We start from the raw sequence: 56328 nt of genomic DNA on the forward strand, positions 1-56328 counted from the left end.
CAGCACAAGGGCTATTTCGAGCGCGCGAACGGCGGCACGCTGTTCCTCGACGAAATCACCGAGATGCCGGTCGAGCTTCAGGTGAAGCTGCTGCGCGTGCTCGAAACCGGCATGTTCATGCGCGTGGGCACGACCAAGGAAATCGAGACCGACGTGCGCCTGATCGCCGCGACCAATCGCGACCCCGAACAGGCCGTGGCCGACGGCAAGCTGCGTCTGGACCTTTACCACCGCCTGAACGTCTTCCCGATCAGCCTGCCGCCGCTGCGCGAGCGCGGCAAGGACGTCGAGCTGCTGGCCCAGGCGTTTCTCGACGAACTGAACGAGCGTCACGGCACGAAAAAGCAGTTTCCGGCCGCCGTGCGCGAGATGCTGGCGGCCTACCCGTGGCCCGGCAACGTGCGCGAGCTCAAGAACTACGTGCAGCGCGCGCATATCATGTCGGGCAACGACGGCGATTTCACGGCCACGGTGCCGTTGCAGATTTCGCTCTCGAAGCCGGTTGCCGGCACCGCCGTGACGATCCCGTTCGGCACCTCGCTCGCCGACGCCGATCGCCAGCTCATTCTGGCGACGTTAGATCAGTGTGGCGGCGTGAAGACGCGTGCGGCCGAGATTCTCGGCATCAGCCTGAAGACGCTCTATAACCGTCTGGTCGAGTACGGCAACGAAGGCGGCGGCAAGGGCGACGCGCCCGCGCGCGTGGCCGGCGGCGCCTGAGCCGGAACAGGCAGACAGCCGGACGGCAGCCAGAACGTGCGCTCGCCCTTGCGCGGGCGCACCGGCGGTACGACGCTTGCAGTGTGAGTTTCGCGTCCATCATGAGGAGCGAAAGATGCCGAGCTGCAAATCCCTTGACGCCGTCCGCGTGAAGCCCTGGCTTGCGCACACCCCGCAGCCCGACGATCCCCCACCCGATCAACCCGGCGAGCCCGACGTGCCCCCCATCGGCGATCCGCCGCCGGAGCCGGGAGAAGTGCCGCACACCGTCGCACAACGAGGCCGTTCGGGCGCCGTCAGGCCAAGCTGACGGTTTTTATGTACTAGTTACAAACGCTTCGCCTTTTTTACCGGCAAATTCACGCGGCGAACCCTAGACTATAAAAAAACGCCACCGCCGCGTGGCCGCCTGCCGCTGGAGGCATCGACATGAGACATCCTGCCTTGCGCCGCTCCGCACGTTACTCGGGCAAACGCGGCCCGCGCGACTCGCAAGAGAAAAACGGCCCACCGCCTTCGGTCACGCCCGACCCCGCGGGCCAGAACCGTCCGGCGCCCGGTGTGCCGCCCGACGGCGAGCACAACCAAGGCGGGACGCGGGCTGAGGGCATCGAGTACCAGCGCGATCTCGGGTCGGAACAGGACGCCTGAGCGCGCCTGTTCCCGCCATTGCCGCGCGCCGCGCGCGGGCGGATTGCATCGCCTGTCTGATCACCGGGCATTTCCGTTCATGCGTGCTTGCCGCGCGGAATTTGCTCGTCCTGACGGTTGCCGGAAAATTTTCTTGCTCCGGACCTTGCTGATCCGGCACGCATCTTGCGTTCGTCGTTTATGCATCGTCTTCGGACCCAACGAAACAGGAGGTATAGCCGCAATGGGCAGACTGATCGTGGTATCGAATCGCGTTGCGCCGACCCAGGAGGGACGGCCCGCAGCTGGCGGGCTGGCAGTCGGCGTACTCGACGCGCTCAAGGAAACCGGCGGTGTATGGTTCGGGTGGAGCGGCGAAACCGTCGCGGAACCGTCCGCACCGGTCATCGAGCAGCAGGGCAGCGTCACCTACGCGACGGTAGGTCTCACCCGGCGTGACTATGACCAGTATTACAAGGGCTTCTCCAATACGACGCTCTGGCCGACGTTCCACTACCGCAACGACCTCGCGCGCTACGAGCGCCAGGAATATGGCGGCTACCTGCGCGTGAACGTTTCGCTCGCGCGCCAGCTACAGCCGCTCATCGAGCCCGACGACATCATCTGGGTTCACGACTATCACCTGATTCCGTTCGCGCGCTGCCTGCGCGACCTCGGGGTGAAGAACCCGATCGGCTTCTTTCTGCATATCCCGCTGCCGGTGCCCGAAGTCATGCGCTCGGTGCCGCCGCACGAAGAGCTCATGAAGTTCATGTGCCACTACGACGTCGTGGGCTTCCAGACCGGCGCCGACCGCCAGGCCTTCCTCGATTACATCGAGCGTGGCGGCCACGGCACGGCGAGCGAGGACGGCATGGTCCACGCGTGGGACCGCATCCTGAAGGTGGGCGCTTACCCGATCGGCATCTATCCGGACGCGATCGCGAAGTCGGCCGGGCAGTTTGCCGACCGCAAGCCCGTGCGCAGCCTGCGTGACGCCATGCGCGGGCGCAAGCTCATCATGAGCGTCGACCGGCTCGACTACTCGAAGGGACTCGCCGAGCGCTTCCAGGCGTTCGAGCGCCTGCTGCAAAACGGGCCGGGCTGGCATGGCCGCGTGTCGCTCCTGCAAATCGCGCCGCCTACGCGCTCGGACGTGCAGACGTACCAGACGATCCGTCGCAACCTGGAAGGCGAGGCGGGCCGCATCAACGGCCGTTTCGCGCAGCTCGACTGGACGCCGATCCAGTACCTGAACCGCAAGTACGAGCGCAACCTGCTGATGGCGCTGTTCCGCGAAGCGCAGGTGGGCTATGTCGCGCCGCTGCGCGACGGCATGAACCTCGTGGCGAAGGAATACGTGGCTTCGCAGGATCCCGACGATCCCGGCGTGCTGGTGCTGTCGCAGTTCGCCGGCGCGGCGGAGCAACTGCCGGGCGCGCTGGTCGTGAATCCGTACGACCTGAACCAGACCGCCGAGGCGCTGGAGCGCGCGCTTTCGATGCCGCACGCGGAGCGCGTTTCGCGCTATCAGGACATGATGGCGTCGCTGCGCGAGAACAACCTCTCGGTGTGGCGCGACACGTTCCTCACGGACCTGCGCAGCGTCGCGACGGCGGCGTCGGTCACGGCGCGAGCGCGCCAGGCCGCGCCCGCGGACAAGGTGTCCGCACCGGCTGCACCGGCACCGGCATCTCCACCCGCGTCTACGGCGACGACTGTGCCGCGCGCGGCAACGCGCGCGCAATGAGGTTGGCGGCGGCGATGGTGCCGCCGCACGGTTGATCGAACGCGAACGCGCGGCGCGCGTTCGGCGCACACTCACCCAAGCGGCGGCCTGCGGGCCGCCGTTCTTTTTTACGCTCGCCGTGCCTCTCGCTCAGGCCTGCTGGCGGCTCGGTTCGGCGAACGGCATCGGCGCGCGAGTCGGATCGAAATCGGCCCAGTGACCGTCGTGCCACTGGCCCGAGGCGCGCTCGATATCGGTGGCGCCCGCGTCGCGCAGTAACTGTGCGGCGCAGTCCTGGTTCTCGTAGCAGACATGCACCGAGAGCAGCACGCCGGAGTTGCGCGTTTCGTGATGGACGATCTCGCGGTGCGCGAGTGTTGGCTGCGCGGCGGACTTCGCACCGACGCTCGCGCCGATGCGCGCCCCGATCCACGCGCCCACGCCCGCGGCGATCACGACCGAGGGCAGCGCCGCCGAGAAAGCGCTAAAAATCACCACGCCCACCACCGCGCCTGCCACGGCACCCGCGGTGATATTGCGTGTGTGATGCGGCGAAGCGGCGGGCGGCGCGCCAACGCTATGGACGCCGTGGCGCGCATGCTGGCCGCGCGGATTGACGAAGAACAGGTTGACGTCTTCTTCGACGAAGCCTTCCGCGTACAGCTTTTCCGCGGCGGCTTCGGCGATGGGGAAGGTCGTGAACCGACCAGCGACGATCAGTGACATGGGAATCCCCCCTTGCCGGCTTCGGCAGGTTGACTCGCCGGGAACGGAAACACCGGGCGTCGCCGCAAAAAGCGGCGCGCCTTAAACCCATGTTAGTGCTTGCGCGTGCGCAGGGTTAGGCCGCGCGTGCGCGTGGCGCGAAGCCTTGCATTCAGCCCGGCGTTTGCGCCGCGTTGCCCGGTATCAGCCGCAACACGCTCACCACGGCCGCCACGGCGGCGAAACCCGTCGCCACATAGAGCGCGACGGTCGGCCCGTGTTGCGGCGCAATGCCGAAGATGAGCGCGACGAGCGCCGCGCCGAGCGTTTGCCCGGTGAGGCGCGCGGTGCCGAGCATGCCGCTCGCGCCGCCGCTGCGTTCGCGCGGCGCGGAGGAGAGGATCTGCCGGTTGTTGGGCGACTGGAAAACACCGAATCCCGCGCCGCACAAGGCCATGCGCCAGCAGATATCGAACACCGTGGGGTGGGCGCCGAGCGTGGCGAGCGAGAGCAGGCCGAGCGCGAAAAGCGCGAGGCCGATGCCGCCGAGCATGCCCGCCGGATAGCGGTCGGACAGGGCGCCCGAGAGCGGCGCGGCGCCGATGATGATGAGCGGCCAGGGCGTCATGAGCAGGCCCGTGTCCACCTGCGAGAAGCCGAAGGTCTCCTGGAGCATGAAGGGCAGCGCGACGAACGCGAGCATCTGCGCGCAGAAGGAGCAGACGGACGTGCTGATCGACAGCGCGAACACGGGGTTGGCGAGCAGGTCGACGGGCAACAGCGGCGCGGGCTGCGTGAGCTGCCGCCGCACGAAGAACCAGCCGATCACGATCGCCAGCACGAATTCGAGCGCGACGAGCCGGTTGCTCTCGCCGTGGCCGAGACCGTCGACCGCGAAAATCAGCAGCCCGAACACGACGGCGTTGAGCAGGGCGCTCAGGTAGTCGTAGGGCGCCGGGTGGCGCTCGTTCACGGGCAGCACGCGCATGCCCAGCACGAACGCGGCGATGCCGATCGGCACGTTGATCGCGAACAGCCAGGGCCACGACGCGATGGCCAGCACGCCCGAGGCGAGCGTGGGCCCGACCGCCGAGGCGATGGCGACCACCATCGCGTTGATGGCGACGCCGCGGCCGAGTTGCGTGCGCGGGTAGATCATGCGCACGAGCGCCGTGTTCACGCTCATGATGCCAGCGCCGCCTAAGCCCTGGACCATGCGCGCGAGCGCGAGCTGGGGGAGCGTGGTGGCGAGCGCGCAGCCGAGCGAGGCGACGGTGAACAGCATCATGCCGCACAGGTACACGCGCCGGTAGCCGATGCGGTCGCCGAGCGAGGCGAGCGGCAGGAGCGAGATGGTCACCGAAAGCTGGTAGGCGTTGACGATCCAGATCGAGCTTGCCGCGCTCGCATGGAGGTGCCGCGCGATGGTCGGCAGCGCGACGTTGGCGATCGCGCCGTCGAGCACGGCGAGCGTGATGCCGAGCGCGACCACGAGGATCGCGTAGTAACGCTGTGGAAAGGGCAAGCCGGTTTCGGCTTCGGCGGAAGAGTTGGCGGAGAGTTCGGAAAGCGTGGGCGTGGGCATCGACGGGAGAGGCGGCGCGCGCCCGGTGTGATCGTCACGGAGCGCGCCACCGGCAGCATGTTATGGGCTGTGGGCCTATTTCAGTTCGTAGAGCCCGACGTAGGTCGTCGAGTCCACTTCGTTCAGATGCGTCATGAAGCGCGCCACCGCGTTGGTCGTCTCAGGCGTCACGGGCAGTTGCGCAGCCTTGAGCGCATGCACGCGGAAGATGTAGCGGTGGGGCTTGTCGCCGCGCGGCGGCGCAGCGCCGCCGAAGCCCACTGTGCCGTAGTCGTTGCGCATCTGCACCGCGCCTTGCGGCAAGAGGCTCCCGTCGGCCTTGCCGGCGTTGCGCGCGAGCGAGCGTACGTCGGGGGGGATGTTCACCACGACCCAATGCCAGAAGCCGCTGCCCGTGGGCGCGTCCGGGTCGTAGACGGTGAGCGCGAAGCTCTGCGTGTCGTCGGGCGGCTCGTCCCATTGCAGCGCGGGCGAGACGTTGTCGCCGTCCACCCCGAAGGCCCGCTCGTCGAACTCCTGCGCCTTCGGCATGAAACCGTTGCTGGGAAAGTCATCGGACCATAGACGGAAATCAGCCATCGGTTGCCTCCTTCGCTTGGAATCCGTATTTGGGATTATTGGACGGGCGCGCTCACGCGCATGGCCGAATCTTCGCGGGCCGTGGCGCAAGCGTAGCCAGTCGATCGAGTTTATCACCGGGAGCCGGGCAGGCAGGGGGCGCTTGACAGTGTTGCATGCGGGTGCCGCATGCGTTGCGCACGGCGCGAGGTTGGCTCGTCAGGCGCGCGCCTCGAACCATCCCGAGGTTTCGTCCTCGAGCCACGCGGCGAGGCGCTCGACCACCGCCTGCGGATCGTGCTGCGCGCCACGCAACGCGCATTCCCAGATCACCGCCACGCGCCAGCCCTGGGCCGCGAGCGCGGCGAGCGCCTTCGCGTCGTTCAGGCGGTTGCGCGCGATCTTCTCGCGCCAGAACTCGGGGCGCGTTTGCGGCCACTTGAAGAGCGCGCATTGATGGCCGTGCCAGAAGCAGCCGTGCACGAACACCACGGCGCGCCAGCGCGGCAGCACGATGTCGGGCCGCCCCGGCAGCTCGCGCACGTTCAGGCGAAAGCGAAAGCCGCGGCGGTGCAGCAGGCTGCGGACCAGCTTCTCGGGCTTCGTGTTGCGCCCGCGGATGCCGGACATCATGCGGCTGCGGGTTGCGGTATCGACGACGTCGACCATCGTCTGTCGCCTCGCTTCGGTTTGCCCTGGCGCGCGGCGCCCGGCGTTTAGCGGCCTGCGGCGGTGGCCATCGGCGCCGTGGTGGCCTGGGTTGCGGCCCGGGTTGCGCGCGCAGCGCTCGCGCGGGCGGCGGCCGGCGCGGCCTCTCGCTGCGCGGCCAGCAGCGCGTCGAGATGCGGCATCATCGTGCGCGCGACCTCGCGCATTACCGGCATCACGACGCTGTTGCCGAACTGACGGTACGCCTGGGTATCGCTCACGGGAATGCGGAAGGTGTCGGGCAGGCCCATCAGCCGCGCGCACTCGCGCGGCGTGAGGCGGCGCGGGCGCAGCCCTTCGCCCTGGTGCACGAGAATCTCGCTGCCGTCCTTGTGATAGCGCGCCGAGAGCGTGCGCGTGACGCTCTCCGGAAAAGCGAGACCGTAGCCGAAGCCGTTGCCGGCCGCGCGGTGCTTCTCGGCGTATTGCTGCAAGTAGGCCCAAAGGCCCGGCGTGAGCGTGTACTTCGGTTGCACGCGGCGCGCACTGTGATCGAAGAAACGTTCGCCGTCCCACGGCAGGATCGGCTCGCGGCCGTCGGTGCGGTGCAGGATCGAGGCGAGGCGCGGTCCCTCCTCGGGCAGCGCGAGCGCGTCCCAGGAAAACGCGCTCGGCTCGCGAAAGCCGACGATGATGATGCGCTCGCGATGCTGCGGCGTGAAATGACGCCCGTCGATCACGCGGTAGTGCACGTCGTAGCCCAGCTCGTCGCGCAGCACCTGGAGGATCACGTCGAAGGTGCGGCCGCGGTCGTGCGAGACCAGGTTCTTGACGTTCTCAAGCAGGAAAGCGGCGGGCCGCTTCTCGGCGATGATGCGCGCGACGTCGAAGAACAGCGTGCCCTGCGTCGTGCACGCGAAGCCGTGCGGACGGCCGAGCGCGTTCTTCTTGCTCACGCCCGCGATGGAGAACGGCTGGCACGGAAAGCCCGCGAGCAGCACGTCGTGGTCGGGCACCTCGGCGGCGTCCACGGCCGTGATGTCGCCGATGAACGGATGATCCTCGCCGTAGTTTTCCAGGTAGGTCTTGCGCGAGAACGGATTCCACTCGCTCGTGAACACGCACTCGCCGCCGTGCGCCTCGAAGCCTTTGCGGATACCGCCGATGCCCGCGAACAGGTCGATGAAGCGAAAGCGCGCGTGCTGGCCGCTCGCCCGCGCGCCGCCGTGCAGCAGCTCGCGCAGCGCGGCTTCGAGCATCGCGGGGCAGGGGGTCTCGCCTTTTTCCCAGCGCCGCACGGTCTTCACGTCCCTGCCGACGTGCGTGGCGATTTGCTGCTGCGTGAAACGCTTGCGTGCCTGCTGGAGCAGGTCTCTCGGTTCGGCCGTGAGCACGGAGTCCTCGTTAGGGTATTTTTGCGGACATTATGACCGATGCTCGACCCGCGGCACCAGGAATTCCCGACGCGCGCGTGCGGAAAAGCGCTGCCCACGAGTGCGTGCGGCGTCGAATCGACAGGTGGAGACGGCGAATCAGGAGCGTTGCGGCGTGGCGTTGGCCTGCTTGCCCGCTGCGGCGGCCGCGCTGGCGACGTTCAGGTCGTGCAGGTCGAGGATGAGCAGGAGGCTGTCGATTTCGCTCAACTGGCCTTTGTTCACGAGACCGGTGTCGAGCAGGCGGTGCAGGCGCTGGCGCCAGTAGCTCGCCGCGAGGATCGGGCCGCCAAAGTCGCCGGCCAGCGACAGGGGCATCACGCGCCGAATGTGCGCGATATCCTGGTCGATGAGATTCGACATCATGTAACCGGCGGGGAGGGGACGCGTGGTGTCCATAAGAGCCATTACGGCACTTTTTTCCCCGCCTTTAGCGCATTTTGGCTCGGTACTTACCCTAAATCAGCGAATGCGTGACTTACTCCGCGTCCGGCGTCGGCGCGCCCGGCGCCTGGGCCGCGCTTTCGAAGAAACGCCGCGTCGCTTCGAACGCGTTGAGCATTTGCTCGGGCCAGGGGGTTTGCAGCATCACGGCCTGATGGTTCTCGAACGCGGCGCTCAACTGGCGGGCGAGTTCGGGCGAATTGAGGTGACGCAGCAGCACGCTCACGGCGATGGCGGTGGCCTGGCTCGCGCCGGCGGTTTGCAGCTCGGAAGCGGTGAGGGCGGCGACTTGCTTGTTGATGTCCATGGAAAACCTGCTCGGGGAAGAGGGGGCAAGGTGCGCGCATGCACGGAGGGGAACGGGAGAGACGGGACCGGCGGCGCACGAACCGGTCATGCCAGTCACACCGGCTGACGGTCTGTCGTGTTCTCGCGGCTGGTCCCCCTGGCAGGAATCGAACCTGCATCTAGCGCTTAGGAGGCACTTGTTCTATCCATTGAACTACAGGGAGCGCGCTGGCAAACACGATTTACGCACGACGTGCTGGCTCCGCCTGACCGCCATGTTTCCCAAGTCACCCGTCATGGCGCGGAGCCGTCGCGAGGCATATCGCGACGTAGGGCCAAGAGTATAGCAAAGGCGTTCGGGCGCGAAAATGACGCAGAAGCGTGACGCAGAACTATGACGCCGCAAGAGCCGGATCAGAACTCGACGACGGTGAAATCGGCCTTGCCCACGTCGCACAGCGGGCAACGCCAGTCGTCGGGAATGTCGGCGAAGCGCGTGCCTGCGGCGATGCCATCGCCGGGCAGGCCTTCTTCCTCGTTGTAGATCCAGCCGCAAATGAGGCAGACCCAGCTCTTGTATTCGATTACTTCGCTCACAGCACGTCCTTCGTCAAGTCGATTCGATGCATGCCCGTTATCTGTCCCTTTGTGTTTGTATTGGCCGGGTTGGAGACGGGCGACCCGCGATGTTACCGGAAAACGAGGGGAGCGCCGCCGCGCCCACGGGTGACGCCGGGGTCGCGCCGGGCTACGCGCGGTTGCGTCAAACACACCGCGAGCGTTCACGTGCCCGGTGTATGCTGGCCGCGAGCGCACACGGTGCGGATCGAATCGGCAACTTTCGAGGAGCGGACGATGAACGGAAAGAGAAGCGGCCTGGCGGCGGCGGTATTCGTGGCACTCGTTGCGGTAAGCGGCGCGGCGCGCGCCGATGGCGTGTATTTCGTCGAGCCGAAGGACGGCGCGACCGTGAGCAACCCGGTGCACGTGAAATTCGGCGTGGACGGCATGACGGTTGCGCCCGCGGGCTCGACCGCGCCGAAGACCGGCCACCACCATCTGCTGATCGATGGCCAGCCGCTGCCGCAAGGCGAAGTGGTGCCCGTGAGCGACAAGTCGCTGCACTACGGCAAAGGCCAGACTGAAACCGATGTGACACTGCCGCCCGGCGATCACACGCTCACCGCGCAGTTCGCGGACGGCGCGCATCGCTCGTATGGGCCCGAGTGGAGCAAGACGATCACGGTTCACGTGAAGTAGCGGGCAAGCCGGGGCCGCGTGCGGCACGGACCTGCGCGGCTCGACCTCCGCGGCCCGACCTGCGCGGCCCGACCTGCGCGGCCCGGTACAATGCCCCCTTCAGGTCCACCGCACGCATCGCTTTCCATCCATGTCGCTTTACACCATCACAGGCGCGCAACTGGCGTTTGGCCACGTCGCGCTGCTCGATCACGCGGACTTTTCGCTCGAAGCCGGCGAGCGCGTCGGGCTGATCGGCCGCAACGGCGCGGGCAAGTCGTCGCTGCTCACCATCGTTGCCGATCTCGCGAAGCCCGACGACGGCCTCGTCACGCGCCAGCAGGAACTTTCGACCGTCTACGTGCCGCAGGAGCCCGACTTCGACGCCGACGCCTCGGTGTTCGATACCGTCGCCTCGGGCCTCGGCGAAGTGCGCGCATTGCTCGACGAATACGACGCTGTCGCGCACAAGCTCGCGGACACGCCCGAAGGCGCGGAGCACGACGCGCTGCTCGCGCGCATGAACACGCTGCAATCGTCGCTCGATCACGCCGACGCCTGGAACTGGCGCACGCGCGTGGCCACGACGCTCGCGCAAATCGGCCTGGAAGGCGACGCGCGCGTGGGCGCGCTCTCGGGCGGCATGCAAAAGCGCGTGGCGCTTGCGCGTGCGCTCGTCGTGCAGCCCGATATCCTGCTGCTCGACGAGCCGACCAACCACCTCGACTTCGATGGCATCCGCTGGCTCGAAGAACTGCTCGTGACCCAGCGTTCGAGCCTGCTCTTCATCACCCACGACCGCGCGTTTCTCGACCGCGTGGCCACGCGCATCGTCGAACTCGATCGCGGCAAGCTGCTCTCGTATCCGGGCAACTTCTCGCAGTATCAGGAGCGCAAGGCGCAGCAACTCGAAGTCGAGCGCGTGGAGAACGATAAGTTCGACAAGCTGCTCGCGCAGGAAGAAGTGTGGATCCGCAAGGGCGTGGAAGCGCGCCGCACGCGCAGCGTCGGACGCATCGCGCGGCTCGTGCAGATGCGCCATGACCGCGAGGAACGCCGCAACGTGCAGGGCAACGTGAAGCTCGACGTGGCGCAGGGTGAGAAGTCGGGCAAGATCGTCGCCGAACTCACGGATGTCGTGAAGCGCTACGGCGGCCGCACGATCGTCGACAACTTCTCGACGACGGTCATGCGCGGCGACAAGATCGGCTTCGTCGGTCCGAACGGCGCGGGCAAGACCACGCTGCTCAAGCTGATTCTCGGCGAGCTGAAGCCCGACGCCGGTACGGTGCGCGTGGGCACGAATCTGCAAGTGGCGTACTTCGACCAGATGCGCGCGCAGCTCGACATGGAAAAGAGTCTCGCCGATACGATCAGCCCCGGCAGCGACTGGGTCGAGATCAACGGTGCGAAGAAGCACGTGATGAGCTATCTCGGCGACTTCCTGTTCGCGCCCGAGCGCGCGCGTTCGCCCGTGAAGTCGCTTTCGGGCGGCGAGCGCAATCGTCTGCTGCTCGCGCGCTTGTTTGCGCGGCCCGCGAACGTGCTGGTGCTCGACGAACCGACCAACGACCTCGACATTCCGACGCTCGAACTGCTCGAAGAACTGCTCACCGACTACGACGGTACTGTGTTGCTCGTGAGCCACGACCGCGCGTTTCTCGACAACGTGGTGACTTCGGTGATCGCCTCCGAGGGTGAAGGGCGCTGGCGCGAGTACGTGGGCGGCTTTACCGACTGGCAGACGCAGAGCACCCGCGCGCAGGAGATTGCCGAGGCGCGGGCGCCGAAGGAAGCGGCGCCCGTGGCGGCAGCGCCCAAGGACAGCGCGGCGGGGCGCAACGCCCAGCGCACGGTGAAGCTCTCGTTCAAGGAACAGCGCGAGCTGGAGGAGCTGCCCAAGCGCATCGAGGCGCTGGAGACGGAGCAGAAGACCATCGGCGCGAAGATCGAGGACGGTTCGGTCTTCGCGAAGGATGCGCAGGAAGGCGCGCGCCTGACCGAACGCTACGCGGCGATCGACGAGGAGTTGCTCCTTGCGCTGGAGCGGTGGGAGGAGTTGGAGAGCAAGCGCAAGTGATGCAAGAGAGAGCGGCCTGATGAAGGCCGCTTTTTTATGCGTGCTTCAGCTTTGAAAGCTTGAGTTCAAGTTCGGGCAAATACGATTGCACGGTGCTCCAGACAATGTCGACGTCCACAACGAAGTACCCGTGCGTCACGTGGTTGCGCATCCCGTACATGGCGTCCCACGGTATCTCGGGATGTGCGGCAGCAAAGTCGGGATCGCCACGTGTGATATTGCGCGCGGCCTCGTCAATGATCGCGATGTTGCGCACGACCGCATCGACGGCCATTGGAGTCGCCTCGAAGCTTTCGCGTGAAAGCGGCGCGGTGTACGTGCGAATCCGTTCGATCGCGTCACGAATGTGCTGGAGGTAATCTGGCGTGCGCAGATCTTTCCTTCTCATACCGGTATCGATTCGGCGACTACGCGAGCGCGGAAGGACTCGGGTAGTGCTTTGGGCGTGAGTACGTCCACTCGCACGCCCAGGAGCGCTTCGAGCCGCAACTGGATTTGCGCGAGATCGATGAGCGTAGTTTCCGGCGTGGGGTCGACGAGCAGATCAAGATCGCTATCCTCGTCGTCCTCGGCATTCGCGGATGAGCCGAATACGCGCGCATTCGTCGCGTGATGACTCGCAACGATAGCGCGGATCTCGGCGCGATGTGCACGCAAGGCTTCGGATGGTCGCATGACGGCTCCTGGCTCCCTGGCAGGGCGACAAATAGTGCAACAAATAGTGCAACAAACGGTACGACAACGCCGGTCGAACTTGCGACAGCGCGACGGGCGCCACACGCGCCCATTCTACGCGACTCACCCCACGCTCCACCCCTCGGCCGAACGGCCAATCCTCGCGCAAATTGCCGTACGAGCCCAAATCAGTACAATACCTCGCGAATTCGAACAACTGCGGGACCGACCGCACCGCCGCGAGCGCATCTGCCACCGCGGCGTGCAGCCGGGTCACCGCATTGTTTCGTATCGGTTTTTTTGAACGCTCAACGCGTTTTCCCCGCAGATGTCCACAGGACCTGTGGACAAGCGCGCGGACAACCCCCTGTGGATCACCATGTCAACGAAGAAGTCCAACGCTGCGAACACTGGCTATAGCGAAGCGTCGATCAAGGTGCTCAAGGGCCTCGAGCCCGTCCGGCAGCGGCCGGGCATGTATACGCGCACCGAGAATCCGCTGCACATCATCCAGGAAGTCATCGACAACGCCTCGGACGAAGCGCTCGGCGGCTACGGTCGCCGCATCACCGTGACGCTGCACGCCGACCATTCCGTCTCCGTCGAGGACGACGGCCGCGGCATTCCGTTCGGCCTGCATCCTGAAGAAAAAGTGCCGGTCGTCGAGATCGTTTTCACGCGCCTGCACGCGGGCGGCAAGTTCGACAAGGCCGCCGGCGGCGCCTATACGTTCTCGGGCGGCCTGCACGGCGTGGGCGTCTCGGTCACCAATGCGCTGTCGACACGCCTCGATGTCACCGTGTGGCGCGACGGCAAGGTCGCCGAAATCGGTTTCTCGGACGGCAACGTCACGAGGCCGCTCGCCACGCGCAATGCCACGCGCGACGAAAAGAAAACCGGCACGCGCGTGACCGCGTGGGCCGATCCGAAGTATTTCGACTCGCCCAATCTGCCGCTCGGCGAGCTTCAGCGTCTGCTGCGCTCGAAGGCCGTGCTGCTGCCGGGCGTCGAAGTTACGCTCGTGATCGAGAAAACCGGTGAGCGCCAAAGCTGGAAGTACGAAGACGGCCTGCGCGGCTACCTGCTCGAAGGCATGGGCGGCGCCGACCTGCTGATCCCGCTCTTCGAAGGCGAGCGCTACGCCGACGCCCGCACCACCGACGACACCTTCGCCGAAGGCGAGGGCGCCACGTGGGTCGTGGCGTGGAGCGAGGAAGGCTCGCTCACGCGCGAGTCGTACGTGAACCTGATCCCGACGCCCGCGGGCGGCACGCACGAAAGCGGCCTGCGCGACGGTCTGTTCCAGGCTGTGAAAAGCTTTGTCGAGCTGCACAATCTTCAGCCGAAAGGCGTGAAGCTGCTGCCCGAAGACGTGTTTGCACGCGTCTCGTTCGTGCTCTCGGCCAAGGTGCTCGACCCGCAGTTTCAGGGGCAGATCAAGGAGCGCCTGAACAGCCGCGACGCCGTGAAGCTCGTTTCGTCGTTCTCGCGTCCGGCTTTGGAGTTGTGGCTCAACCAGCACGTCGAGCACGGCAAGAAGCTCGCGGATCTCGTCATCAAGCAGGCCCAGGCGCGCACGCGCGCGGGCCAGAAGGTCGAGAAGCGCAAGAGCTCGGGCGTGGCCGTGCTGCCCGGCAAGCTCACCGACTGCGAGTCGACCGACATCGCGCGCAACGAACTCTTCCTCGTCGAGGGCGATTCGGCCGGCGGCTCCGCGAAAATGGGCCGCGACAAGGAGTACCAGGCCATCCTGCCGCTGCGCGGCAAGGTGCTCAACACGTGGGAGACCGAGCGCGATCGTCTGTTCGCGAACAACGAAGTGCACGACATTTCGGTGGCGATCGGCGTCGATCCGCACAGCCCCGACGATACCGTCGATCTCTCGAACCTGCGTTACGGCAAGATCTGCATTCTCTCGGACGCGGACGTGGACGGCTCGCACATCCAGGTGCTGTTGCTCACGCTGTTCTTCAAGCATTTCCCGCAACTGATCGAGCGCGGCCACGTGTGCGTGGCGCGCCCGCCGCTGTTCCGTGTGGATGCGCCCGCGCGCGGCAAGAAGCCCGCGCAGAAGCTCTATGCGCTCGACGAAGGCGAACTCGAAGCGATTCTCGACAAGCTGCGCAAGGACGGCGTGCGCGAAACGCAGTGGACCATCAGCCGCTTCAAGGGCCTTGGCGAAATGAGCGCCGAGCAGCTCTGGGACACGACGATGAACCCCGACACGCGGCGCCTTTCGCCCATCGCGCTCGGCGACCTCGACTACGAGGCCACCGTTGCGCGCATGACGATGCTCATGGGCAAGGGCGAAGCGGCTTCGCGCCGTTCGTGGCTCGAAGAGAAGGGCAACGAAGTCGAAGCGGACATCTAAGCAGACGTCTGAACGCGCACACGATTACGGATTGATTGAAACATGGACGATCTCTTTGCTGAAGTGACGGACGCCCCGAACGGCGACACGCTCACGCTCGGCCACTACGCGGAACGCGCGTACCTCGACTACGCCGTGAGCGTGGTGAAGGGCCGCGCGCTGCCCGACGTCTGCGACGGCCAGAAGCCGGTGCAGCGCCGCATTCTCTTCGCGATGAACGAAATGGGCCTCGGCGACAACGCCAAGCCCGTGAAGTCGGCGCGCGTGGTGGGCGACGTGCTCGGTAAATACCACCCGCACGGCGACCAGTCGGCGTACGACGCGCTCGTGCGTCTAGCCCAGGACTTCTCGATGCGCTATCCGCTCATCGACGGCCAGGGCAATTTCGGCTCGCGCGACGGCGACGGCGCGGCGGCCATGCGCTACACCGAAGCGCGCTTGACGCCTATCGCCAAGCTGCTGCTCGACGAAATCGACATGGGTACCGTCGATTTCATGCCGAACTACGACGGCTCGTTCCAGGAGCCGAAGACGCTGCCCGCGCGCCTGCCCATGCTGCTGCTCAACGGCGCGTCGGGTATCGCGGTGGGTCTCGCGACCGAAATCCCTTCGCATAACCTGCGCGAAGTCGCGTCGGCAGCGGTGGCGATGATTCGGAACCCGAAGCTTTCGCACGCGGAGATCATGGAAAAGGTGCCGGGGCCCGATTTCCCCGGCGGCGGCCAGATCATTTCGAGCGACGCGGAAATCGCGGCGGCCTACGAGTCGGGCCGCGGCAGCCTCAAGGTGCGCGCGCGCTGGAAGATCGAGGAGCTCGCGCGCGGCCAGTGGCAACTGGTCGTGACCGAACTGCCGCCGAACACCTCGGGCCAGAAGGTGCTCGAGGAAATCGAGGAACTCACGAACCCGAAGCTCAAGCTCGGCAAGAAGACGCTCACGCCCGAGCAGTTGCAGAGCAAGCAGACCATGCTCGCGCTCCTCGACGCCGTGCGCGACGAGTCGGGCAAGGACGCGCCCGTGCGCCTCGTGTTCGAGCCGAAAACGAGCAAGATCGATCAGGCCGAGTTCGTCAACTCGCTGCTCGCCAACACGAGCCTCGAATCGAACGCGTCGCTGAACCTCGTGATGATCGGCGCCGACGGCCGTCCGCGCCAGAAGGGCATCAGCGAGATTCTGGGCGAGTGGATCGGCTTCCGCTTCGCGACGGTCACGCGCCGCACGCAGCATCGCCTGACCAAGGTCGACGACCGCATCCATATCCTCGAAGGACGGATGATCGTCTTCCTCAATATCGACGAGGTGATCCGCATCATCCGCGAGTCGGACGAGCCCAAGAGCGCGCTGATGAGCGCGTTCGGCCTCTCCGAGCGCCAGGCCGAGGACATTCTTGAAATCCGTCTGCGTCAGTTGGCGCGGCTGGAGAAGATCAAGATCGAGAAGGAGCTCGCGGAACTGCGCGAAGAGAAAGCCAAGCTCGAAGAACTGCTCGCCAACGAGTCGTCGATGAAGCGGCTCATCGTGAAGGAAATCGAAGCCGACGCGAAGCAGTACGGCGACGATCGCCGCACGCTGATCCAGCAGGAAAAGCGCGCGAGCTTCGAAGCGCGCGTGGTGGACGAGCCGGTCACGGTGGTCGTCTCGCAGAAGGGCTGGGTGCGTGCGCTCAAGGGCCACGGGCTCGACACGCAAGGCTTCACGTTCAAGGCCGGCGACGGTCTCTATGCGGCGTTCCAGTGCCGCACGCCCGACACGCTGATCGCGTGGGGCAGCAACGGCCGCGTGTATTCGGTGTCGATCGCGAACCTGCCGGGCGGCCGTGGTGACGGCGTGCCGGTCACCTCGCTCATCGAACTCGAAGCGGGCACGCATCTGCTGCATTACTTCGCGGCGAACGCGGAACAGCCCTTGCTGCTGGCGTCGAGTAACGGCTTTGGCTTCATCGCGAAGATCGGCGACATGGTGAGCCGCGTGAAGGCGGGCAAGGCGTTCATGACGATCGACGAGGGCTGCGTGCCGCTCGCGCCGATGCCGATGCTGCCGGGCGCGCTCCACGTGGCGTGTCTTTCGTCGGGCGGACGTCTGCTGGTGTTCGGCCTCGACGAGATGAAGACGCTTTCGGGCGGCGGCCGCGGCGTGACGCTCATGCAACTCGACGATGACGGCAAGACGTGCGAAACGCTCGTGCAGGCGCTGGCGATCGGCGCGTCGGGTGTCGTGCTCGAAGGCACGGGCCGTGGCGGCAAGGCGGGCGAGGACCTGATGGCGGGCGCGGTGCTGGCGCCGCAAATCGGCAAGCGCGCGCGCAAGGGCCGCGCGCCGGACTCGAAGCTCAAGGTCATCACGGGCATGCGCCCGGTGCTGCCGCAGTAAAGAGGGCCGCAATAAAAGGGTGCAGATCCGGCGCGAATCGCGGCGCGGCATGGAATAATGCCGCGCAAAGCCGGTTTGCAGAGCGACACGCGCCGGATCACATACGTTACAAGGGAATTCAAGCATGGGCCACGCGATCGAAATCGCGCTCTTTCTGCATTTGCTGGGCGTCGCCGTCTGGGTGGGCGGCATGATCTTCGCGCATTTCTGCCTGCGCCCCGCGCTCGAGGACCTCTCGCCGCAACTGCGTTTGCCGCTCATCGAGTCGGTGTTCGGCCGCTTTTTCAACTGGGTGGGCGTCGCGATCATCGTGATCCTGCTCAGCGGCGGCTTCCTGCTCATGCAGTTCGGCGGCGGCCACGCCACCTGGCAACTCCACGCAATGGCGGGCCTGGGCGTGTTGATGATGCTGATCTTCGGCCACATCCGCTTTGCCATGTTTCCGCGCATCCGCCGCGCCGTGCAGGCGCAGAAGTGGCCCGACGGCGCGCGCGCCGTGGGCACGGTGCGCCGGCTCGTCGTCATCAATCTCGTGCTCGGCATCGTGACGATCGGCGTCGCGGTGCTCGCGCGCGGGTTCTGATTTTTTCTTCCCGACCTTTCGCGCCGTTCGCGGCCCGCGCCTGACGTTCTACAGGCGCTCCGCGAGCGCATAGCGCTGCATGCAGCGCTCCATCGCGTCGAAGAACGCTTCTTCGGCCGCATTGCGCTTGCGTTCGCGATGCCACAGCAAGTGGATGTCGACGTCCACGAGCCCTTCCTCCGGCGGCAGCCGCCACAGGCGCTGCCGCGCCAGATCGTCCCGCACCGTATGCTCGGGCAGGCAGCCAATGCCGTAGCCCGCGTAGATCAGCCTGCGCACCTCGTCCAGACTCGGCGACGACGCCACGATGCGCCCCGTAAAGCCGCGTTGATCGCGAAACACCGTGAGCGGCGAGAGGCTGTCGCCGATCTGGTCGCTCGTGAACGAGACGAAATTCTCCGCGAGCAGGTCGTCCATCGTCAGTTGCGAAAGCCCGAAAAGCCGGTGATGCCGGCCGCAGAACATCGCGTAGCGTTGGCGCAGGAAGCAGCGCATGTCGAGCTTGTCGACGGGCGTGCGGCACAGGCTCAAGCCCGCCGTCGCGGTCTTTTGCAGGAGTGACGAGATGATGTCCGATGAGCGCATCACTTCGATCTGCAAATCGATGCGCGGGTAGGCCGTGTGGAACTCCGCGAGAAATTCGTCGTACACGCGCGACTCGATGCGGCTCACCGTGAGTAGCCGAATCGAGCCCGTGATGTCGGCGGTACGCTCGTCGAGCCCGGTTTCGAGCTGCGAGATCGTGCCGTAGATGTCGCTTGCGATCCGGTAGACCTCTTCGCCCGCTTCGGTCGGCACGAACTGCGCGCCACGCCGCTCGATGAGCTTGCGCCCGAGCGCATCCTCCAGGCGCTTGAGCGCCTGGCTCACGGCCGGCTGCGTGACGTACAGGCGCGCGGCCGCGCGGCTCAGGCTGCGCTCCTGCATGATCGCGAGATAGGTGCGCAGCAGGTTCCAGTCGAGACGGTCGTTGAGAAAGCGGGTGGTGTCGGCACGCATGATCGGTGTCCCGGCGCGTGGGTGCGCCTAGGGTATTAGTGAAATTTATGCGAAGAATAATAACGCGAAATTTGACTAATGTTTTGTGGCCAGCGATAAAGCGTGCATGCAACTTGCGCCACCCGGCGCACGACACGAACGCGCCTGAAGGAGACCGACGCATGGCCACCCCGCAACCCACCGCCCCTGCTGCTCGACAGCCGGTGCGCGCCGCCGCCGCGGCGTTCATCGGCACCATGATCGAGTGGTACGACTTTTACATCTACGCCACGGCCGCCGCGCTGGTGTTCGGCGAACTGTATTTCCCCTCCGAAGATCGCTTCGTGAGCACGATGGCGTCGTTCGCGACCTTCGCCGTGGGCTTCTTCGCGCGCCCGCTCGGCGGCCTGATCTTCGGCCACCTGGGCGACCGCATCGGCCGCAAGAAGGCGCTCATGACCACGCTGATGATGATGGGCGTCGCGACCGTCTGCGTCGGCCTGCTGCCGTCATATGCGAGCGTGGGCATGCTCGCGCCGGTGCTGCTCGTGCTGCTGCGCGTGGTGCAGGGCATCGCCGTGGGCGGCGAGTGGGGCGGCGCGGTGCTGATGGCGGGCGAGCATGCACCCGAAGGCCGCCGCACGTTCTTCGCCTCGTTCGCGCAACTGGGTTCGCCGGCCGGGCTGATTCTTTCGCTGATCGCGTTCCGCGCGGTCACGTCGCTGGAGAAGGCCGACTTTCTTGCGTGGGGCTGGCGTTTGCCGTTCCTCGTTTCGGCCGTGCTGCTCGTGGTCGGCATCATGATTCGCCTGGGCGTGAACGAGTCGCCCGAGTTCGAGAAGCTCAAGGACGAGCGCCGCACGCTCAAGCTGCCCGTGGCCGAAGTGTTCCGCTCGGCATGGGGCCTCGTGCTGCTGTGCATCGGCGCGAACACCATCGGCATTGCGGGCGTGTACTTCACCAACACGTTCATGATCGCGTACACCACGCAGTACGTCGGCGTCACGCGCTCGCTCATTCTCGACTGCCTGTTCGCGGTCGCGATCATCCAGTTCCTCGTGCAGCCCGTCGCCGCGTGGCTCGCCGAGCGCATGGGCGGCGCACGCTTCCTCAAGTGCGCGGCACTTGCCGCCATGCTCTCGCCGTACCCGATGTTCGTGCTCGTGCAAAGCGGCAAGGTCGTGCCGATGGTGATCGGCATCGCGCTGGCCGTGGTCTGCATGGCGAGCTTCTACTCGGTGATCGCGGGCTTCGTTTCCGGCGTGTTCCCCACGCGCGTGCGCTACTCCGCCATTTCGCTCTCCTACCAGGTGTGCGGCGCGATCGCGGGCGGTCTCACGCCGCTCGTGGGCACCTGGCTCGCGCATCGCTATGTGGGGCAGTGGTGGCCGCTTGCCGTGTTCTATACGTGCCTTGCAGGCGTTTCGCTCCTGAGCATCGTCGCGCTCGACGCGCGCCGCCACGAGCATGCGCATGACGACGCCGCCGCCGAGGCGCTGAGCGCGCGTTGATGCCGTGCGTGCAATGAATTGTTCGACCGAAATGGAAGTCGCGATGAAAGACCTTTTGCAGATAGACGGCCCGCGCCTGTGGGCGAGCCTCATGGAAATGGCGCGCGTGGGCGCGACGGCGGGCGGCGGCGTGCGCCGTCTCGCGCTCACCGAAGAGGACCGGCGCGGGCGCGAACTGTTCGCGCGCTGGTGCCGCGAGGCGGGCATGACGGTGTGGACCGACGCAGTCGGCAACCTGTTCGCGCGCCGCGAGGGCGACGACGCGCAGGCCGCGCCCGTGCTGATGGGCAGCCACCTCGACACGCAGCCCGAAGGCGGGCGCTTTGACGGCGTGTACGGCGTGCTGGCCGCGCTCGAAGTCGTGCGTGCGCTCAACGACGCCGGCGCGCGTACGGTGAAACCCATCGAGATCTGCTCGTGGACCAACGAGGAGGGCGCGCGCTTCACGCCGGCGATGCTGGGCTCGGCGGTGTTCGCGGGCGCGATGACACTGGACGATGCGCTGTCGCGCACGGACGCCGACGGCGTGACGCTGGGCGCCGCGCTCGACGCTTGCGGCGCGCGCGGTACGCGGGCGGTGCAAGGCGTGGCCGTCGATGCCTATTTCGAAGCCCATATCGAGCAAGGCCCGATTCTGGAGGCGAACGGCACGACCATCGGCGTCGTGACGGGCGGCCAGGCGATTCGCTGGTTCGACGTGAACGTGACGGGCGTGGCCGCGCATGCGGGCACGACGCCCATGCGTTACCGCAAGGACGCGTGGTTCGGCGCCGCGCAGATGTCGCTCGACATCGAGCGCGTGATGGCGCGCTACGCGCCGCTCGGTCTCGTCACGATCGGCCAGGCGCAGATCGCGAATTCGTCGCGCAACACGATCGCGGCCAATCTCACGTTCACGGTCGATCTGCGGCATCCCGACGACGCCCGGATCGACGCGATGGAGCGCGACTTGCGCGAGGTCTGCGCGGCGGTGGGCGCGCAGCGCGGCTTGGGCGTGCAGATCGCGCATTGCTGGACGAGCCCGGCCACGCCGTTCGACGCGCAGTGCGTCGCGCTGGTCGCGCAGGCGACGCAGCGCTTCGGTTATCCGCACGAGCGTATCGTGAGCGGCGCGGGCCACGACGCGATCCACCTCGCGCGTTACTGCCCGACCGCGATGGTGTTCATCCCCTGCGTGGACGGGCTTTCGCACAACGAAGCCGAGGACGCCCTGCCGTCGGACGTCGCCGCCGGTGCGAACGTGCTGCTCAACGCCGTGGCCGCGCGCGCGGGCGTGCGCGTAGCCACTGCCGTGGACGCGGACGCGTGAGAAAAATAGAAGGAGAACTGAACATGAAAACCTGGTTTCACCCCGACCAACTGCTGCACCATCCGCGCGCCTATTTCTCTCGCGGCCAGTTGCGCGAGCCACAGGAAGTGCCGCAACGCGCCGAGCATCTCGTCGCCGCGGCGCATTCGCTCGGCTTCGACGTGCAGGCGCCCGCCGACTTCGGCACCGCGCCCATCGCCGCCGTGCACGACATGAACTATCTGCGTTTTCTCGAAGAGGCGCACGCCGAATGGAAGCGCGTGCCCGAGGACTGGGGCGAAGAGGTGATGTCGAACATCTACGTGCGCGAGCCGAATCCGCTGCGCGGCGTGCTCGCCCAGGCGGCGCGCTATCTCGCGGACGGCAGTTGCCCCGTGGGCGCCAACACCTGGCGCGCGGCGTACTGGTCGGCGCAGAGCGCACTGGCGGCAGCCGCATGCGTGAACGACGGCGCGCGCGAGTCGTACGCGCTCTCGCGCCCGCCCGGCCACCACGCGCGCGCCGACGCGGCGGGCGGCTTCTGTTATCTCAACAATGCGGCCATCGCGGCGCAGTCGCTGCGTAGCCGCTTCAAGCGCGTGGCGATTCTCGACACCGACATGCACCACGGCCAGGGCGTGCAGGAAATCTTCTACGGCCGCGACGACGTGCTCTATATCTCGATCCACGGCGACCCGACCAACTTCTATCCCGTGGTCGCGGGCTACGAGGATGAGCGCGGCAATGGCGCGGGCGAGGGCTACAACGTCAATCTGCCGATGCCGCATGGCGCCTCCGAAGCGGTCTTCTTCGAGCGCGTGGAAGCGGCGCTGCGCGTGCTCAGGCGCTTCCAGCCGGATGCGCTCGTGCTTGCGCTCGGCTTCGACATCTACAAGGACGATCCGCAGTCGAAGGTCGCCGTGACGACCGAAGGCTTTGACCGGCTCGGCTCGGCGATCGGCGCGCTCGGGCTGCCTTCGGTGATCGTGCAGGAGGGCGGCTATCACCTCGAAAGCCTCGAAGACAACGCGCGCGCGTTCTTCGGCGGCTTCGCGCGCTCGCGCTAGTCACCCAGGCGTTGGGCCGCTCAGGCCCATAGCAGCCACGCCCCGCACGCGAGTCCTACGGTCGCGTAGACCGCGTACGCGGGCAGCTTGAGCTTGCCGAAGCACATCGCCGCGAAAACAGCCGTCAGCAGATAGGGCGGATGCAGCGGCACGCGCCGCGCGATGTGCCACACGGCAATCGCGAGAAATGCGGTCGTGGCGGCCCGCAGCACGCGCATGGCGTGCTCGAAGCGCGGGTTCGCCTTCATGCCGTGCAAGTGGCGCTGCGCGAGCACGACGAGGCAACCCGAAGGCACGAACAGCGCAAGCGTGGCGACGAGCGCGCCCATCCAGCCATCCACGAGATAGCCGAAGAAGGGCACCACGTTCAGGAGCGGCCCAGGCGAGAGCGGGGAGAGCGTGAACGCCAGCGTGAAGTCGTCGTTGGTGATGCCCACCGTGGGCGTGACGAACAAGGTCTTGAGCACCGGCAACGCCGAAAATCCGCCGCCGAACAGTGTCATGCCCGCGCCGGCGAGCCGTGGCCATAACAACGCGGCGTCGAGCCGATGCGGCAGCGGCAGCGCGAACACGACGATCAGCGCGGCAAGCGCGGCGAGCAACTGCAAGTCGCGCCGCGTCACGCGCAAGTCGGGCCGCTTTGAAGGCACGGGGCTCGCGAGCCAGCCCGCGGCGAACGCGGCGACGAGAATCGCCACGTAAGCGCCCCCGCTCGCGGCAAGCGCGAGCGCCACGCAAGCCGCGATCGCCACGCCCCATTCGAGCGGACCGCGCACGAGCGCGCGGGTCTGCCGGTACCACGTCACGCCGATCAGCATCGCCAGCACCACGCTGAAGTGATCGAGCAGCGTGCGCGAGGCGACCGCGTGCACGAGCGGCGTGCGGTAGAAGATGGCGAACAGCGTCATCAGCGCGAAGAAGGGCAGCACGCTCGCCACGCCCGCGATCCACGCGCCCGCGCGTCCGCGCAGCGCGTGGCCGAGCTGCACGGCCACGTTGCAGCCCACCGGGCCCGGCACCATCCAGGCGAGCGCGACGAGATCGGAGAACGCGGTTTGCGTGAGCCGCTTCTCGCGCACGACGTAGTGCTGTTCGAGCTGCGCCATGAGCGCGAGGCCGCCCCACGAGAGCGCGGAGACGCCCAGCACGACGCGAAAGAGCGTCAGAAGCGGTTCGTCGTCGCGGGCGGGCGCGGCGCGCGCGTCGTCGGTGCGGGTTGGCATGGCAGGCTCATGCGGCAGAAGGCGCGTGCTCGGAGGGGAATCGGGGGAGGGCGCGTCGCGCTGCACTCGTTCGGAGCGTCACGCGAGGCGGCCGGCGCGTCAGCGCGATTGCGGCGCGTCGCTCAGGCGCTCGTTGTGGCGGTCGTCGCGCGTGGCATTCGTGCCCGGTTGCGCCGCGCTGCACACGCCGAAACGCTCGATCAGCGCGGCCACGCCTTCCACGGGCACGGGGCGCGAGAACAGGAAGCCCTGCGCCTCGATCGGCCCGAGCGCGGAGAGCCACGCGATCTGCTCTTCCGTTTCGGTGCCTTCCACGACCACCGTGAGCCCGAGCGAGCGCGCGAGGTTGACGATCGCCGAGACCATCACGCACACGCTGCGGTCGGCGGGAATGGCCTGCACGAACGAGCGGTCCACCTTGAGCGTGTCCACGGCGAAGCGGTTCAGGTAGGACAGCGAAGAATAGCCGGTGCCGAAGTCGTCGAGCGCGACGCGCACGCCCAGCCGCTTCAACGCGAAGATCTTCTCCGAAACCAGTTCCGGGTACTCCATCATCGCGGTTTCGGTGATCTCGAGTTCGAGCCGGTGCGCGGCAATGCCCGTTTCCTCGATGGCGTGCGCCACGGTCTCGTAGAGGTCGCCGCGCCAGAACTGCACCGCCGAGATGTTGATGGCGAGCGTGAGCGATTCGTAGCCCTGCTGCTGCCAGACCGCGAGCTGCGCGCAAGCCGTGCGAATCACGAAGTCGCCCACGGGCACGATGAGGCCCGTGGACTCGGCCACCGGAATGAATTCGCCCGCCGGAATGAGACCGTACTGAGGATGGTTCCAGCGCACGAGCGCTTCGAATCCCGTGATACAGCGGCGGCGCAAATCGATCTTCGGCTGGTATGCGAGAAAGAGCTGGTCTTCGGCGAGCGCGACGCGCAGTTGCTGCTCCCACTTCATCAGATGATCGGCGCGGTGGGCGAGCTGTGGCGAGTAGAAGCGAAAGCAGTTGCGCCCGGCCTCCTTCGCGGCGTACATGGCGAGGTCGGCCTTCTTGAGCAGGTCGATCTCGCTTTCGTGCGCCACGGCGAAGAGCGCAATGCCCGTGCTCGCGTGCAGCACGAAGGCGCTGCCGCGCACGTCGAACGGATGCGTGAACGCGGCGTTGGTGGCCTCGGCCAGCGCGATGGCGCGCTTTTCGATGTCGTCGCCCTTCACGATCACCACGAACTCGTCGCCGCCGATGCGCGCGAGCGTGCCCGCGCCGCCCACGGCGTCGGCGAGGCGCGCGGCGCTCATCTGGAGCACGATGTCGCCCGCGTTGTGGCCGAGCGTGTCGTTGACGGTCTTGAAGTTGTCGAGGTCGATGAAAAGGATCGCGAGGTGCCCGAGGTTGCCCGGCTGCGAGACTTCGTGGCGCAGGCGTTGCAGCGTGGCGTAGCGGTTGGGCAGGCCCGTGAGCAGGTCGTACTGCACGAGTTGCGACATCTCGCGTTCGCGCCCGAGCAGCTTGCCGATCAACCCCGTGGCCACGGCGAAGAACGAGAGCATGGCGAGCGAGATGAACGTCGCCATCATCAGGTACACATCGCGCGTGTGGTTGTAGTCGGCGAACTCCTCGGTCTGCGAGAGGCCGACCAGCACGGCGAGCGGATAGCCGTCGATATGGCGGTACGAGACGATGCGCGTGACGTGATCGATCGGGTCGACATAGGTGCCCGACACATGCTCCGAGATCGGGTACACGCCGCTTGCCGAGAACGTGCCGCTCGCGCGTTCGGCGCTGCCCGTGCGGCGCGCGAGCACGGCGCCCGTGTCGGAAATCACGGCGATCACGCCGTCACGGCCGATCGCGGCGTTGTTGTAGAAGTCGCTGGTGAAGTAGCTCGGGTCTTCCGACACGACCACCACGCCCGCGAACGAGCCGTCGGGGTGATTGAGGCGGCGCGTCATCTGCAAGGTCCAGTGGCCGGACACGCGCCCGAGCACCGGCTTGCTGATGTAGAGCTGGTCGTCGTTCTCGTGCTCGTGCACCTTGAAGTGCTCGCGGTCCGAGAGGTCGATGGGCTTGGGATTGGGGTCGGCGGTATTGGCGATGAGCTTGCCGTGCTCGTCGATGAGCGACACCTGCACGAGCGAGTCGCTCTGCACCACGCCCTTTTCCACGGTGCTCGCGAGGTTGAAGTGCTCCGGCGACTTCTCGAACTCGTACTTCACGAAGCGCGTGATCTGGTCGACCTGATGGATCGCCTTGACGGTGTGCTGTTCGAGCGCCGCCGAAAGGATGGCCGCCGAGGCCGTGGCCTCGCGCAGGGTCGCTTCTTTTTCGACCGAGAGGCGCGTGAAGATGACCGCCCACAGCAGCACCAGCACGAGCACGCCCAGCAGCGGAATGGCGAGCAGCGTGCGCGGGCGCGTATAGGCGGGACCCGGCCCGCCGCGCAGGCTGGACTCGCGCGGGAACGGTCCCCGGGTCGTGCTCATCGCGGCCGCCGTACGCGCGTAACGCCACGCCGCGGATGCGGTAGCCAGGACGGCAACGGAGCGCTCGGATGGATCGGCGGCATGAATGTCGGGAAGACCGGGGAATACGCGCATTGCGCGCAAACGATGAACGCCGGACGCGCATTGCGTCCGATGTTTCGATATTAATGGTTGGGGAATGATTAAGGAAGCCATGCTCCCTCGGGTATACGCCAGTCTCGCACTCGCGGCGTGATCGCACCGATGTGCGGCGCATAGACGCGTGATGGCGCATACCCGCCGATTTGCGGCGCATTGTGGCGCATCGCGGCGCGGCGGGGCGCCGGCGATGCCGCATGCATCACGAAGGCAAGGGCGGCGCGCCCGGACGTCCGCGCGCCCACATGCCTCGTGCGCCTAGCGCAGCCGGAAGGTGCCGTCGACGACCGTCACCGCGTGGCCGCCCACCCAGATTTTGCCGGCGGCATCGTCGTATTCCACATGCACGCGCCCGTCACGGCCGAGCGCCGTGCCCTGGCGCACCGTATAGCGTGCGCCCGGGCGACGATTTTGCTGTTCGAGCAGCATGGCGATGGCCGCGTTCGCGCTGCCGGTCACGGGGTCTTCACCCTTGCCGAGGCCGGTCATCAGGCAGCGTACTTCGAAGGTTACGGGGCCGTCGGCTTCGTGCGGGCCGTAGGCGGCCACGCCATGCGCGCCCACGCTCGCGGCGATGGCTTCGATCGCCGCGTAATCGACGTCGAGCGCGAGCACCGCCTGCGCCGAAGCGAGCCGCACGACGAGCCACGGCGCGCCGTTGTTCACGCCGCAGGGCGCGGCCGTGAAGTCGATGGCGTCCGAGCGCAGCGCGGCGCGCAAGGCGTCGAACTGCGCGGCGGCGAGCGGCGTGACCGGCGCGGGCGGCGCGGCGAACGCCCACGCGCCGCCTTCCACGGCGGCCAGATCGATCAGCCCCGCGCCGCATTCCTGCACGAGGCGGCCGGGCGTCTTCGGCGTGCCGCCGCTTTCGCGGAATGCATGCGCCGTGCCAAGCGTCGGGTGGCCCGCGAAGGGCAATTCGCCCTTGGTCGTGAAGATGCGCACGCGGTAATCGGCGCGCGCGTCGGTGGGGGCGAGCAGGAAGCTGGTTTCCGAGAGGTTCGTCCAGCGCGCGATGGCCTGCATTTCGTCACTGCTCAGGTCTTCGGCGTCGAACACCACGGCGAGCGGGTTGCCCTTGAAGGGATGCGACGTGAAGACGTCGACCTGTTTGAAGCGGACGCTGTGCTGGCTCATGGCAGAGTGACAGAAGAAGGGGGAGGGGACGCGGGAGGATGCGCCGGGTTGCACGAACGCGCAACCGGAAAGCACGCGGGCCCTGATCAGGGCCCGCGTCAATCGCTGAGTGTGGCCTCTGGCCGCTTACTCGACTTCGGCGATCAGTTCGATTTCGACGCAGGCGCCAAGCGGAATCTGCGCGACGCCGAAGGCCGAGCGCGCATGCTTGCCCTTCTCGCCGAACACGTCGGCGATCAGCTCCGACGCGCCGTTCGTGACGATGTGCTGCTCGGTGAACGTGAGCGTCGAGTTCACGAGGCTCATGAGCTTGACCACGCGCTTGACCTTGTTGAGGTCGCCCGTGTGGGCGTGCAGCGTGGCGAGCAGGTCGATCGCGATCGAGCGCGCGGCGGCCTTGCCTTCTTCGGTCGTGAGCGTGTCGCCCAGCTTGCCGGCCCACACCTTGCCGTCTTTCTTCGCGATGTGACCGGACAGGTACACCGTGTTGCCGCTCTGGGCGCTCATCACGTAGGCCGCGGCGGGCGCGCCGGCCTGCGGCAGTTCGATGCCGAGCTGTTCGAGACGGTCGTAGATGTTGATGTCAGCCATAGTCAGGATTCCTCGTTCGGGTGTGATGAATCGAAAAGAGCCCGGGTTGCGCTCAGGCGTGCGCGCGGATCAGGGCCGCGAGCTTCGCGACGCCTTCTTCGATCTTCGCGGGCGGCACCGTCACGAACGACAGGCGCAGTTTGTTGTGTTGCGGCTCGTCGGCGAAGAACGGCGCGCCGGGCACGAAGGCCACGTTTTGCGCGACGGATTCGGCCAGCAGCTTCATGCTGTCGATGTTCGAGGGCAGCGTCACCCAGATGAACATGCCGCCTTCGGGGCGGTTCCAGCTCACGCCTTCGGGCATGTTGCGCTTGAGCGAGTCGAGCATCGCCTCGCACTGGTCGCGGTAGAGCGCGCGCACCTTCGGGATGTGCGTGTCGAGGAAGCCGTCCTTAACCACCTCGTAGACGATGCGCTGCGTGAAGCTCGGCGTGTGCAGGTCGGTGGCCTGCTTGGCCTGCACCAGCTTGAAGTGCAGGTCTTCGGGCGCAATGATGTAGCCCACGCGCAGGCCCGGCGCCAGCACCTTCGAGAACGAGCCCAGATGCACCACGTGCTCGGGCGCGAGCGAGTGCACGGTGGGCAGCGGCTCGCCCTCGTAAAGGAGCGCGCCGTAGGGGTCGTCTTCGATCACGGGGAAGGGCGAGTGCTTCGCGAATTCCGCGAGCGCCTGGCGGCGCTCGAGCGGCAGACGGCGGCCCGTGGGGTTCTGGAAGTTCGGGATCGCGTAGAGCAGACGCGCGCCGGCCGTGAGTTCGGGCGTGAGGCCTTCGGGCACGAGGCCCTTCTCGTCGGTCGGGACCTGCACGTATTTCGGCTCGTACAGCGAGAACGATTGCAGCGCGCCGAGGTAGGTGGGCGTTTCCACGAGCACGGGGCTGTCGGGCGAGACCAGCACCTTGCCGATCAGGTCGAGCGCCTGCTGCGAGCCCGTGGTGATGAGCACCTGCGAGGCGCGCACCTTCACGCCGCCCACCGAGTGGCGCGCGGCCACCCATTCGCGCAGCGGCATGTAGCCTTCGGTCGCGCTGTACTGAAGCGCGCCCGCGGGATCGTCGCGCAGGATGCGGTCGGCGGCGGCACGCATTTCCTCGGCCGGGAAGCTGGCCGGCGCGGGCAGGCCGCCCGCGAACGAAATGACTTCGGGACGCTCGGTGACCTTCAGGATTTCGCGAATTGCCGAGCTGGTCAGCTTGATTGCGCGCTCGGACAGTTGCCACGCGGGCGCGGCTTTGAGATCGCTCTGGTCCATGGGGTCTCCTTGTTGGGGTCGGGCGAGTGGATACACATTCAGTGGCGGCATGGGGCGCGATCACGCGCCGCCGGATGCCGCCGAAAACCTTCGATTATGACGCGAAACCCGCTCACGCGCGCGCCGGAGCCGGGGCCGTGCGAATCGTGGCGCGCCGGCCCAGCACCACCGTGGCGATCACGGCGGCCGCGTAGAGCCACGCGGAGGTCGAGACCTGCTCGCCGAACAGCAGCGCCGAGAAGGCCATCGTGAAGAATATCTGGAGCAGCTGGACCTGCCCCACGCGCGCCGTGCCGCCCATGGCGAGTCCCGCGTACCACGCGAAAAAGCCGATGAACTGCGAAAACAGCGTGACGTAGCCAAAGGCAAGCCAGGTCTTGAGCGCGACGGGGCCGGGATGCGCCACGTGATGCGCCCACGCGAGCCAGCCCACCGGCAGCAGGAGGAACGGCGCGGAGAGCACGAGCGCCCAGCAGATCACCTGCCAGCCGCCGAGCTGGCGGGCGAGGCGCGCGCCTTCGGCGTAGCCGAGCGCGCCGATGCCCACGGCGATGAGCATCCACGCGTCGCCCGCGTGCAGCGCGCCGCCGCCCGCCTGGAGCGCGAACGCGACCACGAGCGCGCTGCCGATCAGCGCGCTGGCCCAGAACGCCTTCGAGGGCCGCTCATGCGAGAGCCACGCCGCGTAGATCGCCACGGCCAGCGGTTGCAGACCGTTGACGATGGCGCCGTGCGAGGCCGGCACGGTTTTCATCGCGAAGGCGGAAAACACCGGAAACGCGACGATCACGCCGAGCGACACCACGGCGAGGCTCTTGACCTGCGGCCAGGTGGGCCGCTTTTCGCGGCGGATGGCGAGCAGCAGCGCGGCGGGCACGGCGGCCACGAGCGCGCGGCCGAGGCCGTTCAGGAGCGGATGGAATTCGGCGACGACGATGCGCGTCATCGGCAGGGTCAGGCTGAAGATCATGACGCCGACGAGGCCGAGCAGCATGCCTTGGGTTTCGCGTGCTTTCATGCGGGGCTTGCGCTCGACGGATCAGCGTGCCGGCGCGCCGAGCGTGCGCGGTCCGGACGGGGTTTCGAACTGCGCGACGAGCGCGGGCGAGAGGGCTTCCTCCACGGCGATGAGCGCCGACGCGCCGAGCCATTGAAGCTGCTCGCGCACGGTCTCAGCCTGCGGATGGAAGCCGGTGAGCGACGTGAGCGCGATGCCGGTGTCTGCCAGCACCTGCGACGGGTGGTGCGCCGTGTCCCACTGGATCAGCGAGGGCAGAATACCGTCGCCCGCGCCTTGCCACGACGGGAAAGCGCCGTCCTCGGGCACCGTGAGTTTCCACGAGAAGTCGCCGCGCGTCATCGGCACGAGTGCGGGAATGCGCTGCGGGTACTGCTCGCGCCAGCGCGCGAGATTTTTCGGCGGATCGACGCGTGCGACCCAGTGCGACAGGTACGGGCCTTGTTCCATGCGCGCCTGCACGGCGGCATCGTCGAGCGCGAACAGGCGCGCGCGGGCGTTGGCTGTGCCGCTTTTTGCCGCGGGATCGACGGCGATCACTTCCAGATACACGCCGCCCCACAACCCGAGCAGGCGGTTGTGCGTGCGCATGAGCGGGTGCGCGCCGCCGCCCGCGGGGGCGACGCCGAGCGCATCGCTCACGTACTGCACGCCTTCTTCCAGCGTGCGCGCGGCGACGACGAGGTGATCGAGGCTAAGCGGCGAAGCGTTCATGTGGGGACGCGGCGAGGAATAGTCTTGGGGCCGGAAGGCGGTGGACGAGGCCCGTCTGACAGTGCGTCGACGCCTCGACCGAATCCTTACCGGTACGCATGCAATGAAATGTACCGGTATGGCTGCGGACAGTAACGGTACAATCGGCCCGATAGTGCTCTGTACAGTTCGAGATCAGGGAGAAGTCATGTCGTCCGTTCCGCTCGACCAGATTCCCGCGCCGCATGACGCAGCCACGCTCACGCTCGTCGACCAGCTCGTGCAGTGGGGCCGCCGCCGCATCGAGGAGCGCGTGTTTCGCCCCGGCATGCGCATGCCGTCCATCCGCAAGCTCGCGCTCGACAAGGGCGTGTCGCGTTTCACCGTGGTCGAGGCCTACGAACGGCTGGTGGCGCAGGGCTACCTGGACTCGCGCCGCGGTTCCGGCTTCTACGTGCGCGAGCGCCTCGCGCTCGTGGCGGGCGGCGAGCGCGCGCCGGCGGGCGCGGGTTCGCCCGCGCGCACAGACGCCGCCGCCAAGGTTATCGCGCCCGCGCCGCCCACCCTCGACGTGGTCTGGCTGCTGCGCAACATGCTTCACACGTCCACGCGGCCCGAAAAGGGGCCGGGTCTGGGCTACCTGCCCGCGCGCTGGCTGGACGGCGAACTGCTGGCGGGCGCGATGCGCTCGCTCGGACGCCAGAGCGGCTCGCAACTGCTCGGTTTCGGCTCGCCGCAAGGCTTCCTGCCGCTGCGCCAGCAGCTCCAGACGCGCATGGCCGAACTGGAGATCGGCGTGACGCCCGAGCAGATCGTGCTCGTCTCCGGGATCACCCAGGCGATCGACCTGCTTGCGCGCATCTACGTGCAGCCCGGCGACACGGTCGTCGTGGGCGACCCCGCCTGGTTCCAGATGTTCGGCCGCTTCGCCTCGCAGGGCGCGCGGCTCGTGGCCATGCCTTACACGCCCGAGGGGCCCGATCTCGATGCGCTCGAAGCGCTGGTCGAGACCTGGCGCCCGAAAATGCTCGTCATCAACTCGGTGCTGCAAAATCCCACGGGCACGTCGCTCACGGCCGCGCAGGCGTTTCGCATCCTGCGCCTCGCCGAGCAGTACGACTTCATCGTCGTCGAGGACGATATCTACGGCGACCTGTGCCCGGCGGGCTACCCGGCCACGCGTCTCGCGAGCCTCGACCAGTTGCGCCGCGTGATCTACCTCGGCAGTTTTTCGAAGACGCTCGCGCCGAACCTGCGCGTGGGCTATATCGCGAGCGCGCTCGACGTGGCGCAGGCGGTGGCCGACCAGAAAATGCTGGTCGGCATGACGAGTCCCGAACTGAACGAGCGCGTGCTCTATCGCGTGCTGACCGAAGGCCATTACCGCCGCCACGTGGAGCGCCTGCGCGCGCGTCTGGACGGCGTGCGCGACAAGGCCGCGCGCATGCTGGAGCGCGCCGGCTGCCGCCTTTTCACGGCGCCGGGGGCGGGCATGTTCCTGTGGACCGACACGGGCGTCGACGCGGACGCGCTCACGGCGGCGGGCCACGAAGCGGGTTTCCTGCTCACGCCGGGGAGCCTCTTTTCGCCGCACCAGTCGCCTACCACGTGGATGCGCTTCAACATCGCCAATTGCGGCGACCCGGCGCTGCCCGCGTTCCTGGCCGACTATCTCGAAGGCGTGGCCCGGCGCGGCGGCGGCACGCCCGCGTGAATTCGCGGGCGGCGACTCTTGAAAACGGCGCCGTCTGTCCCCAAGTGGGCGGGCGGCGCGCCGCGATGCGAGATTTCGCTTTGTTTTGTTTCGCTGAGAACTCGCGGCCACACATTTGTCAGACCAGAACTGCAACGAAAGAGGACTCTCGACCATGGCCCAAGAAACCATGAGCTTCCAGGCAGAAGTGAAACAGCTTCTGCACCTGATGATCCATTCGCTGTACAGCAACAAGGAAATCTTCCTGCGCGAGCTGATCTCGAACGCGTCGGACGCGGCGGACAAGCTGCGCTTCGAGGCGATCGAAAACAGCGCGCTGTACGAGAGCGATCCGAACCTGCGCATTCGCGTGGGCTTCGACAAGGACGCGCGCACCATCACGATCGACGACAACGGCATCGGCATGAGCCATGACGAAGCCGTGGCGAATCTCGGCACGATTGCGCGCTCGGGCACCAAGGAATTCTTCGGCAAGCTCTCGGGCGACCAGCAAAAGGATGCGGCGCTGATCGGCCAGTTCGGCGTGGGCTTCTATTCGGGCTTCATCGTCGCGGACAAGATCACGGTGGAAAGCCGCCGCGCGGGCCTGCCCGCAGCCGAAGGCGTGCGCTGGACGAGCGCGGGCGAAGGCGAGTTCGCTGTCGAGACGATCGAGCGCGCGCAGCGCGGCACGACCATCACGCTGCATCTGCGCGAAGGCGAAGAAGAACTGCTTTCCGCGTGGAAGCTCAAGTCGATCATCCAGAAGTACTCGGACCACGTCGGCCTGCCCATCGAGATGAAGAAGGAAGAATGGGACGCCGAAAAGAACGAGATGGTCACGAAGGACGACTACGAGACCATCAACCAGGCGAGCGCGCTGTGGACGCGTTCGAAGAGCGAGATCAGCGACGAGCAGTATCAGCAGTTCTATCAGCACCTCGCGCACGATCACCAGAATCCGCTCGCGTGGACGCACAACCGCGTGGAAGGCCGCAGCGAATACACGCAACTGCTGTACGTGCCGTCGCACGCGCCGTTCGACATGTGGAACCGCGACCACAAGAGCGGCCTGAAGCTGTACGTGAAGCGCGTGTTCATCATGGACGACGCCGAGCAACTGCTGCCGAACTACTTGCGCTTCGTGAAGGGCGTGGTCGATTCGAGCGATCTGCCGCTCAACGTCTCGCGCGAAATCCTCCAGGAAAGCCGCGACGTGAAGGCGATTCGCGACGGCGTGACCAAGCGCGTGCTCTCGATGCTGGAAGAGATGGCGAACGCCGTTACGGATACCGAAGCGAAGGAAGAAGACAAGGCGAAGTACGCCACGTTCTGGACCGAGTTCGGCCAGGTGCTCAAGGAAGGCATTGGCGAGGATCACGCCAATCGCGAACGCGTGGCGAAGCTCGCGCGCTTCGCGTCGACGCACAACGAGGCGAACGAGCAGAGCGTTTCGCTCGCCGACTATGTCTCGCGCATGAAGCCCGAGCAGACGAAGATCTACTACGTCACCGCCGATACGTGGCAAGCCGCGAAAAACAGCCCGCACCTCGAAGTGTTCCGCAAGAAGGGCGTGGAAGTGCTGCTGCTCACGGACCGTGTGGACGAATGGATGCTGTCGTTCCTGAACGAGTTCGATGGCAAGCCGCTCGCGAGCGTGGCGCGCGGCGACCTCGACCTCGGCGCGCTCAACGACGAGGAAAAGCAGCAGCAGGAGAAGGTGAGCGAAGAACTCAAGCCGCTCGTCGAGCACATGAAGGAAGCGCTCAAGGACAAGGCTAAGGACGTGCGCCTCACGTTCCGCCTCACGGACTCGCCCTCGTGCCTCGTGGCAGACGAAGGCGACATGAGCGGCTACCTGCAACGCATGCTGAAGGCGGCGGGCCAGCAGGCGCCGCAGATGCAGCCGATTCTCGAAGTGAACCCGGAGCACCCGCTCGTCAAGGCGCTGCATGCGGATAGCGCGGACTTTGGCGACTGGTGCCATCTGCTGTTCGATCAGGCGCTGCTGGCCGAAGGCGGCGCGCTGGAGGATCCGGCGAGCTTCGTGAAGCGCACGAATGCGTTGCTGATCGGGCGCGCCGGCTAAGGTCAAGCCTCAAGCCTCACGCAGCCTTGTGTGATCGAAGCCCCTTGCGGTTGTCTGCCGTGAGGGGCTTTTTCTTTGGGCGGGCTCGCGGCGAACTGAAATCCTCGCGGCCTATAATGCGCGCCATGCCTCTCCGATTCGATGCCGCTGACGCGCACTGGCGCGTCACGCCCTTGCCCGCCCTGAGCGCCGACCAGAAAGACTGGCTCACGCGCGGTGGTTCGCTCACGGCGCACCTGCGCACGCTCGGAAGCGTCGAAGTGCGCGTGACCCGTGAGGCCGTGGCGATGCCCTGGTCCGACGAATGTGCGGCGCTCGGCCTCGCGCCCCGCGAGCGCGCCTGGGTGCGCGAGATCGCGCTTGTGGTCGACGGCGTGCCGTTCGTGGCCGCGCATAGCGTGACGCCGCTCGCGGCGAGTGACGGCGTATGGCAGGCCATGCGCCGCCTGCGCACGCGTCCGCTCGCGGAACTGCTCTACAGCGACAGCGGCGTGGCGCGCTCGGCGCTCGTGAGCCGTCGCGTGAGCGCGCGGCATCCGCTTTATGCGCTCGCCGTGCGCGAGATCGTGGCCGGGAGAACGCACGCGGCGCACGCGGCGCACGCACCGCATGCGTTCGTCGCGCGCCGCTCGGTGTTCGAGCGTGCGGGTGCGCCGCTGCTCGTGACCGAGTGCATGCTGCCCGCGCTGTGGTCGCGGCTTGAGAGCGGCCCCTTCGCGCACGCCATGCTTGAAACGGTGGTGCATCTCGGGCGCGAACGCGGCCCGCTCGATCACACCGCCTCGCGCGCGCATCACGCGCCGCGCTGAACGCTCTGCTCATGTTGATCACGTTGCCATGACGTTCAAGCGCTGCTTCGATCCCGTCGCCGATGCGCGCACGCGCGTGCTCATTCTCGGCAGCCTGCCGGGCGAGGCGTCGCTCGCGCATCAGCAGTATTACGCGCACAAGCAGAACAAGTTCTGGCATCTGGTGGGCGAGGTGATCGGCGAGGACCTCGTTGCGATGGAGTACGAAACACGGCTGCACACGCTGCGCGAGCATCGCGTTGGCCTGTGGGACGTCGTCGCGCAGGCGCGCCGCGAAGGCAGCCTCGACGGTGACATCCGCGATCACGAGGGCAACGATCTCGTGGCGCTCATCGAGCGTCTGCCCGCGCTCGAAGCGATCGCGTTCAACGGCGGCACGGCGGCGCGCATCGGCGAGCGCATTCTCGGCGCGCACGCACGGCACATGACGATCCTGCGGCTGCCCTCCAGCAGTCCTGCCTATGCGTCGATGAACTTCGCCGCGAAGCTCGTGCAATGGCGCGCATTGGACGAATTTGCAGGCGAACCCGATGATCGCAACGGTGCGCGCCTCGGCAAACGCGCGACGCGTTAGCCGAGGCGCCAGGCCCTCGCATCACGACGTATTGCCGTATAAACCCTGCTTGATGCGCGACGAATGCTATGCTCTCGGTCGCCCGAGCAGATGCACCTGCATTTGCGTCCCCACAGCAAGCGATTTTTCACATGACGACTCTCATCAAGCGCGCCTCCGCCGAGGCCCGCGCATTCAAGAAAACCGGCGCCGCAGCCCAGGGCGACGAGACCACGAGCAAGACCGCAAAGGTCACGAAGCGTCCGCGCCGCGCGGCCGCCGACGATCTCGACAGCGCCCCGGTCATCGAAGCGCCGCGCAAGCCGCGTTTCGCACCGGTCACGTTCTCGGAGGAGAGCGGCGTGCGCTATCTGCACTTCGGCACCGAATGGGTGCAGGGCGCGATGCGTCTGTCGAAGCCGCAACACATCGAACTCGAATACGCACAGCAGATGATGGCCTGGCTGCTGTTCCTCGCCACGCCCGAGCGCATCGTGCAACTGGGTCTGGGCGCCGCCGCGCTCACCAAGTTCGCGCACCGCTATCTGCGTCCCGCGAAGGTCGAGGCGATCGAACTGAATCCGGCGGTCGTGGTGGCCGCGCGCACGATGTTCGAACTGCCGTACGACGACGCGCGCCTCACCGTGCGCGAACTCGACGCATGGGACTTCGTGCACGACCGCGCCAATCACGGCACGATCGGCGCGCTCCAGATCGACGTGTATGACGCGACCGCGCGCGGCCCGGTGCTCGACAGCGTGGCGTTCTACCGCGCGGTGCGCGCGTGCCTGACCGATGCGGGCGTCGCGACGATCAACCTGTTCGGCGACCACCCGAGCTTCGTGCGCAACATGAAGCGCCTGAACGAAGCCTTCGACGGCCGCGTGATCGCGCTGCCCGAAGTGCATGAGGGCAACCGCGTGGCGCTGGCGTTCTCGGGTCCGGCGCTCGACGTGACGTGGGAGGCGCTCGAAAAGCGCGCGCGTCTGCTCGAAAGCAAGCTCGGCCTGCCGGCGCATCAGTGGGTGAAGGCGCTGCGCGAATCGAGCGGCCAGAACGGCGCGACGTTCTCGATCTGATCCGCCCGGGCGGCCGTTGCGCCGCCGCGGCGTCCGCCTGTAGCAAGGAGCCGGCCCGATGGCCGGCTTTTTTTCGTCCATACGCGGCGCTTACCTGGCAGATACCTGGCACATACACGGCCCATACCCGAGGAGTTCGGACGATTTACCCGACATGGCGCAAGACGTTGGCTCTTGACAACGTCCTCGGAATTGGGGTCCGCCCTGCTTGACCGTGCCGCGCCGCCTCTATACTCTTTTCAGCGCTTTCGGGGACCTTGTGGGCTATCCGCCGGCAAGGCCAACGGTCGCCTCACGCCGGGCGGCGGACCACACACAAAGCAAGGCCGTATAACTACATAAGCAACGAGGAGACGTCATGGCTCACGACGCCGACGCCGGAAAATCAAGCAAGCATTGGCTATGGCTTTTGCTGCTGCCCTGGATCGCCATGATCTGGGTGCCGTCATACAACAAGATCGAACCCACACTGTGGGACTTCCCGTTTTTCTACTGGTATCAGCTTCTCTGGGTGCTGATCAGCGCTGTCATTACCGCGCTCGTCTACTTCAAGACGAAGACCCGCAACAAGGCTAGTGCAGGAGGCGCGCAATGAACGTCACTGCAACTTTCGTCTTCGTCCTGCTCTTCATCGGCGTCACGATCATCGGCTTTCTCGCCGCGAACTGGCGCAAGGGCGATCTCGCGCATCTCGACGAATGGGGTCTCGGCGGCCGTCGCTTCGGCACGATCGTCACCTGGTTCCTGCTCGGCGGCGACCTGTACACCGCGTACACCTTCGTCGCCGTGCCGGCGCTCGTGTTCGGTGCGGGCGCAACGGGTTTCTTTGCGCTGCCGTACACGATCCTGATCTATCCGTTCGCGTTCGTCGTGTTCCCCAAGCTCTGGGCCATCGCGAAGCGCCACCACTACGTCACTTCGGCCGACTTCGTGAGCGCGCGCTATGGCAGCCGCATGCTCGCGCTCGCCATTGCCGTGACGGGCATCGTCGCGACCATGCCGTACATCGCGCTGCAACTGGTGGGGATCGAAGTGGTGATCGGCGCGCTCGGCTTCGACACGACGGGCTTCGTCGGCGACCTGCCGCTCATCATCGCGTTCGCGATTCTCGCCGCGTACACGTACACGTCGGGTCTGCGCGCGCCGGCCATGATCGCGGTGGTGAAGGACATTCTCATCTACATCACGATCATCGTCGCGATCATCGTGATTCCCGCGCAGATGGGCGGCTTCGGCCACATCTTCAGCGCGGTGCCGCCGGCCAAGCTGCTGCTCAAGTCGCCTGACGCCACGAGTTTGAACGGCTACAGCGCCTACGCGACGCTCGCGGTGGGTTCGGCGCTCGCGCTGTTCCTGTACCCGCACTCGGTCACGGCGATCCTGTCGTCGTCGTCGGGCAACACCATTCGCCGCAACATGGCGATGCTGCCCGCGTACTCGCTCGTGCTCGGTCTGCTCGCGCTGCTCGGCTACATGGCGCTCGCCTCGGGCGTGAAGGACATGCCGGAATTCGCGCCGTACTTCAAGGCCTTCGGTCCGAACTTCGCGGTGCCGGCGCTGTTCCTGCACTTCTTCCCCTCGTGGTTCGTGGGCGTGGCGTTCGCGGCCATCGGCATCGGCGCGCTGGTGCCTGCGGCGATCATGTCGATCGCGGCGGCCAACCTCTACACGCGCAACATCCACAAGGAGTTCATCAACCGCAACATGAATCACGAGCAGGAGACCAACGTCGCCAAGCTGGTCTCGCTGATCGTGAAGGTCGGCGCGGTGGCGTTCATCCTGGGGCTGCCGCTCACGTACGCGATCCAGCTGCAACTGCTCGGCGGCATCTGGATCATCCAGACGCTGCCCGCCATCGTGCTTGGTCTCTACACGCGCGTGCTCGACTATCGCGGCCTGCTGGTCGGCTGGGCGGTCGGCATTGGCACCGGCACGTGGATGGCGATTTCGCTCAAGCTCGCAGGCTCGATCTTCACGATCCACCTGTTCGGCATGGCGATTCCGGGCTACGCCGCCGTGTGGTCGCTGATCGTGAACCTCGTGGTGTCGGTCGCCGTGTCGCTGCTCGTGCATCTGTTCGGCATGCAGAAGGGCGAGGACCGTACGCGTCCGGAAGACTATCTCGACGTCGTCGAGAGCTGATCGGCCAAGGGCCAGCGCGGCCCGGCGCACGGCGCCGGGTCCGCTCCCGCCTCGAATGCCCGCAACGAAAAGTTGCGGGCATTTGTTTTTCTGGTGCACGATGGCTGCTGAACCGGCTCCCGACCCGCGCATGCCATGGCCTCGTCCGAAACCGAATCGTCCCCGCGTTCCAGTGCGCCGCATGTGCGGCCGCCGCACCGCCGCTCGCGCCTTGGGCGCATGTGGCGCGCGCTAGCCTCGCCTTACTACCGCTACCGCAACGCGAAGCTGATCCACAGCGTGCGCGTGGGCCTCGCGATGCTCGCGTCGATTCTCGCGACCTCGGGCATCGACATTCCGCACGGTATCTGGGCCTCGGTCACGCTGCTCGTCGTGATCGGCGGTCTTCAGCATCAGGGCAATATCCGCAAGAAGGCCGCCGAGCGCGCGCTCGGCACGCTGCTCGGCGCCGTGATCGGCCTCGTGCTCATCGTCGTGCAGGCCGTGACGGGCTCGGCGCCGCTCACCTATGTGCTGATGTCGATCGTCGCCGCAGTGTGTGGCTATTACGCGATCGGCAAGCCCGGCTACGTCGCGCTGCTGGCCGCCATCACCATGTGCATCGTTGCGGGCCACGGCGACAATCTCATTGATACCGGTCTGTGGCGCACGCTCAACGTGATGATCGGCATTGTCATCGCGCTCGCGTTTTCGTTCGCGCTGCCGCTGCACGCCACGTATTCGTGGCGCTACCGCCTGGCCGACAATCTGCGCGAGTGCGCGCGCGTCTACGCGCAAGTGGCCAACGGCGAGCACGTCGACACCGACCAGCAGGTGCAGACTTTCATGCGCTTGAACGCGCGGCTCGTGCAGTTGCGCGGTCTCATGCCTTCGGTGGCCAAGGAGATCGACGTGCCGCTCGCGCGCCTCGAACAGGTGCAGCGCCTGCATCGAGCGATCCTGAGCGCGCTGGAGATGCTTTCGACGGGAACGGGCAGCTACGAGCAGGCGCTCGTGCGCGTGGCGTTCGCACAGCGCGGCGAGCGGGTGCGGCGCGCGCTGCTCGCCACGGCGCGTGCGCTGCGCTTTGGCGGCGGGCGGCACCCCGAGGCGGCGGCGCAGGGGCTGCGCACGCCTTGCGCGAGCATGGCGGATGAAACGGCAGGCGAAGCAGGCGAAGCGGGCGAGCGGGACGCGAGCGCCGCGCTCGCGCCGCAGATGCAGGGACCGTACTGGCTCAGCCTGCGCGTGGAGGAGCAGGTGGAGTGCCTGCGCGCGCTGCTCCTCGAAACCGAGCCGCGCTGGAACATCGAGCGCGGCGCGACGCATCGCATGGTGTGACGCCGGGCGCGCCGCGCGTTCAGCGTGGCTTTGCGGCTGGCTTCAGGCCGGCGCCTGGAGCGGGGGCGCCGTGACCATCCACGGCACGCCGAATTTATCGTTGAGCATGCCGAAGCCCGGCGACCAGAAGGTTTTCTGGAACGGCATCGTCACGTTGCCGCCTTTGGCGAGCGCCGTGAAATAGCGCTCGGCCGTGGCGGCGTCGGGCGCGGTCAGCGAGATGCTGAAGCCGAGGAACTTGTCGTTCTGGGTCATGCAGCCGCCGTCGGACATCATGAGCTGCGCGTCGCCGACCTGGAGCGTCGCGTGCATGATCTTGTCGGCGAGGTCCGGCGGCAGGGGGCGCTCCGGATCGGGCGGCGCGTCCTTGAAGTGCATCTTGAACAGCTCCTGCGCACCGAGCGCTTCGTGATAGAACGCGATCGCTTCGGCGCAATTGCCGGGGTAGGAGAGGTAGGGCTGGATTTGCATCGTCGGTTTCCTTGCGGACGGGACGTTGGCCGGCCCTGGGCGCGAGGGTATGCGCGGGGCCGGATCGCGCGGCGGGTTGCGCCGCTGCCCTGATTCTAGGCGCGCGCGTGGGCCGCACGGAGCGCTCCGACGCCAGGGTTTGCGAGAGCGCAGACGGGAATGGACGTTGCAGAGTCTTTGCCAGCAAAAAGGGCCGCACATGCGGCATGTGCGGCCCTTGCTGGTCATCGATGCATTGAAGCGCGCCGGGCGAACCGCCGGCGCGTGCGCAGGCGCATCACTTCGCGCGCAGTTCCTCGATCATCTTTTCGAGCTTGATCGCGTCGGCGGCGAACGCGCGGATGCCTTCCGCGAGCTTTTCCGTCGCCATGGCGTCGTCGTTGAGCTGGAAGCGGAACGACGACTCGTCCACGGCCACGCGCTCGATGTGCGCGTCCTTGAACGCTTCCGGCGAGAGCTTGCGCTCGACCTTCTCGTTGCTGTCGTGGAGCTTTTGCAGCAGGTCCGGGCTGATGGTGAGCAGGTCGCAGCCGGCCAGTTCGACGATCTGGCTCGTGTTGCGGAAGCTCGCGCCCATCACCTCGGTCTTGTAGCCGAACTTCTTGTAGTACGCGTAGATCTTGCGCACCGACTGCACGCCCGGGTCGTTGGCGCCGCCATCCTTGGCGTCGTCCCAGTCGGCGCCCTTGGCCTTCTTGTACCAGTCGTAGATGCGGCCGACGAACGGCGAGATGAGCTGTGCGCCCGCTTCGGCGCATGCGGCGGCCTGCGCGAGCGAGAACAGCAGCGTCATGTTGCAGTGGATGCCGTCCTTTTTCAGCGCTTCGGCGGCGCGAATGCCTTCCCAGGTGGAGGCGAGCTTGATGAGCACGCGCTCGCGGCCGATGCCGGCCTGCTTGTACAGGTCGATGATGTGGTGCGCCTTGTCGATCGACTTCTTCGTGTCGAACGAGAGGCGGGCATCGACTTCAGTCGAGACGCGGCCCGGAATGATCTTGAGGATTTCGGTGCCGAACGCGATCAGCAGATGGTCGATGATCGACTCGAGCGACTCGCTCGCGTGATCGCGCACGGTTTTTTCGAGCAGCGGCCGGTACTCGGCCTTCTGGACGGCCTTGAGGATCAGCGACGGGTTGGTGGTCGCGTCCTGCGGCTTGTACTGCACGAATTGCTGGAAGTCGCCCGTATCGGCGACGACGGTGGTGTACTGCTTGAGCTGATCGAGTGCGGTAGTCATGTCAGGCCTTGTGGGCGCGTTTGCGCCAGCGTCGGTGAGAGTTGAACGGCCGGTGCGCGCGGGCCGGGAGGCTCGCTCGCGCCGGGCGGAACGCGAAAATGGCGAAAGAGCGCTGCGTGGCTGCCGGCCGGCTCGCAGGGATGGCGCGAAGCCGGGCGGTGCGCTTCGCCGCGCGGGTGGGCGCGGCTCACATCATCATTTTATGGCGGAAACGCACCGCGTTGCGTTTCGCGCGGGCAGGAGGGGCACGAAGGGGGCACGAACGGGGCCACGAAGGTCGCCGCACGCGCCGTGCCTCCGGCCGACCCTCGGTTCGCCTCTCACGCGCGGCGCGCGGTCAGCACGAACTGTGTGATGACCCCCGCCACGAGCCCCCAGAACGCCGCGCCGATGGACAGCAGCGTGAGCCCCGAGGCCGTCACCATGAACGTGACGAGCGCCGCTTCGCGCTCCTTCGGGTTCTGCATGGCGTTGGTGAGGCCGCTCATGATCGAGCCGAACAGCGCGAGCGCGGCGATCGAGACCACGAGTGCCTTCGGGAACGCCGCGAACAGCGCCGCAATGGTCGCGCCGAAAATGCCCGCGATCAGGTAGAAAATGCCGCACCACACGGCCGCCATATAGCGCTTGGTGCGGTCTTCGTGGGCGTGCGGGCCGGTGCAGATGGCGGCGGTGATGGCCGCTAGGTTCACGCCGTGCGAGCCGAACGGCGCGAGCACGAGCGAGGCAAGGCCCGTGGTGGCGATGAGGGGCGAGGAGGGCGCGGCCGTGTGGTCGTAGCCGTCGGCGCGCAGCACGGCGATGCCGGGCACGTTCTGCGAGGCCATTGCCACGACGAAAAGCGGAATGCCGATGCTCACCGCCGCCGTGAGCGAGAACGCCGGCATCGTGAAGACGGGCTTGGCCACGGCCACGCGGAACTGGCTGAAGTCGAGCAGCCCGAGCGCGGCGGCGGCCGCGATGCCGATCACGAGCGTCGCCACGATGGCGTAGCGCGGCACGAAGCGCTTCACGATCAGATAGCCGAAGAACATCGTGAGCACGAGCGGGGTTTGCACCTGCGCCGCGTGAAAGATCTCGATGCCGATCTCGAACAGGATGCCCGCGAGCAGCGCCGCGGCGATGCCGCCGGGAATGCGCTTCATGAGCGTGTCGAACCAGCCGGTGAGGCCGACGGCCGTGAGCAGCACGGCGCAGACGATATACGCGCCGATCGCCTCGGCATAGGGCACGTGCGGCAGCGAGCTGATGAGCAGCGCCGCGCCGGGCGTGGACCACGCGACCACGATGGGCGCGCGGAACCACAGCGACAGCCCGATGGTGGTCACGGCCATGCCGATGGAAAGCGCCCAGATCCACGAGGAAATCTGCGCGTCGGAAAGATGCGCGGCCTGGCCGGCCTGGAACATCAGCACGAGCGAGCTGGTGTAGCCCGTCATCATCGCGACGAAGCCGGCCACGATCGTCGCGACCGAGGTGTCGGCAAAGGGCCGCAGCGGTCCCGGCCTGAACGTCGCAGGCAGGTCGGGGGAAGAGGGGGAGGTCATGCGGGGTGTCTCCGGATTATGCGTCGATATAACGAGTTCGGGCGGCGCGGCCTGGTGTGACACTCAGGCACGCGCCGCCTCGAAAAAGCGGTCAGGGCGGGGGCTCGCGCCTATTTGCTCAGCACGCGCATGGCCGTTTCGAGCCCGGCGACGGTGAGCGGATACATGCGGTGGCCGAGAATCTCGCGGATGACCGATACCGACTGGCGGTATTCCCATAGTCGCTCGGGCTCGGGGTTGAGCCACGCGAAATGCGGGAACTGGTCGGCGAGACGGCGCAGCCACACGGCGCCCGCCTCCGGGTTGTTGTACTCGACCGAGCCGCCCGGTTGCAGCACCTCATACGGGCTCATCGTGGCGTCGCCGACGAAAATGAGCTTGTAGTCGGGCGTGAACTTGTGCAGCAGATCCCACGTGGGCGTGCGCTCGGCGTGGCGGCGGCGGTTGTTCTTCCACAGGTAGTCGTAGACGCAGTTGTGGAAGTAGTAGAACTCCAGATGCTTGAACTCGGCCTTGGCCGCCGAGAACAGTTCCTCGGTGCGCTTGATGTGATCGTCCATCGAGCCGCCCACGTCGAGCAGCATCAGCACTTTCACGTTGTTGTGGCGCTCCGGCACCATCTTGAGGTCGAGCCAGCCCGCGTTCGCGGCGGTGCTGCGGATCGTGTCGCCGAGATCGAGTTCCTCGGCCGCGCCTTCGCGCGCGAAGCGGCGCAGGCGGCGCAAGGCCACCTTGATATTGCGCGTGCCGATTTCGACCTGGTCGTCGTAGTCGCGGTACGCGCGCGCGTCCCACACCTTCACGGCGCTGCGCTTGCCGCCTTCGCCGCCGATGCGGATGCCCTCGGGGTTATAGCCGCCGTGGCCGAAGGGCGAGGTGCCGCCCGTGCCGATCCACTTGCTGCCGCCTTCGTGGCGCTCCTTCTGTTCTTCGAACAGTTCCTTCAGGCGCTCCATGAGCTTGTCGAGCCCGCCCATCGCTTCGATCTGCGCGCGCTGCTCGGGTGTGAAGTCGCGCTCAAGACGCTTCTTGAGCCAGTCTTCGGGAATCTCGAAGGCGAGTTCGGACTTCTTTTCGATGCCGCGAAAGTACGCGCCGAACGCCTGGTCGAAGCGGTCGAAGTATTGCTCGTCCTTCACGAGCGTCATGCGCGCGAGGTAGTAGAAGTCGTCGAGCGAGGGCGCGATCACGCGCTCCTTGAGCGCTTCGACGAGCGTGAGGTACTCCTTCACGGAAACCGGCAGCTTCGCGTCGCGCAGCGTGTAGAAGAAGTCGATCAGCATGCGGTGTCTCCGGCTCTCGCGCGCGTGGTGCGTATCAACGGTTGTGGCGGTTCATGTAGATGAGGCGCTCGAACAGCGTCATGTCCTGCTCGTTCTTGAGCAGCGCGCCTGCGAGCGGCGGCATCGACTTCGAGCCGTCGGCCGCACGCAGCGCCGCAGGCGGAATTTCTTCGGCGAGCAGCAGCTTGAGCCAGTCGAGCAGCTCCGAGGTGGACGGCTTCTTCTTCAGGCCCGCCACGTTGCGCAGCTCGAAGAAGCTTTCCATGGCCGCGTTGAGCAATTCCTTGCGGATGCCCGGATAGTGCACCTCGACGATCTGCTGCATCGTGGCCGGGTCGGGAAAGCTGATGTAGTGGAAGAAGCAACGGCGCAGGAAGGCGTCGGGCAGCTCCTTCTCGTTGTTCGACGTGATGATGACGAGCGGACGCTGCTTCGCCTTGACGAGCTGACGCGTCTCGTACACGTAGAACTCCATGCGGTCGAGTTCGCGCAGCAAGTCGTTCGGGAACTCGATGTCGGCCTTGTCGATCTCGTCGATCAGCAGCACGCTCTGTTCCTCGGACTCGAACGCCTGCCACAGCACGCCTTTCACGATGTAGTTGGCGATGTCCTTCACGCGCTCGTCGCCGAGCTGCGAGTCGCGCAGGCGCGAGACCGCGTCGTACTCGTAAAGCCCCTGCTGCGCCTTCGTGGTGGACTTGATGTGCCATTGCATGAGCGGCATGTTCAGCGCCGCCGCGACTTCCTCGGCCAGCATGGTCTTGCCCGTGCCGGGTTCGCCCTTGATGAGCAGAGGGCGCTTCAGCGTGATCGCGGCGTTGACCGCGAGCTTGAGGTCGTCGGTGGCGACGTACTGCGATGAGCCTTCGAAACGCGTGGCGCGCATGGTGAATCCGCTCGCTGGAAAAAAATCCCAGTATAAGTCAGATGGGGTGTTGCGTCGGAGGCGCCTCGCGTATCGTTGGCTCCGCTCTTTGGGGCACGGTTGCCGGGGCAACGGTGCCGCGCCGGAGCCGCGAGTGAGCTGGCGGCAGGTCGGCGCGGCGCGCCAGGGTTGATCCGGACATGGCGGCGCAAAAGCGCGCGCAACCGGGCGGCGGGGCGCGCCAGACGTGCGCTCCGAGCCCACGCCAGGCCCACCGCAAGGGCCTCCCAGGGCCGCCGAAGGCCGCCTGGGCGCGGGGCGGCCGGTGGACGGCCGGCGCGGCGTCGCGGTATACTCGGACCGATTTTTTTCGGCCTGCACGGCGACCCCAAAAGTAAAACAGCAGTAATGCGGCGCAGGCCGTGGCCTGCGGTTCGGGCGTTCGAATCCCCTCAAGCCAGGTTGGATGCTATGAAAAAAATTGTCGGCAAGCACGTCATCAGCGGTGCGATAACCATGCTGGCGTGCTTCGCGGTCACGGCCCACGCGGACATCGTGGGCAACGCGAAGGCGGGTCAGGACAAGGTGGCGATGTGTATCGGCTGTCATGGTATTCCCGACTACCGCACCGCTTATCCCGAGGTCTATCACGTGCCCATCTTGGGCGGCCAGAACGCGCAGTACATCATGAGCGCGCTGCACGGGTACAAGAAGGGCGACCGGCATTTCGCGACGATGCACGCGATCGCGTCCTCGCTCAGCGACCAGGATATCGCCGACATCGCGGCCTACTACTCGTCGCAAACGGCCGCGTCGAAGAACAATCCCGACAAATAACCGGCGGAGACCCCATGAACAAGCCCTACACGGCTGTGCCCTCGTCTGTGTCCGCCGGTTCCACCTTCAAGCTCGCAGGCGCGGCGCTGGCGCTGGCCCTGACCGCCGCGCTCGCGGCGCATCCGGCGCACGCGGCCGACGCCTCCAACGGCAAGGCGCTTTCCGACAGCCATAACTGCGCGGCCTGCCACGGCCCGGGCCTGAACAAGCCCGTGAGCCCCGAATATCCGAAGCTCGCCGGCCAGCACGCCGATTACATCTACTGGGCGCTGCGCCAGTACCAGATGGGCAACGGCAACCCGCATCTCGGCCGCAACAACCCGATCATGCAGGCGCAGGTGCAGAGCCTTTCGCAAAGCGACATGAAGGATCTCGCCGCGTACATCGAATCGCTCAAGGGCGATCTGATCGACAAGAAGTGAGCGTGAGGGCGGTGCGCGTCATGCGCGCCGCATCATGCGAAACACCCCGCGCGGGCCTCGTTTTCGACGAGGTTGCGCGGGGTGTTTTTTTGCCCTGCGTATCAAGGCCCGAAGCCCGAAGCCCGAAGCCCGAAGCCCGAAGCCCGAAGCCGGGCGTCAGTCGCGCGTGGCGCGGCGCTCGATGCGGGCGAGATAGGCGTCGGTGTCCGGCGGCGTGTTGGTGCGCTGCGCTTCCCAGATCGTTTCGCCCAGGCACTCCATGATCGCGTGCTGTGCGTCGTGCGTGGAGCCCATGCGCGCGGCGAGCCTGTCATGCGCGGCGCGAATGCCGGGCGGCTGGTCGATCGAGAGCTGCTCGCTGATCGCGAGATGCATCGACAGATGCAGGAAGGGATTGCTCTGGCCGCGCTCGGGGGAGTAGTCCTGCGCGGCGGCCGCTTCGGCGTCGGCGAGCTCGGCGTGATACTCCGGGTGCTCGACGATCCAGTCGGCGGCGATCGCCTCCAGCGGCGTGAGGATTTCGCCCGCGCGCTGCTTGCGCCAGGTCTCGGTGAAAAAGCGGCGGACTTCGTCGCGGCTGGGATTGAACATCGTGGGTCGTGTGTATCGGTGAGGCGGAATTCGCGCGGCATCGCTGATGCGACGCCTGAAGCGGTCATTTTACGCCCGCGGGCGCACGCTCGCTCAGAGCTCCGGCGGCGGCGTTTTCGGCTTGAAATCGCACAGCGGCTCGATCACGCAATGCCAGCATTCGGGGCGGCGCGCCTTGCACACATAGCGGCCGTGCAGAATGAGCCAGTGATGCGCGTCCTGGCGAAACTCGGGCGGCGTGAATTTTTCGAGCGCGGCTTCCACGGCGCGCACGTCCTTGCCGGGTGCGAGGCCGGTTCGATTCGCAACCCGAAAGATATGCGTGTCGACGGCGATGGTCGGCTGGCCGAACGCCGTATTGAGCACGACGTTCGCGGTCTTGCGCCCAACCCCTGGCAGTCCTTCCAGCGCCTCGCGCGTTTGCGGCACTTCCCCCGCGTATTGCTCGATGAGAATGCGGCAGGTCGCGATGACGTTCTTCGCTTTCGTGCGATAGAGGCCGATCGTCTTGATGTAATCGGCCACGCCTTCCTCGCCGAGCGCGAGCACCGTTTCCGGCGTGTTGGCGACGGGAAACATCTTGCGCATGGCCTTGTTCACCGACACGTCGGTGGCCTGCGCGGAGAGCATCACGGCAATCAGGAGTTCGAACGGCGTGCTGAACTCCAGCTCGGTGGTGGGATGCGGATTGAGGCTTTGCAGCGTTTCGTAGATGGCGCGGCGCTTGGTGGCGTTCATGCTCGTTGTGCGTTAGGGCGCGGATTCGTCGTCGTCCGAAGTGTTCGTGTCGATACCGATGCGCTTGCGTCGCGCCTCGGCCGCGTCGATCTGCGCCTGCACGTCGGCGCTCACGTGATCCGTATTGCGCGGGCCTTCGCCGCGCTCGGCGAGTTCGGCCTTCTTGCGGCGCGCGCGTTCGAGCGCCGCCTGGATGATCGCTTTCTTCTTCGCTTCGGCGTCGTCCGCAGCGGGGCTTGCCGGTTGCGCAGCAGGTGCTGCCATGGCCGTGTCGGTAGGCGCCTCCGCCTGCGCGCTCGCAGCGGCGCGGCGCGCGGCCGCGCGTGCTTCCGCTGCATTGCGCTCGGCGGTTTGGCGCGCGAGCCGGCGGTCATGGCGCACGCGCGCTTCGTCGGCCTGCTGCTGGGTCCATGCGTCCCAACCCGTGGCTTCACCCGTAACGGGAATCATTGCTATGCAATCGACGGGGCAAGGCGCGACACACAGATCGCAGCCCGTGCATTGATCCTTGACGATGGTGTGCATCTGCTTCGGTGCACCGACGATCGCGTCGACCGGGCAGGCCTGCATGCATAGCGTGCAGCCGATGCACAACTGTTCGTCGATGAAGGCGACCGGGCGCTCGCGCTCGATACCGTTGTCGGGATTGATCGCGATGACGGGTTTGCCGAGCAGTTGCGCGAGGCGCGCAACCCCCTCAGCACCGCCGGGCGGGCACTGGTTGTAGTTGGCGGCGCCGGAGGCGACGGCTTCGGCATAGGGCCGGCAGGCGTCGTAGCCGCACTTCGTGCATTGTGTCTGGGGCAGCAGATCTTCGATGCGATCTGCGAGTGTTCTGGAATCGTTCACGGTCGCAACTTCTGGGCGGGCCGGGCGGCGGCGCGACCATGCGCGCACATGGTCTGGCAGGGCGCGCACGCACAGCGCCAAAGCCTGCATTATCGCCGATTTCCCGCATTGCCATCGGCGGGCCATGTGCCATAATCAAAGCGCTTAATGCGAAAGCGCCTGGCAATCCAGGGAGAATCCATAGACGTAACGCAGTACACGTCACGCACGGCAGGCGAAGCGCCTCGCGATAAGCAACAGGGGAAGAACGATGTCGTCATCGAATGACATCAAACAAGAATGATCGCAAGACCGTAGGTCGGAGGGTGTCTGTCCATTAACCTGGCGCGCCCCGCACAACGCTGTCGATACCAGGGCGAGGAGAGGCCCGGTGCGGTATCGCCCGGCAGCGTGAACCGGACAACGCGGCTTACCGAGATCCTGCCACCATGAATCAGCCAAAAATCAAAAGAGATCCTGAAGGCACACGTCGTCGCATCCTGCTTGCCGCGGCGGAGGAATTCGCCAATGGCGGCCTGTTCGGCGCACGCGTCGACCAGATCGCACGGCGCGCGGAAACCAATGAGCGCATGCTCTATTACTACTTCGGCAGCAAGGAGCAACTCTTCACTGCCGTGCTCGAGCACGCCTTCGGCGCGCTCAACGAAGCGGAGCGCGCGCTCGATCTCGCCGGGCTCGCACCGGTCGAGGCGATCACGCGGCTCGCGCATTTCGTCTGGGACTATTACCGCGACAACCCCGAGTTGCTGAGGCTCGTGAATAACGAGAATCTGCACGAGGCGCGATATATGCAGAAGTCCACACGAATTCGCGAGATGATCTCGCCGATCGTGGCAACGCTCGGCTCGATCCTCACGCGCGGCGAGTCCGCCGGGCTGTTCCGCCCGAGCATCGATCCGTTGCGGCTTTATGTGACGCTCTCGGGCATGGGCTACTACATCGTGTCGAACCGCTACACGCTCAACGCCACGCTCGGGCGCGACTTCAGTACGACGGCCGAGCGCGCGGAAATCATCCAGCTCAATACGGAAATGCTGCTTGCGTATCTGATGCGCAAGTGATGCCCGACTGACGCGCGAGCGTATTTCAAGCGCACAAATGCAACGCGCCGTCCTGGGACGGCGCGTTGTGCGGTGCTGCTGCGTATCTTGCGTGCGGCGTCAGGCGACCGCGCCCTCGGCCGAGCGCCCGCGTGCGGAAGGCTGCTTGCCCGCGTGGCCGGCGGCCTGCTCATGCTGGCGGATGAAGTCGCGCAGTTGCGGGTAGATGATCGTGCGCCAGCGGCGGCCCGAGAAAATGCCGTAGTGGCCGCACTTTTCCGCGGTCAGGTGATGCTTGTCGGCCTCGGGAATGCCCGTGCACAGATCGTGCGCGGCGCGCGTCTGACCGGAGCCGGAAATGTCGTCGAGCTCGCCTTCGATCGTGAACAGCGCCGTGTCGCGAATGTCCTGCGGGCGCACGCGCTCGCCGGCCACGTCCCACGTGCCTTCCGCGAGGCTGAAGTCCTGGAATACGGTGCGAATGGTTTCCAGGTAGTACTCGGCGGCCATGTCGAGCACCGCGTTGTATTCATCGTAGAACTGGCGATGTGCTTCGGCGTCCTCTTCGTCGCCGCGCAGCAGGCTCTTGTAGAAGTCCCAGTGCGCCGTGGTGTGGCGGCCCGGATTCATCGCGACGAAACCCGCGTGCTGGAGGAAGCCCGGATACACCTCGCGTCCTTCGCCCGGATAGTTGGCCGGCACCGTGTGAATCACGTTGTTCGCAAACCAGTCGAGCGAGTGCTCGGTGGCGAGCGAGTTGACGGCGGTGGGGCTGCGGCGCGCGTCGATCGGGCCGCCCATCATCGTCATCGTGAGCGGGGTGTCCTCGCCGCGGCTCGCCATGAGCGAGATGGCTGCGAGCACGGGCACCGTGGGCTGGCAAACGGAGAGCACGTGCAGGTTCTTCGCGCCGATATGGCGGATGAATTCCTGGATGTACCCAACGTAGTCGTCGAGGTGGAACGCACCGGCTTCGAGCGGCACCATGCGCGCGTCGATCCAGTCGGTGATGTACACCTTGTGGTCTTGCAGCAGCGTGCGCACGGTGTCGCGCAGGAGCGTGGAGTGGTGGCCGGAAAGCGGCGCGCACACCAGCACGGCGGGCTCGTCCTTGAGCGCGGCCACGGCGCCGGTGTCGTCGGCGTAGCGCTTGAAGCGCAGCAGGCGGCAGAACGGCTTTTCGACGATGGTCTGCTCGACGATCGGAATGTTGAAGCCGTCCTTCACGATCTGGCGGATGTTGAACTCGGGCTTTTCGTAGTCCTTGCCGAGGCGATACAGCAGTTCATAACCTGCGGCGAGGCGCGTGGCGCCCGGCACGAGCGAAAACGGGCTCGATGGATTCGAGAACGATTTCGAGGCGGCCTGGGCCCAGGCGGTCAGCGGGCTCAGCAACGCGCGCTGGAATTCACGGATTTGGTAGAGCATGGGCGCTCCGGCATCTTCATGGGGCGGTTCGCACCCGGGTCGCGCGCGGATGAGGCGCGGAGCAGATGCGGGCCGGCAAGGTTGGTCGGTCAGTCAATCAGCTTGTTTATCGGCCGCCGCCACGGGGGCTTTAGCGCGAGCTGCTGAGCAGGCGTCCGGCGGCTCGTGGCTGCCGGCGCGCTGCAAGGCGGCACGCGCATGAAAGCGCCGCGAGGCGGCGCGGGCGGTCCTTTCCACCCGGTCGTTGTGCAACGCAACATGCCTAGTGTACCGCAGCTCGCGAAAACGTCCAGGCGGTTTCGAACAATTACGATGCGGATGCAACAGCCGGCTCGGCCGACGCGCCGTTGGCTACCGGGTGCCCCGTTGCCTTCGCCATTTCCTGTTCGTGCCGCATCAGATTCAGACCCGTGTGCACGAGCGCCACGTGCGAGAACGCCTGCGGGAAATTGCCCACCAGCCGGCCCGCGATGGGGTCATATTCCTCGGCGAGCAGCCCCACGTCGTTGGCGAGCGAGAGCAGGCGCTCGTACATGCGTCGCGCGTCGTCCATGCGGCCCTGTAGCGCGAGGTTGTCGACCATCCAGAAACTGCACGCAAGGAAGGTGCCTTCGCCGGGGGGCAGACCGTCGTTGAAATCGGTGGTGCGGTAGCGCATCACAAAACCTTCACACATGAGCTCGCGCTCGATCGCCGCCACCGTGCCCGCGATGCGCGGGTCCGCCGCGGGCAGGAAGCCCACCAGCGGCATGAGCAGCAGGCTCGCGTCGAGGTCGGTGCCGCCGTAGATCTGCGTGAAGGAGTTCATCTCCTTGTTGAAGCTGCGCTCGCAGATGGTGGCGTGGATCGTGTCGCGCAATTCGCGCCAGTGGTCGATCGGCCCCGGCAGTTCGAACTTTTCCGCCGATTTCACCGCGCGGTCGAACGCGACCCACGCCATGACCTTCGAGAACGTGAAGTGCTGGCGGCCGCCGCGCGTTTCCCAGATGCCCTCGTCGGGCTTGGTCCAGATCGTCTCAAGGTGTTCGAGCATCGCGCACTGGATCGACCATGCGGTGTCGTCGGCTTGCAGGCCGCCCACGCGCGCCAGGTGCAGGGCGTTCATCACTTCGCCATACACGTCGAGCTGGAGCTGGCCGACCGCGTTGTTGCCCACGCGCACGGGCTTCGCGCCTTCGTAGCCGGGCAGCCAGTCGAGTTCGAACTCGGGCAGGCGGCGCTCGCCCGCGATGCCGTACATGATCTGCAACTGCGAGGGCGAGCCTGCCATCACACGGCCGAGCCACGCGCGCCAGGCGCGCGCTTCGTCGTAGTAGCCGCCGCGCATCATCGCGAGCAGCGTGATGGTGGCGTCGCGCAGCCAGCAGTAGCGGTAGTCCCAGTTGCGCGTGCCGCCCAGTTGCTCGGGCAGCGACGTAGTGGGCGCGGCGACGATGCCGCCCGTGGGCTCGTAGGCGAGCGCCTTGAGCGTGATGAGCGAGCGGCGGATCGGCTCGGCCCAGCGGCCTTCCACGGTGCTGCGCGAGGACCACTCGGTCCAGAAATTCTCGGTGCGCGCGAGCGCCGTGAACGGGTCGCGCGGCGGCGGCAGGCGCAGATGCGAGGCCGCGTAGGAGAGCGAAAACGGCACGCGTTCGCCTTCCTTGACGTCGAACTGCGCGACCGTGTGCATGTTCTCGCCCTGGAGATCGACGGGCGTGCGCAGCACGGCCGTGTCGGGGCCGACCGTGGCCTTGATGCCGCTTTCGTAGGTGAGGCGGCTCACCCAGGGCACCGAGAAACCGTAGTCGAAGCGCAGCACGAGCCGGCTCTCCATGCGCACGGTGCCGCGCCGCCCGACGACGAGGCGCACGAGCTCCGACCAGCCATTGCCTGGCGGCATGAAGTCGATGAGCGTGACCGCGCCGTCCGGCGTTTCGAAATCGGTTTCGAGGATCAGCGTTTCGCCGCGATAACGGCGCGTGGTCTTGATCTCGACGGGCGTGCCGTCCTCGGGCTGAGCGGGGGCGATGAGCCAGCGGCCGTTCTCTTCGGTGCCGAGGAGGGCGGCGAAGCACGCGCCGGAGTCGAAGCGCGGCCAGCAGAGCCAGTCGATGGAGCCGGCGCGGGACACGAGCGCGGCCGTGTGGCCGTCGCCGATCAATGCATAGTCTTCAATGGGTGCGGGCATGGTAAGCAGAATGACAGCGTTGCTCGGTAGCGTAAGCCGCTTGCCGCAGTTTCGCGGCATGCACGCACAAGAGTAGTGGCAGCGAGGGGGGCCGCGCAACGCGTTTTGCGCGGCAACACGCGCAAATACTTGCTGCGCAGACGTCAACAAACATCAGAGATGGCCGCCGACGCCGAACAGGCCGATGATCCCGATGATGATGAGGTACAGCGCGACGATGTAGTTGAGCAGGCGCGGCACGGCGAGAATCAGAATGCCTGCGATGAGCGCGACGAGCGGCCCGATGGCGACGTGAATGTTCATGACGGCTCCGTGGTGTTGCTGCGTGGTGGTGTTCCGTATGCGTGTTCCGCGGGGTGCTGCGCGCGTGCGGGGCGGCGGCGCGCAAGCTCTCTTATACTGGGCCGGTCTTGCCCGGCGTCACACGACATGGGGCGGCTTCGCGCCGAGGGCCCGGCGCTCGCCGCCGTCGCGCGATGCCGATCCGCTCCATCGCATCGACAAGAAAAAGGAGGTCGAGATGTTGCTTCGCCGTGCCACCGCAATCGCCGTGCCCGCGCCCTCCCGCTCATCGGTTCGCTCATCGGCTCGCGCAAGTACGCGTGCGCGCCGCAGCGCGCGCGGGCCCGCGCAGCGCCTCACCCAGCTCATCAAAGGTTTCGTCATCATGGCTTCCGTCGCAGCGGCGCCTGCGTTCGCGCAATCGACCTCACAATCGACGTCGCAATCCGCTTCCACGAGCGCGGGCGGTGTCTACAACCTCATCGTCGGCACCTATACGGGCGGCAAGAGCGAGGGGCTCTACGTCTACCGCTTCGACACGAAAACCGGCGACGCGCAACCGGTGAGCGTCGCGAAAACGGTGAACCCGTCCTATCTCGTGGTGAGCAAGGACAATCGCTACGTTTATGCGGTGAACGAGTTGCCCGGCGACAACGGCCCCGCGAGCCTGCGCGGCGACGTGAGCGCGTTCGGCTTCGACGCCGCGAGCGGTCAGCTCACGTTTCTCAACAAGGTGTCGGCGCAGGGCAACGATCCGTGCTACCTGAGCCTCTCGCCGGATGGACGCTATCTCTTCGTCGCCAACTATTCGGTCGCGGCCGACCCCGGCGGCAGCTTCGCGGTGTTGCCCGTGCAGCAGGACGGCAAGCTCGGTGAATCCGTGCTCACCGTGCATCACGAGGGCGGCGGTCCCGTGAAGGGGCGTCAGGACAACGCGCACGTGCATTCGACGGTGTTCTCGCCGGATGGCCACTACCTGTTCACGCAGGATCTCGGCACCGACAAGCTGTGGACCTATCTCTATACGCCGGACGGCAGCCGCGGTCTGGTGAGCCCGACTGAATGGCGCTACACGGATGTGAAGTCAGGCAGCGGTCCGCGTCACCTGATCTTCGGCAATGACGGCCGTCACGCGTATCTCACGAGCGAGCTGGCCGCCACCGTGACGGTGTTCGCCTATCACGACGGGCATATGAAGCTGGAGCAGGTGGAGAAGCTGGCGGAGCCGGGCTTCAAGGGCACGCAGGGCGCGGCGGCGCTGCACCTTTCGCCGGACGGCAAGTTCCTCTATGTCTCGAATCGCGGCGACGCCAACGACATCTCGATCTTTGCCGTCGATGGCGACAGCGGGAAGCTCAAGCGCGTGGGGCGCCAGTCGAGCCTCGGCAAGTCGCCGCGCGAGTTCGCGATCGATCCGAGCGGCCAGTGGCTCATCGTCGGCAACCAGAACAGCGATA

General features: G+C 66.5%; 51 protein-coding genes, 1 tRNA gene and 1 pseudogene (1 of these 53 only partly in view). 23 read left to right on the forward strand and 30 right to left on the reverse strand.

The features are described from left to right. The 3 genes and pseudogenes from C7402_RS32635 to otsA all read left to right on the forward strand — a co-directional run. Nucleotides 1–720 (forward strand): sigma 54-interacting transcriptional regulator (locus C7402_RS32635; protein WP_133254602.1); only part of this gene is annotated, 720 nt, incomplete at its 5' end. Between the two features lie 429 nt (nt 721–1149). After that, complete coding sequence (locus C7402_RS32645) at nt 1150–1371, forward strand: hypothetical protein (RefSeq protein ID WP_112174363.1); 222 nt, start codon at nt 1150–1152, stop codon at nt 1369–1371. A gap of 223 nt (nt 1372–1594) precedes the next feature. Beyond that, nucleotides 1595–3001 (forward strand): annotated as a pseudogene (otsA, locus tag C7402_RS32650) (alpha,alpha-trehalose-phosphate synthase (UDP-forming)); the annotation flags it as partial. A 228-nt stretch (nt 3002–3229) separates the two neighbouring features. On the opposite strand, the gene C7402_RS32655 reads toward otsA, so the two are convergent. The 9 genes from C7402_RS32655 to C7402_RS32695 form a co-directional block, all read right to left on the reverse strand. After that, entirely contained in the window at nt 3230–3805 is a 576-nt protein-coding gene (locus C7402_RS32655) for a hypothetical protein (protein ID WP_112174361.1), read from the reverse strand. 151 nt (nt 3806–3956) lie between these two features. Beyond that, the gene (locus C7402_RS32660) at nt 3957–5369 is read right to left on the reverse strand and encodes an MFS transporter (RefSeq protein WP_112174360.1); all 1413 of its coding nucleotides are present in this window, start codon (nt 5367–5369) and stop codon (nt 3957–3959) included. Nucleotides 5370–5444: 75 nt separating this feature from the next. Beyond that, a complete protein-coding gene (locus tag C7402_RS32665) occupies nt 5445–5948 on the reverse strand; it encodes a YbhB/YbcL family Raf kinase inhibitor-like protein (protein WP_116613613.1) in 504 nt (167 codons plus the stop codon). 198 nt (nt 5949–6146) lie between these two features. Further along, nucleotides 6147–6596, reverse strand: a complete 450-nt coding sequence (locus C7402_RS32670; protein ID WP_112174358.1) for a very short patch repair endonuclease — start codon at nt 6594–6596, stop codon at nt 6147–6149. Between the two features lie 47 nt (nt 6597–6643). Next, nucleotides 6644–7969: a DNA (cytosine-5-)-methyltransferase gene (gene dcm, locus C7402_RS32675; RefSeq protein WP_116613614.1), complete on the reverse strand. Its 1326-nt coding sequence runs from the start codon at nt 7967–7969 to the stop codon at nt 6644–6646. A 138-nt stretch (nt 7970–8107) separates the two neighbouring features. Next, the gene (locus C7402_RS32680) at nt 8108–8416 is read right to left on the reverse strand and encodes a hypothetical protein (RefSeq protein ID WP_224042603.1); all 309 of its coding nucleotides are present in this window, start codon (nt 8414–8416) and stop codon (nt 8108–8110) included. 70 nt (nt 8417–8486) lie between these two features. Continuing rightward, a complete protein-coding gene (locus tag C7402_RS32685; protein ID WP_116613615.1) occupies nt 8487–8759 on the reverse strand; it encodes a hypothetical protein in 273 nt (90 codons plus the stop codon). Nucleotides 8760–8889: 130 nt separating this feature from the next. Continuing rightward, a tRNA-Arg gene (locus tag C7402_RS32690) sits at nt 8890–8964 on the reverse strand. Nucleotides 8965–9154: 190 nt separating this feature from the next. Beyond that, nucleotides 9155–9337, reverse strand: coding sequence for a rubredoxin (locus tag C7402_RS32695; protein WP_112174355.1), 183 nt, complete (start codon nt 9335–9337; stop codon nt 9155–9157). Nucleotides 9338–9595: 258 nt separating this feature from the next. On the opposite strand from C7402_RS32695, the gene C7402_RS47845 reads away from it, so the two are divergent. Continuing rightward, entirely contained in the window at nt 9596–10000 is a 405-nt protein-coding gene (locus tag C7402_RS47845) for a DUF4399 domain-containing protein (RefSeq protein ID WP_112174354.1), read from the forward strand. A 130-nt stretch (nt 10001–10130) separates the two neighbouring features. Then, the gene (locus C7402_RS32705; protein ID WP_112174353.1) at nt 10131–12059 is read left to right on the forward strand and encodes an ATP-binding cassette domain-containing protein; all 1929 of its coding nucleotides are present in this window, start codon (nt 10131–10133) and stop codon (nt 12057–12059) included. 34 nt (nt 12060–12093) lie between these two features. On the opposite strand, the gene C7402_RS32710 is transcribed toward C7402_RS32705, so the two are convergent. Continuing rightward, nucleotides 12094–12447: a HepT-like ribonuclease domain-containing protein gene (locus C7402_RS32710; RefSeq protein ID WP_116613616.1), complete on the reverse strand. Its 354-nt coding sequence runs from the start codon at nt 12445–12447 to the stop codon at nt 12094–12096. After that, nucleotides 12444–12734: a nucleotidyltransferase family protein gene (locus tag C7402_RS32715; RefSeq protein ID WP_116613617.1), complete on the reverse strand. Its 291-nt coding sequence runs from the start codon at nt 12732–12734 to the stop codon at nt 12444–12446. Before C7402_RS32715 ends, C7402_RS32710 begins: the two co-directional genes overlap by 4 nt. 379 nt (nt 12735–13113) lie before the next feature. On the opposite strand from C7402_RS32715, the gene C7402_RS32720 reads away from it, so the two are divergent. From C7402_RS32720 to C7402_RS32730, 3 genes are all read left to right on the forward strand, one after another. Then, nucleotides 13114–15105, forward strand: a complete 1992-nt coding sequence (locus tag C7402_RS32720) for a DNA topoisomerase IV subunit B (RefSeq protein ID WP_116613678.1) — start codon at nt 13114–13116, stop codon at nt 15103–15105. A 42-nt stretch (nt 15106–15147) separates the two neighbouring features. After that, nucleotides 15148–17475 (forward strand): DNA topoisomerase IV subunit A, encoded by a 2328-nt coding sequence (gene parC, locus C7402_RS32725; protein ID WP_116613618.1) that lies wholly within the window; start codon nt 15148–15150, stop codon nt 17473–17475. A gap of 124 nt (nt 17476–17599) precedes the next feature. Next, entirely contained in the window at nt 17600–18058 is a 459-nt protein-coding gene (locus C7402_RS32730) for a CopD family protein (RefSeq protein WP_116613619.1), read from the forward strand. 48 nt (nt 18059–18106) lie between these two features. Here C7402_RS32730 and C7402_RS32735 read toward each other — a convergent pair whose 3' ends face one another. Further along, on the reverse strand, nt 18107–19057 hold the full coding sequence (locus C7402_RS32735; protein WP_112174348.1) for a LysR family transcriptional regulator: 951 nt from the start codon (nt 19055–19057) through the stop codon (nt 18107–18109). 161 nt (nt 19058–19218) lie between these two features. On the opposite strand from C7402_RS32735, the gene C7402_RS32740 reads away from it, so the two are divergent. From C7402_RS32740 to C7402_RS32750, 3 genes are read left to right on the forward strand one after another with little or no spacing between them, the layout of a single operon-like run. Continuing rightward, entirely contained in the window at nt 19219–20547 is a 1329-nt protein-coding gene (locus C7402_RS32740) for an MFS transporter (protein ID WP_116613620.1), read from the forward strand. Between the two features lie 43 nt (nt 20548–20590). Beyond that, a complete protein-coding gene (locus C7402_RS32745) occupies nt 20591–21856 on the forward strand; it encodes a Zn-dependent hydrolase (protein WP_112174381.1) in 1266 nt (421 codons plus the stop codon). A 23-nt stretch (nt 21857–21879) separates the two neighbouring features. Beyond that, on the forward strand, nt 21880–22902 hold the full coding sequence (locus C7402_RS32750; protein ID WP_116613621.1) for a histone deacetylase family protein: 1023 nt from the start codon (nt 21880–21882) through the stop codon (nt 22900–22902). A 20-nt stretch (nt 22903–22922) separates the two neighbouring features. On the opposite strand, the gene C7402_RS32755 is transcribed toward C7402_RS32750, so the two are convergent. From C7402_RS32755 to C7402_RS32785, 7 genes are all read right to left on the reverse strand, one after another. Beyond that, nucleotides 22923–24125: a chromate transporter gene (locus C7402_RS32755; protein WP_116613622.1), complete on the reverse strand. Its 1203-nt coding sequence runs from the start codon at nt 24123–24125 to the stop codon at nt 22923–22925. Between the two features lie 99 nt (nt 24126–24224). After that, nucleotides 24225–26597, reverse strand: a complete 2373-nt coding sequence (locus C7402_RS32760; protein WP_112174380.1) for a bifunctional diguanylate cyclase/phosphodiesterase — start codon at nt 26595–26597, stop codon at nt 24225–24227. A 396-nt stretch (nt 26598–26993) separates the two neighbouring features. Further along, complete coding sequence (locus C7402_RS32765) at nt 26994–27872, reverse strand: PhzF family phenazine biosynthesis protein (RefSeq protein WP_116613623.1); 879 nt, start codon at nt 27870–27872, stop codon at nt 26994–26996. 126 nt (nt 27873–27998) lie between these two features. Further along, nucleotides 27999–28463 carry a RidA family protein gene (locus C7402_RS32770; RefSeq protein ID WP_112174343.1) on the reverse strand — a complete coding sequence of 155 codons (465 nt, stop codon included), beginning with the start codon at nt 28461–28463 and terminating at the stop codon, nt 27999–28001. Between the two features lie 52 nt (nt 28464–28515). Next, a complete protein-coding gene (locus tag C7402_RS32775) occupies nt 28516–29715 on the reverse strand; it encodes an aminotransferase-like domain-containing protein (RefSeq protein WP_116613624.1) in 1200 nt (399 codons plus the stop codon). Nucleotides 29716–29827: 112 nt separating this feature from the next. Next, nucleotides 29828–30733, reverse strand: coding sequence for a DMT family transporter (locus tag C7402_RS32780; RefSeq protein ID WP_116613625.1), 906 nt, complete (start codon nt 30731–30733; stop codon nt 29828–29830). A gap of 21 nt (nt 30734–30754) precedes the next feature. Further along, complete coding sequence (locus tag C7402_RS32785) at nt 30755–31447, reverse strand: VOC family protein (RefSeq protein WP_116613626.1); 693 nt, start codon at nt 31445–31447, stop codon at nt 30755–30757. A 187-nt stretch (nt 31448–31634) separates the two neighbouring features. Between C7402_RS32785 and C7402_RS32790 the strand changes: the two genes are divergently transcribed. The 8 genes from C7402_RS32790 (at nt 31635) to C7402_RS32825 (ending at nt 41111) form a co-directional block, all read left to right on the forward strand. Continuing rightward, a complete protein-coding gene (locus C7402_RS32790) occupies nt 31635–33140 on the forward strand; it encodes an aminotransferase-like domain-containing protein (RefSeq protein ID WP_112174339.1) in 1506 nt (501 codons plus the stop codon). Nucleotides 33141–33294: 154 nt separating this feature from the next. Beyond that, entirely contained in the window at nt 33295–35208 is a 1914-nt protein-coding gene (gene htpG / locus C7402_RS32795) for a molecular chaperone HtpG (protein ID WP_112174338.1), read from the forward strand. Nucleotides 35209–35333: 125 nt separating this feature from the next. Continuing rightward, a complete protein-coding gene (locus C7402_RS32800; RefSeq protein ID WP_116613679.1) occupies nt 35334–36017 on the forward strand; it encodes a chorismate--pyruvate lyase family protein in 684 nt (227 codons plus the stop codon). A gap of 28 nt (nt 36018–36045) precedes the next feature. Beyond that, complete coding sequence (locus C7402_RS32805; RefSeq protein WP_112174337.1) at nt 36046–36591, forward strand: DNA-deoxyinosine glycosylase; 546 nt, start codon at nt 36046–36048, stop codon at nt 36589–36591. Nucleotides 36592–36722: 131 nt separating this feature from the next. Then, nucleotides 36723–37649 (forward strand): class I SAM-dependent methyltransferase, encoded by a 927-nt coding sequence (locus C7402_RS32810; RefSeq protein WP_116613627.1) that lies wholly within the window; start codon nt 36723–36725, stop codon nt 37647–37649. Nucleotides 37650–38007: 358 nt separating this feature from the next. Then, on the forward strand, nt 38008–38244 hold the full coding sequence (locus C7402_RS32815) for a DUF3311 domain-containing protein (protein ID WP_112174335.1): 237 nt from the start codon (nt 38008–38010) through the stop codon (nt 38242–38244). Further along, entirely contained in the window at nt 38241–39791 is a 1551-nt protein-coding gene (gene mctP, locus C7402_RS32820) for a monocarboxylate uptake permease MctP (protein WP_112174334.1), read from the forward strand. The genes C7402_RS32815 and mctP overlap by 4 nt, the downstream gene beginning before the upstream one ends. A 219-nt stretch (nt 39792–40010) precedes the next feature. After that, the gene (locus tag C7402_RS32825; protein ID WP_244314999.1) at nt 40011–41111 is read left to right on the forward strand and encodes an FUSC family protein; all 1101 of its coding nucleotides are present in this window, start codon (nt 40011–40013) and stop codon (nt 41109–41111) included. Nucleotides 41112–41153: 42 nt separating this feature from the next. Here the strand turns inward: C7402_RS32825 and C7402_RS32830 are convergent, their stop codons facing one another. The 5 genes from C7402_RS32830 to C7402_RS32850 form a co-directional block, all read right to left on the reverse strand. Then, nucleotides 41154–41582 (reverse strand): VOC family protein, encoded by a 429-nt coding sequence (locus C7402_RS32830; RefSeq protein WP_116613629.1) that lies wholly within the window; start codon nt 41580–41582, stop codon nt 41154–41156. Nucleotides 41583–41859: 277 nt separating this feature from the next. After that, nucleotides 41860–42819 carry a transaldolase gene (gene tal / locus C7402_RS32835; RefSeq protein ID WP_112174331.1) on the reverse strand — a complete coding sequence of 320 codons (960 nt, stop codon included), beginning with the start codon at nt 42817–42819 and terminating at the stop codon, nt 41860–41862. A 320-nt stretch (nt 42820–43139) separates the two neighbouring features. Continuing rightward, on the reverse strand, nt 43140–44366 hold the full coding sequence (locus tag C7402_RS32840; protein WP_112174330.1) for a benzoate/H(+) symporter BenE family transporter: 1227 nt from the start codon (nt 44364–44366) through the stop codon (nt 43140–43142). Nucleotides 44367–44476: 110 nt separating this feature from the next. Beyond that, nucleotides 44477–45649 (reverse strand): vWA domain-containing protein, encoded by a 1173-nt coding sequence (locus C7402_RS32845; RefSeq protein WP_116613630.1) that lies wholly within the window; start codon nt 45647–45649, stop codon nt 44477–44479. Between the two features lie 34 nt (nt 45650–45683). Further along, nucleotides 45684–46535 carry an AAA family ATPase gene (locus C7402_RS32850; RefSeq protein ID WP_112174328.1) on the reverse strand — a complete coding sequence of 284 codons (852 nt, stop codon included), beginning with the start codon at nt 46533–46535 and terminating at the stop codon, nt 45684–45686. Between the two features lie 450 nt (nt 46536–46985). On the opposite strand from C7402_RS32850, the gene C7402_RS32855 reads away from it, so the two are divergent. Continuing rightward, the gene (locus C7402_RS32855; RefSeq protein WP_112174327.1) at nt 46986–47351 is read left to right on the forward strand and encodes a c-type cytochrome; all 366 of its coding nucleotides are present in this window, start codon (nt 46986–46988) and stop codon (nt 47349–47351) included. A 14-nt stretch (nt 47352–47365) separates the two neighbouring features. After that, complete coding sequence (locus C7402_RS32860) at nt 47366–47773, forward strand: c-type cytochrome (protein ID WP_116613631.1); 408 nt, start codon at nt 47366–47368, stop codon at nt 47771–47773. 156 nt (nt 47774–47929) lie between these two features. Here the strand turns inward: C7402_RS32860 and C7402_RS32865 are convergent, their stop codons facing one another. From C7402_RS32865 to rsxB, 3 genes are all read right to left on the reverse strand, one after another. Continuing rightward, a complete protein-coding gene (locus C7402_RS32865) occupies nt 47930–48364 on the reverse strand; it encodes a DUF1841 family protein (RefSeq protein WP_112174325.1) in 435 nt (144 codons plus the stop codon). Between the two features lie 93 nt (nt 48365–48457). Further along, nucleotides 48458–49102 (reverse strand): endonuclease III, encoded by a 645-nt coding sequence (gene nth, locus C7402_RS32870; protein ID WP_116613632.1) that lies wholly within the window; start codon nt 49100–49102, stop codon nt 48458–48460. A 12-nt stretch (nt 49103–49114) separates the two neighbouring features. Further along, entirely contained in the window at nt 49115–49951 is an 837-nt protein-coding gene (gene rsxB, locus C7402_RS32875; RefSeq protein ID WP_116613680.1) for an electron transport complex subunit RsxB, read from the reverse strand. Between the two features lie 428 nt (nt 49952–50379). Here rsxB and C7402_RS32880 point away from each other — a divergent pair, with 428 nt between their 5' ends. Next, nucleotides 50380–51012, forward strand: coding sequence for a TetR/AcrR family transcriptional regulator (locus C7402_RS32880; protein ID WP_112174323.1), 633 nt, complete (start codon nt 50380–50382; stop codon nt 51010–51012). Nucleotides 51013–51111: 99 nt separating this feature from the next. Here C7402_RS32880 and C7402_RS32885 read toward each other — a convergent pair whose 3' ends face one another. The 3 genes from C7402_RS32885 to C7402_RS32895 form a co-directional block, all read right to left on the reverse strand. Next, the gene (locus tag C7402_RS32885) at nt 51112–52419 is read right to left on the reverse strand and encodes a polyhydroxyalkanoate depolymerase (protein WP_116613633.1); all 1308 of its coding nucleotides are present in this window, start codon (nt 52417–52419) and stop codon (nt 51112–51114) included. Between the two features lie 307 nt (nt 52420–52726). Beyond that, nucleotides 52727–54589, reverse strand: coding sequence for a glycoside hydrolase family 15 protein (locus C7402_RS32890; protein WP_116613634.1), 1863 nt, complete (start codon nt 54587–54589; stop codon nt 52727–52729). Nucleotides 54590–54742: 153 nt separating this feature from the next. After that, entirely contained in the window at nt 54743–54892 is a 150-nt protein-coding gene (locus C7402_RS32895) for a DUF3096 domain-containing protein (RefSeq protein ID WP_091998393.1), read from the reverse strand. Nucleotides 54893–55109: 217 nt separating this feature from the next. Here C7402_RS32895 and C7402_RS32900 point away from each other — a divergent pair, with 217 nt between their 5' ends. Continuing rightward, nucleotides 55110–56328, forward strand: the 5' portion of a protein-coding gene (locus C7402_RS32900) for a lactonase family protein (RefSeq protein WP_208949051.1). 104 nt of this gene lie beyond the right edge of the window; 1219 of the gene's 1323 nt are visible here — the first part of the coding sequence; the start codon lies at nt 55110–55112; its stop codon lies beyond the right edge, outside the window.

The organism is Paraburkholderia unamae (assembly GCF_003096875.1).
Classification (GTDB): Bacteria; Pseudomonadota; Gammaproteobacteria; order Burkholderiales; family Burkholderiaceae; genus Paraburkholderia; species Paraburkholderia unamae.

Bases quoted from the DNA above. Each gene is read 5' to 3' on its own strand.
- C7402_RS32645 (WP_112174363.1), top strand. From the start codon at position 1,150: ATGAGACATCCTGCCTTGCGCCGCTCCGCACGTTACTCGGGCAAACGC.
- C7402_RS32655 (WP_112174361.1), bottom strand. From the start codon at position 3,805: ATGTCACTGATCGTCGCTGGTCGGTTCACGACCTTCCCCATCGCCGAA.
- C7402_RS32660 (WP_112174360.1), bottom strand. From the start codon at position 5,369: ATGCCCACGCCCACGCTTTCCGAACTCTCCGCCAACTCTTCCGCCGAA.
- C7402_RS32665 (WP_116613613.1), bottom strand. From the start codon at position 5,948: ATGGCTGATTTCCGTCTATGGTCCGATGACTTTCCCAGCAACGGTTTC.
- C7402_RS32670 (WP_112174358.1), bottom strand. From the start codon at position 6,596: ATGGTCGACGTCGTCGATACCGCAACCCGCAGCCGCATGATGTCCGGC.
- C7402_RS32680 (WP_224042603.1), bottom strand. From the start codon at position 8,416: ATGGCTCTTATGGACACCACGCGTCCCCTCCCCGCCGGTTACATGATG.
- C7402_RS32685 (WP_116613615.1), bottom strand. From the start codon at position 8,759: ATGGACATCAACAAGCAAGTCGCCGCCCTCACCGCTTCCGAGCTGCAA.
- C7402_RS47845 (WP_112174354.1), top strand. From the start codon at position 9,596: ATGAACGGAAAGAGAAGCGGCCTGGCGGCGGCGGTATTCGTGGCACTC.
- C7402_RS32705 (WP_112174353.1), top strand. From the start codon at position 10,131: ATGTCGCTTTACACCATCACAGGCGCGCAACTGGCGTTTGGCCACGTC.
- C7402_RS32710 (WP_116613616.1), bottom strand. From the start codon at position 12,447: ATGAGAAGGAAAGATCTGCGCACGCCAGATTACCTCCAGCACATTCGT.
- C7402_RS32715 (WP_116613617.1), bottom strand. From the start codon at position 12,734: ATGCGACCATCCGAAGCCTTGCGTGCACATCGCGCCGAGATCCGCGCT.
- C7402_RS32720 (WP_116613678.1), top strand. From the start codon at position 13,114: ATGTCAACGAAGAAGTCCAACGCTGCGAACACTGGCTATAGCGAAGCG.
- parC (WP_116613618.1), top strand. From the start codon at position 15,148: ATGGACGATCTCTTTGCTGAAGTGACGGACGCCCCGAACGGCGACACG.
- C7402_RS32730 (WP_116613619.1), top strand. From the start codon at position 17,600: ATGGGCCACGCGATCGAAATCGCGCTCTTTCTGCATTTGCTGGGCGTC.
- C7402_RS32735 (WP_112174348.1), bottom strand. From the start codon at position 19,057: ATGCGTGCCGACACCACCCGCTTTCTCAACGACCGTCTCGACTGGAAC.
- C7402_RS32740 (WP_116613620.1), top strand. From the start codon at position 19,219: ATGGCCACCCCGCAACCCACCGCCCCTGCTGCTCGACAGCCGGTGCGC.
- C7402_RS32745 (WP_112174381.1), top strand. From the start codon at position 20,591: ATGAAAGACCTTTTGCAGATAGACGGCCCGCGCCTGTGGGCGAGCCTC.
- C7402_RS32750 (WP_116613621.1), top strand. From the start codon at position 21,880: ATGAAAACCTGGTTTCACCCCGACCAACTGCTGCACCATCCGCGCGCC.
- C7402_RS32755 (WP_116613622.1), bottom strand. From the start codon at position 24,125: ATGCCAACCCGCACCGACGACGCGCGCGCCGCGCCCGCCCGCGACGAC.
- C7402_RS32760 (WP_112174380.1), bottom strand. From the start codon at position 26,597: ATGAGCACGACCCGGGGACCGTTCCCGCGCGAGTCCAGCCTGCGCGGC.
- C7402_RS32765 (WP_116613623.1), bottom strand. From the start codon at position 27,872: ATGAGCCAGCACAGCGTCCGCTTCAAACAGGTCGACGTCTTCACGTCG.
- C7402_RS32770 (WP_112174343.1), bottom strand. From the start codon at position 28,463: ATGGCTGACATCAACATCTACGACCGTCTCGAACAGCTCGGCATCGAA.
- C7402_RS32775 (WP_116613624.1), bottom strand. From the start codon at position 29,715: ATGGACCAGAGCGATCTCAAAGCCGCGCCCGCGTGGCAACTGTCCGAG.
- C7402_RS32780 (WP_116613625.1), bottom strand. From the start codon at position 30,733: ATGAAAGCACGCGAAACCCAAGGCATGCTGCTCGGCCTCGTCGGCGTC.
- C7402_RS32785 (WP_116613626.1), bottom strand. From the start codon at position 31,447: ATGAACGCTTCGCCGCTTAGCCTCGATCACCTCGTCGTCGCCGCGCGC.
- C7402_RS32790 (WP_112174339.1), top strand. From the start codon at position 31,635: ATGTCGTCCGTTCCGCTCGACCAGATTCCCGCGCCGCATGACGCAGCC.
- htpG (WP_112174338.1), top strand. From the start codon at position 33,295: ATGGCCCAAGAAACCATGAGCTTCCAGGCAGAAGTGAAACAGCTTCTG.
- C7402_RS32800 (WP_116613679.1), top strand. From the start codon at position 35,334: ATGCCTCTCCGATTCGATGCCGCTGACGCGCACTGGCGCGTCACGCCC.
- C7402_RS32805 (WP_112174337.1), top strand. From the start codon at position 36,046: ATGACGTTCAAGCGCTGCTTCGATCCCGTCGCCGATGCGCGCACGCGC.
- C7402_RS32810 (WP_116613627.1), top strand. From the start codon at position 36,723: ATGACGACTCTCATCAAGCGCGCCTCCGCCGAGGCCCGCGCATTCAAG.
- C7402_RS32815 (WP_112174335.1), top strand. From the start codon at position 38,008: ATGGCTCACGACGCCGACGCCGGAAAATCAAGCAAGCATTGGCTATGG.
- mctP (WP_112174334.1), top strand. From the start codon at position 38,241: ATGAACGTCACTGCAACTTTCGTCTTCGTCCTGCTCTTCATCGGCGTC.
- C7402_RS32825 (WP_244314999.1), top strand. From the start codon at position 40,011: ATGTGGCGCGCGCTAGCCTCGCCTTACTACCGCTACCGCAACGCGAAG.
- C7402_RS32830 (WP_116613629.1), bottom strand. From the start codon at position 41,582: ATGCAAATCCAGCCCTACCTCTCCTACCCCGGCAATTGCGCCGAAGCG.
- tal (WP_112174331.1), bottom strand. From the start codon at position 42,819: ATGACTACCGCACTCGATCAGCTCAAGCAGTACACCACCGTCGTCGCC.
- C7402_RS32840 (WP_112174330.1), bottom strand. From the start codon at position 44,366: ATGACCTCCCCCTCTTCCCCCGACCTGCCTGCGACGTTCAGGCCGGGA.
- C7402_RS32845 (WP_116613630.1), bottom strand. From the start codon at position 45,649: ATGCTGATCGACTTCTTCTACACGCTGCGCGACGCGAAGCTGCCGGTT.
- C7402_RS32850 (WP_112174328.1), bottom strand. From the start codon at position 46,535: ATGCGCGCCACGCGTTTCGAAGGCTCATCGCAGTACGTCGCCACCGAC.
- C7402_RS32855 (WP_112174327.1), top strand. From the start codon at position 46,986: ATGAAAAAAATTGTCGGCAAGCACGTCATCAGCGGTGCGATAACCATG.
- C7402_RS32860 (WP_116613631.1), top strand. From the start codon at position 47,366: ATGAACAAGCCCTACACGGCTGTGCCCTCGTCTGTGTCCGCCGGTTCC.
- C7402_RS32865 (WP_112174325.1), bottom strand. From the start codon at position 48,364: ATGTTCAATCCCAGCCGCGACGAAGTCCGCCGCTTTTTCACCGAGACC.
- nth (WP_116613632.1), bottom strand. From the start codon at position 49,102: ATGAACGCCACCAAGCGCCGCGCCATCTACGAAACGCTGCAAAGCCTC.
- C7402_RS32880 (WP_112174323.1), top strand. From the start codon at position 50,380: ATGAATCAGCCAAAAATCAAAAGAGATCCTGAAGGCACACGTCGTCGC.
- C7402_RS32885 (WP_116613633.1), bottom strand. From the start codon at position 52,419: ATGCTCTACCAAATCCGTGAATTCCAGCGCGCGTTGCTGAGCCCGCTG.
- C7402_RS32890 (WP_116613634.1), bottom strand. From the start codon at position 54,589: ATGCCCGCACCCATTGAAGACTATGCATTGATCGGCGACGGCCACACG.
- C7402_RS32895 (WP_091998393.1), bottom strand. From the start codon at position 54,892: ATGAACATTCACGTCGCCATCGGGCCGCTCGTCGCGCTCATCGCAGGC.